General features: G+C 39.0%; 57 protein-coding genes, 1 pseudogene and 1 riboswitch (2 of these 59 only partly in view). Of the genes and pseudogenes, 32 read left to right on the top strand and 26 right to left on the bottom strand.

Going from position 1 to position 57,459, the window contains the following annotated elements; translation table 11 throughout:
- A protein-coding gene (locus C9J48_RS11370) for an efflux RND transporter permease subunit (RefSeq protein WP_006229666.1) crosses the window boundary here: on the top strand, positions 1-1,198 show its 3' end. Its footprint begins 1,958 nt before the window's first position; 1,198 of the gene's 3,156 nt are visible here — the last part of the coding sequence; its start codon lies beyond the left edge, outside the window; it ends in the stop codon at positions 1,196-1,198.
- A 160-nt stretch (positions 1,199-1,358) separates the two neighbouring features.
- Here the strand turns inward: C9J48_RS11370 and C9J48_RS11365 are convergent, their stop codons facing one another.
- A complete protein-coding gene (locus C9J48_RS11365; protein WP_006229667.1) occupies positions 1,359-2,447 on the bottom strand; it encodes a trypsin-like serine protease in 1,089 nt (362 codons plus the stop codon).
- A gap of 285 nt (positions 2,448-2,732) precedes the next feature.
- Between C9J48_RS11365 and C9J48_RS11360 the strand changes: the two genes are divergently transcribed.
- Entirely contained in the window at positions 2,733-3,557 is an 825-nt protein-coding gene (locus C9J48_RS11360; RefSeq protein ID WP_006229668.1) for a DUF5718 family protein, read from the top strand.
- A 105-nt stretch (positions 3,558-3,662) separates the two neighbouring features.
- Entirely contained in the window at positions 3,663-4,235 is a 573-nt protein-coding gene (locus C9J48_RS11355) for a nucleotidyltransferase family protein (RefSeq protein ID WP_036803009.1), read from the top strand.
- A gap of 112 nt (positions 4,236-4,347) precedes the next feature.
- Here C9J48_RS11355 and C9J48_RS11350 read toward each other — a convergent pair whose 3' ends face one another.
- The 3 genes from C9J48_RS11350 to C9J48_RS11340 all read right to left on the bottom strand — a co-directional run bounded on the left by C9J48_RS11350 (position 4,348) and on the right by C9J48_RS11340 (position 6,522).
- Positions 4,348-5,337: a lipid A deacylase LpxR family protein gene (locus C9J48_RS11350; RefSeq protein ID WP_006229670.1), complete on the bottom strand. Its 990-nt coding sequence runs from the start codon at positions 5,335-5,337 to the stop codon at positions 4,348-4,350.
- Positions 5,338-5,752: 415 nt separating this feature from the next.
- Positions 5,753-6,253, bottom strand: coding sequence for a GNAT family N-acetyltransferase (locus C9J48_RS11345; RefSeq protein ID WP_086004167.1), 501 nt, complete (start codon positions 6,251-6,253; stop codon positions 5,753-5,755).
- Entirely contained in the window at positions 6,250-6,522 is a 273-nt protein-coding gene (locus tag C9J48_RS11340) for a type II toxin-antitoxin system TacA family antitoxin (protein ID WP_006229672.1), read from the bottom strand. Before C9J48_RS11340 ends, C9J48_RS11345 begins: the two co-directional genes overlap by 4 nt.
- 392 nt (positions 6,523-6,914) lie before the next feature.
- Here C9J48_RS11340 and C9J48_RS11335 point away from each other — a divergent pair, with 392 nt between their 5' ends.
- Complete coding sequence (locus tag C9J48_RS11335; protein ID WP_006229673.1) at positions 6,915-7,760, top strand: sulfurtransferase; 846 nt, start codon at positions 6,915-6,917, stop codon at positions 7,758-7,760.
- Between the two features lie 99 nt (positions 7,761-7,859).
- Here C9J48_RS11335 and C9J48_RS11330 read toward each other — a convergent pair whose 3' ends face one another.
- A complete protein-coding gene (locus tag C9J48_RS11330; protein WP_006229674.1) occupies positions 7,860-8,687 on the bottom strand; it encodes a phosphate ABC transporter substrate-binding protein in 828 nt (275 codons plus the stop codon).
- A 346-nt stretch (positions 8,688-9,033) separates the two neighbouring features.
- Between C9J48_RS11330 and C9J48_RS27890 the strand changes: the two genes are divergently transcribed.
- Entirely contained in the window at positions 9,034-9,198 is a 165-nt protein-coding gene (locus tag C9J48_RS27890; RefSeq protein ID WP_006229675.1) for a hypothetical protein, read from the top strand.
- An 11-nt stretch (positions 9,199-9,209) separates the two neighbouring features.
- On the opposite strand, the gene C9J48_RS11325 is transcribed toward C9J48_RS27890, so the two are convergent.
- Complete coding sequence (locus C9J48_RS11325; protein WP_006229676.1) at positions 9,210-10,067, bottom strand: GGDEF domain-containing protein; 858 nt, start codon at positions 10,065-10,067, stop codon at positions 9,210-9,212.
- A gap of 574 nt (positions 10,068-10,641) precedes the next feature.
- Between C9J48_RS11325 and C9J48_RS11320 the strand changes: the two genes are divergently transcribed.
- The gene (locus C9J48_RS11320) at positions 10,642-12,294 is read left to right on the top strand and encodes an ATPase RavA domain-containing protein (RefSeq protein WP_006229677.1); all 1,653 of its coding nucleotides are present in this window, start codon (positions 10,642-10,644) and stop codon (positions 12,292-12,294) included.
- A gap of 28 nt (positions 12,295-12,322) precedes the next feature.
- Positions 12,323-13,771, top strand: coding sequence for an ATPase RavA stimulator ViaA (viaA, locus tag C9J48_RS11315; protein ID WP_006229678.1), 1,449 nt, complete (start codon positions 12,323-12,325; stop codon positions 13,769-13,771).
- Positions 13,772-13,823: 52 nt separating this feature from the next.
- Here viaA and C9J48_RS11310 read toward each other — a convergent pair whose 3' ends face one another.
- On the bottom strand, positions 13,824-14,939 hold the full coding sequence (locus tag C9J48_RS11310; RefSeq protein WP_006229679.1) for a transporter substrate-binding domain-containing protein: 1,116 nt from the start codon (positions 14,937-14,939) through the stop codon (positions 13,824-13,826).
- Positions 14,940-15,194: 255 nt separating this feature from the next.
- Here C9J48_RS11310 and C9J48_RS11305 point away from each other — a divergent pair, with 255 nt between their 5' ends.
- The 3 genes from C9J48_RS11305 to rlmF all read left to right on the top strand — a co-directional run bounded on the left by C9J48_RS11305 (position 15,195) and on the right by rlmF (position 18,694).
- Positions 15,195-16,664 carry an NfeD family protein gene (locus C9J48_RS11305; protein WP_006229680.1) on the top strand — a complete coding sequence of 490 codons (1,470 nt, stop codon included), beginning with the start codon at positions 15,195-15,197 and terminating at the stop codon, positions 16,662-16,664.
- Between the two features lie 47 nt (positions 16,665-16,711).
- Entirely contained in the window at positions 16,712-17,476 is a 765-nt protein-coding gene (locus tag C9J48_RS11300) for a slipin family protein (RefSeq protein WP_006229681.1), read from the top strand.
- Between the two features lie 201 nt (positions 17,477-17,677).
- Positions 17,678-18,694, top strand: coding sequence for a 23S rRNA (adenine(1618)-N(6))-methyltransferase RlmF (rlmF, locus tag C9J48_RS11295; protein ID WP_036803011.1), 1,017 nt, complete (start codon positions 17,678-17,680; stop codon positions 18,692-18,694).
- Between the two features lie 73 nt (positions 18,695-18,767).
- Here the strand turns inward: rlmF and C9J48_RS11290 are convergent, their stop codons facing one another.
- Entirely contained in the window at positions 18,768-19,718 is a 951-nt protein-coding gene (locus C9J48_RS11290) for a LysR family transcriptional regulator (RefSeq protein WP_006229683.1), read from the bottom strand.
- Positions 19,719-19,854: 136 nt separating this feature from the next.
- On the opposite strand from C9J48_RS11290, the gene C9J48_RS11285 reads away from it, so the two are divergent.
- Both C9J48_RS11285 and C9J48_RS11280 read left to right on the top strand, forming a co-directional pair.
- Complete coding sequence (locus C9J48_RS11285; protein WP_006229684.1) at positions 19,855-20,667, top strand: enoyl-CoA hydratase/isomerase family protein; 813 nt, start codon at positions 19,855-19,857, stop codon at positions 20,665-20,667.
- 188 nt (positions 20,668-20,855) lie between these two features.
- Entirely contained in the window at positions 20,856-21,428 is a 573-nt protein-coding gene (locus C9J48_RS11280) for a DUF3833 domain-containing protein (RefSeq protein WP_006229685.1), read from the top strand.
- Between the two features lie 77 nt (positions 21,429-21,505).
- Here the strand turns inward: C9J48_RS11280 and C9J48_RS11275 are convergent, their stop codons facing one another.
- Positions 21,506-23,152, bottom strand: coding sequence for an ATP-dependent endonuclease (locus tag C9J48_RS11275; RefSeq protein ID WP_006229686.1), 1,647 nt, complete (start codon positions 23,150-23,152; stop codon positions 21,506-21,508).
- A gap of 177 nt (positions 23,153-23,329) precedes the next feature.
- Here C9J48_RS11275 and C9J48_RS11270 point away from each other — a divergent pair, with 177 nt between their 5' ends.
- A complete protein-coding gene (locus C9J48_RS11270; protein WP_006229687.1) occupies positions 23,330-23,725 on the top strand; it encodes a VOC family protein in 396 nt (131 codons plus the stop codon).
- A gap of 93 nt (positions 23,726-23,818) precedes the next feature.
- Here the strand turns inward: C9J48_RS11270 and C9J48_RS11265 are convergent, their stop codons facing one another.
- Positions 23,819-24,538 (bottom strand): YeeE/YedE thiosulfate transporter family protein, encoded by a 720-nt coding sequence (locus C9J48_RS11265; protein ID WP_006229688.1) that lies wholly within the window; start codon positions 24,536-24,538, stop codon positions 23,819-23,821.
- A 511-nt stretch (positions 24,539-25,049) separates the two neighbouring features.
- Here C9J48_RS11265 and C9J48_RS11260 point away from each other — a divergent pair.
- Together C9J48_RS11260 and C9J48_RS11255 are read left to right on the top strand one after the other, a co-directional pair.
- Positions 25,050-26,810, top strand: a complete 1,761-nt coding sequence (locus tag C9J48_RS11260; RefSeq protein WP_036802671.1) for a bifunctional metallophosphatase/5'-nucleotidase — start codon at positions 25,050-25,052, stop codon at positions 26,808-26,810.
- Positions 26,811-27,033: 223 nt separating this feature from the next.
- Positions 27,034-27,696, top strand: a complete 663-nt coding sequence (locus tag C9J48_RS11255; protein ID WP_006229690.1) for a CatB-related O-acetyltransferase — start codon at positions 27,034-27,036, stop codon at positions 27,694-27,696.
- A 393-nt stretch (positions 27,697-28,089) separates the two neighbouring features.
- Here C9J48_RS11255 and ribB read toward each other — a convergent pair whose 3' ends face one another.
- Both ribB and C9J48_RS11245 read right to left on the bottom strand, forming a co-directional pair.
- Positions 28,090-28,773 carry a 3,4-dihydroxy-2-butanone-4-phosphate synthase gene (ribB, locus tag C9J48_RS11250; protein WP_006229692.1) on the bottom strand — a complete coding sequence of 228 codons (684 nt, stop codon included), beginning with the start codon at positions 28,771-28,773 and terminating at the stop codon, positions 28,090-28,092.
- 145 nt (positions 28,774-28,918) lie between these two features.
- Positions 28,919-29,104, bottom strand: a riboswitch (FMN riboswitch).
- Between the two features lie 98 nt (positions 29,105-29,202).
- Positions 29,203-30,144, bottom strand: coding sequence for a hypothetical protein (locus C9J48_RS11245; protein ID WP_036802673.1), 942 nt, complete (start codon positions 30,142-30,144; stop codon positions 29,203-29,205).
- Positions 30,145-30,429: 285 nt separating this feature from the next.
- Between C9J48_RS11245 and C9J48_RS11240 the strand changes: the two genes are divergently transcribed.
- The 10 genes from C9J48_RS11240 (at position 30,430) to C9J48_RS11195 (ending at position 40,120) form a co-directional block, all read left to right on the top strand.
- A complete protein-coding gene (locus tag C9J48_RS11240; protein ID WP_006229694.1) occupies positions 30,430-30,621 on the top strand; it encodes a hypothetical protein in 192 nt (63 codons plus the stop codon).
- A 276-nt stretch (positions 30,622-30,897) separates the two neighbouring features.
- Positions 30,898-31,179 (top strand): HlyU family transcriptional regulator, encoded by a 282-nt coding sequence (locus C9J48_RS11235; RefSeq protein ID WP_006229695.1) that lies wholly within the window; start codon positions 30,898-30,900, stop codon positions 31,177-31,179.
- Positions 31,180-31,589: 410 nt separating this feature from the next.
- Positions 31,590-33,146 (top strand): Re/Si-specific NAD(P)(+) transhydrogenase subunit alpha, encoded by a 1,557-nt coding sequence (gene pntA / locus C9J48_RS11230; RefSeq protein ID WP_006229696.1) that lies wholly within the window; start codon positions 31,590-31,592, stop codon positions 33,144-33,146.
- Between the two features lie 10 nt (positions 33,147-33,156).
- Positions 33,157-34,533, top strand: a complete 1,377-nt coding sequence (gene pntB / locus C9J48_RS11225) for a Re/Si-specific NAD(P)(+) transhydrogenase subunit beta (RefSeq protein WP_006229697.1) — start codon at positions 33,157-33,159, stop codon at positions 34,531-34,533.
- 217 nt (positions 34,534-34,750) lie between these two features.
- Entirely contained in the window at positions 34,751-36,190 is a 1,440-nt protein-coding gene (vxrA, locus tag C9J48_RS11220; RefSeq protein ID WP_036803014.1) for a sensor histidine kinase VxrA, read from the top strand.
- Positions 36,165-36,824 (top strand): response regulator transcription factor, encoded by a 660-nt coding sequence (locus C9J48_RS11215; RefSeq protein ID WP_006229699.1) that lies wholly within the window; start codon positions 36,165-36,167, stop codon positions 36,822-36,824. The genes vxrA and C9J48_RS11215 overlap by 26 nt, the downstream gene beginning before the upstream one ends.
- A 29-nt stretch (positions 36,825-36,853) precedes the next feature.
- A complete protein-coding gene (locus C9J48_RS11210) occupies positions 36,854-37,723 on the top strand; it encodes a DUF2861 family protein (RefSeq protein WP_107281120.1) in 870 nt (289 codons plus the stop codon).
- Between the two features lie 228 nt (positions 37,724-37,951).
- Entirely contained in the window at positions 37,952-39,157 is a 1,206-nt protein-coding gene (locus tag C9J48_RS11205; protein ID WP_181320807.1) for an NnrS family protein, read from the top strand.
- Between the two features lie 70 nt (positions 39,158-39,227).
- Positions 39,228-39,416: a YoaH family protein gene (locus C9J48_RS11200; protein WP_006229703.1), complete on the top strand. Its 189-nt coding sequence runs from the start codon at positions 39,228-39,230 to the stop codon at positions 39,414-39,416.
- A gap of 194 nt (positions 39,417-39,610) precedes the next feature.
- The gene (locus tag C9J48_RS11195; protein WP_006229704.1) at positions 39,611-40,120 is read left to right on the top strand and encodes a bifunctional (p)ppGpp synthetase/guanosine-3',5'-bis(diphosphate) 3'-pyrophosphohydrolase; all 510 of its coding nucleotides are present in this window, start codon (positions 39,611-39,613) and stop codon (positions 40,118-40,120) included.
- 159 nt (positions 40,121-40,279) lie between these two features.
- Here the strand turns inward: C9J48_RS11195 and nadE are convergent, their stop codons facing one another.
- Positions 40,280-41,116 (bottom strand): NAD(+) synthase, encoded by an 837-nt coding sequence (gene nadE, locus C9J48_RS11190; RefSeq protein WP_006229705.1) that lies wholly within the window; start codon positions 41,114-41,116, stop codon positions 40,280-40,282.
- 212 nt (positions 41,117-41,328) lie between these two features.
- Between nadE and C9J48_RS11185 the strand changes: the two genes are divergently transcribed.
- Positions 41,329-41,853 carry a nicotinate-nicotinamide nucleotide adenylyltransferase gene (locus C9J48_RS11185; RefSeq protein WP_006229706.1) on the top strand — a complete coding sequence of 175 codons (525 nt, stop codon included), beginning with the start codon at positions 41,329-41,331 and terminating at the stop codon, positions 41,851-41,853.
- Between the two features lie 24 nt (positions 41,854-41,877).
- Positions 41,878-42,414 (top strand): hypothetical protein, encoded by a 537-nt coding sequence (locus C9J48_RS11180; RefSeq protein ID WP_006229707.1) that lies wholly within the window; start codon positions 41,878-41,880, stop codon positions 42,412-42,414.
- Between the two features lie 44 nt (positions 42,415-42,458).
- Here C9J48_RS11180 and C9J48_RS11175 read toward each other — a convergent pair whose 3' ends face one another.
- Complete coding sequence (locus C9J48_RS11175) at positions 42,459-43,136, bottom strand: AraC family ligand binding domain-containing protein (protein WP_006229708.1); 678 nt, start codon at positions 43,134-43,136, stop codon at positions 42,459-42,461.
- 272 nt (positions 43,137-43,408) lie between these two features.
- Between C9J48_RS11175 and C9J48_RS11170 the strand changes: the two genes are divergently transcribed.
- Complete coding sequence (locus C9J48_RS11170; RefSeq protein ID WP_006229709.1) at positions 43,409-44,521, top strand: 1-acyl-sn-glycerol-3-phosphate acyltransferase; 1,113 nt, start codon at positions 43,409-43,411, stop codon at positions 44,519-44,521.
- 102 nt (positions 44,522-44,623) lie between these two features.
- On the opposite strand, the gene C9J48_RS28235 is transcribed toward C9J48_RS11170, so the two are convergent.
- Together C9J48_RS28235 and C9J48_RS11160 are read right to left on the bottom strand one after the other, a co-directional pair.
- Positions 44,624-44,959, bottom strand: a complete 336-nt coding sequence (locus C9J48_RS28235; RefSeq protein WP_258191562.1) for an OmpA family protein — start codon at positions 44,957-44,959, stop codon at positions 44,624-44,626.
- Between the two features lie 485 nt (positions 44,960-45,444).
- Positions 45,445-46,371, bottom strand: coding sequence for a LysR family transcriptional regulator (locus C9J48_RS11160; RefSeq protein WP_006229711.1), 927 nt, complete (start codon positions 46,369-46,371; stop codon positions 45,445-45,447).
- Positions 46,372-46,847: 476 nt separating this feature from the next.
- Between C9J48_RS11160 and chrA the strand changes: the two genes are divergently transcribed.
- Together chrA and C9J48_RS11150 are read left to right on the top strand one after the other, a co-directional pair.
- Positions 46,848-48,014 carry a chromate efflux transporter gene (gene chrA / locus C9J48_RS11155; RefSeq protein WP_006229712.1) on the top strand — a complete coding sequence of 389 codons (1,167 nt, stop codon included), beginning with the start codon at positions 46,848-46,850 and terminating at the stop codon, positions 48,012-48,014.
- 214 nt (positions 48,015-48,228) lie between these two features.
- Positions 48,229-48,525 carry a hypothetical protein gene (locus C9J48_RS11150; RefSeq protein WP_006229713.1) on the top strand — a complete coding sequence of 99 codons (297 nt, stop codon included), beginning with the start codon at positions 48,229-48,231 and terminating at the stop codon, positions 48,523-48,525.
- 57 nt (positions 48,526-48,582) lie between these two features.
- Here C9J48_RS11150 and C9J48_RS11145 read toward each other — a convergent pair whose 3' ends face one another.
- Both C9J48_RS11145 and rpoS read right to left on the bottom strand, forming a co-directional pair.
- Complete coding sequence (locus C9J48_RS11145) at positions 48,583-49,119, bottom strand: YceB family lipoprotein (RefSeq protein WP_107281119.1); 537 nt, start codon at positions 49,117-49,119, stop codon at positions 48,583-48,585.
- A 244-nt stretch (positions 49,120-49,363) separates the two neighbouring features.
- Positions 49,364-50,239, bottom strand: a complete 876-nt coding sequence (gene rpoS, locus C9J48_RS11140) for an RNA polymerase sigma factor RpoS (protein ID WP_006229715.1) — start codon at positions 50,237-50,239, stop codon at positions 49,364-49,366.
- A 230-nt stretch (positions 50,240-50,469) separates the two neighbouring features.
- Here rpoS and C9J48_RS11135 point away from each other — a divergent pair, with 230 nt between their 5' ends.
- Positions 50,470-50,766: a hypothetical protein gene (locus tag C9J48_RS11135; RefSeq protein ID WP_242610806.1), complete on the top strand. Its 297-nt coding sequence runs from the start codon at positions 50,470-50,472 to the stop codon at positions 50,764-50,766.
- A gap of 44 nt (positions 50,767-50,810) precedes the next feature.
- Here C9J48_RS11135 and C9J48_RS11130 read toward each other — a convergent pair whose 3' ends face one another.
- The 5 genes and pseudogenes from C9J48_RS11130 to C9J48_RS11105 all read right to left on the bottom strand — a co-directional run.
- Entirely contained in the window at positions 50,811-51,215 is a 405-nt protein-coding gene (locus C9J48_RS11130; RefSeq protein WP_006229717.1) for a cupin domain-containing protein, read from the bottom strand.
- Between the two features lie 174 nt (positions 51,216-51,389).
- Positions 51,390-52,046, bottom strand: a complete 657-nt coding sequence (locus C9J48_RS11125; protein ID WP_006229718.1) for a Qnr family pentapeptide repeat protein — start codon at positions 52,044-52,046, stop codon at positions 51,390-51,392.
- A 442-nt stretch (positions 52,047-52,488) separates the two neighbouring features.
- Positions 52,489-52,752, bottom strand: coding sequence for a Txe/YoeB family addiction module toxin (locus C9J48_RS11115; RefSeq protein WP_006229719.1), 264 nt, complete (start codon positions 52,750-52,752; stop codon positions 52,489-52,491).
- Positions 52,745-53,017 (bottom strand): type II toxin-antitoxin system Phd/YefM family antitoxin, encoded by a 273-nt coding sequence (locus tag C9J48_RS11110; RefSeq protein ID WP_006229720.1) that lies wholly within the window; start codon positions 53,015-53,017, stop codon positions 52,745-52,747. Before C9J48_RS11110 ends, C9J48_RS11115 begins: the two co-directional genes overlap by 8 nt.
- A gap of 578 nt (positions 53,018-53,595) precedes the next feature.
- A pseudogene (locus tag C9J48_RS11105) lies at positions 53,596-53,793 on the bottom strand (ISNCY family transposase); the annotation flags it as partial.
- 523 nt (positions 53,794-54,316) lie between these two features.
- Here C9J48_RS11105 and C9J48_RS11100 point away from each other — a divergent pair.
- On the top strand, positions 54,317-54,775 hold the full coding sequence (locus C9J48_RS11100; protein ID WP_006229723.1) for a hypothetical protein: 459 nt from the start codon (positions 54,317-54,319) through the stop codon (positions 54,773-54,775).
- 75 nt (positions 54,776-54,850) lie between these two features.
- On the opposite strand, the gene C9J48_RS11095 is transcribed toward C9J48_RS11100, so the two are convergent.
- The 3 genes from C9J48_RS11095 to C9J48_RS11085 all read right to left on the bottom strand — a co-directional run.
- Positions 54,851-55,255, bottom strand: a complete 405-nt coding sequence (locus C9J48_RS11095) for a hypothetical protein (protein WP_006229724.1) — start codon at positions 55,253-55,255, stop codon at positions 54,851-54,853.
- A gap of 397 nt (positions 55,256-55,652) precedes the next feature.
- Positions 55,653-56,873 carry a secretin GspD/PilQ domain-containing protein gene (locus C9J48_RS11090; protein ID WP_006229725.1) on the bottom strand — a complete coding sequence of 407 codons (1,221 nt, stop codon included), beginning with the start codon at positions 56,871-56,873 and terminating at the stop codon, positions 55,653-55,655.
- 1 nt (position 56,874) lies between these two features.
- Positions 56,875-57,459, bottom strand: partial view of a zonular occludens toxin domain-containing protein gene (locus tag C9J48_RS11085; protein WP_006229726.1) — the 3' portion only. The gene runs 489 nt beyond the window's last position; the window shows 585 of its 1,074 coding nt (coding positions 490-1,074); the start codon falls outside the window, past its right edge — the gene reads right to left on this strand; it ends in the stop codon at positions 56,875-56,877.

Genomic DNA, 57,459 nt, shown 5'->3' with positions numbered 1-57,459 from the left:
GCGTTCTGCGACTGAGCTACCTGAAGCGATAGTCTTTGCGATGGGAGCACCAGCAGTACCAGGAATGGGTGCTGCTTCAGGTTTTGAATTTGTTCTTGAAGATACTTTAGGCCGAAGCCGTACCGATTTGGCGAATGTGATGGATGAGATGATTCAGAAAGCCAATGCGCAGCCTGAAATTCAATTCACCTTTAGTACATTCCGTGCCAATGTTCCTCACTTTTATGTCGATATAGACCGTGTAAAAGCGAAGCAACTAGGCATACCACTGACAGATATTTTCCAGACGCTACAGGGTAACTTAGGTTCCATGTATGTGAATGACTTTACTTTATACGGCAAAAACTTCCGTGTAACGGTACAGGCTGACAGTGAATACCGAGATAATCTCGATACACTTGAGCGTTTCCACGTGCGTTCAGCTTCTGGCGATATGATTCCATTGAGTACGCTTACTTCTATTGAGCAAGTATTTGAACCGGATGTGGCATGGCGTTATAACATGTATCGCTCTGCCGTCATTCAGGGTAGCCCTGCACCGGGTTATTCTAGTGGTGATGCAATTGCTGCGATGGAACGTGTAGCCGCGGAAGTGTTGCCGCAGGGCTATCAATATGAATGGACAGGTATGGCTTACCAAGAAGTGAAAGCAGGTAACCAAGCGATTTATGCGTTTGCTCTGGCTCTAATCTTTATTTACTTGTTCATGGTTGCTCAGTACGAAAGCTGGAGTATACCTCTTGCTATCATTCTGGTTGTTCCTGTTGCGACACTAGGGTCGTTCTTGGCTCTTGCTATAACGGGTACTGCGTTGAACTTATATGCTCAAATTGGTTTGGTTCTCTTGATAGCCTTGGCGGCAAAAAATGCGATATTGATTGTTGAATTTGCCAAGATTGAACGAGAAGAAAATGAGTTGGATATCGGAAAGGCAGCGGTACGTGGTGGTAAATTACGTTTCCGTGCGGTGAATATGACATCGTGGTCATTTATCTTGGGTATTTTGCCATTAATCTTTGCATCTGGTGCAGGCCATATTAGCCAGAACTCGTTAGGTATTTCCCTAACTGGTGGTCTACTTTGTGTGTTACTTGCAGGTACATTCTTGATTCCGGGCTTCTTTGCTCAGGTTCAGAAACGTCGTGAGAAATTCCATGGTGGTTCAACAAAGCTTATTGCACTAGAAGATGAAAAATAGTCGTTAAGTATCGATAGAGCCGTTTAGTTCTGGCTTTATAAACAAAATACAAAAAGGGTTCCACTTTTACGTTAACTGTAAAAGTTGGAACCCTTTTTTAATGTTTAATGCTCAACGTGTTTATTATTAATAGCCAGCACGTCTATTTTGATGACCTTTTTTATTTTTGATGAATATCTTTACGACGCATTAAACCAATAGCAGCTAAGCCAAACAAGCCAAACAATGGCACTGAACCGCCCGATGAACCAGAATCTGTAGGTTGAGTTTTAGCGCTAGGCCTATCAGCAACAACAATAAATGGGTCTTTCGTAATAGTTGGTGCTGGTACTGCATCAAGTGAAAAACTGTTGTTACCTTCAGCTATATGAATTGTGTCTTCAATCCAATCTCTATAGTGTGAAAGCTGCGTGAATTGACCATTCAGTTGATAATAAGGGTTACTTTGATTGTCACTTTTTACCTTACAATCAGCCCCGTTACTGGTTACACCTACAAGGCGTAATCCCTTGTCTTTATCTGCAATGTTTGAAGGGTCTTGCCAAATCAGAGGTCCACCAGAGTCGCCAGCACAAACGTCTTTTATTAAATCGGCAATATTTGAATCTGCACAAACAAAATAATTGGTATTATCCATTTTGTTATTGCACTTCTCATCAGGAATACCACCCAGTTTGACGACCTGTAAGTCAGAAGGGAAGGTACCTTTGCTAACGGTATCTCCCCAGCCGGAAGCGATGAGGTTGGCTTTTGAATCAGAGTCTTTGATCCATGTATTTTCGAAATCACCATCAGCAGCTTGTTGTTCATTTACGGTGGCTATCTTGATAGGTTGAGCAACGTTGAACATACTGCTATCAACTTGAAATAGAGCAATATCATTACTAAAGGTTATGTTGTTGTAGTCAGGGTGATGAATACGATTGATAACTTTAAATTTATATTTATCATCAAGCTTCGAAAAATCACCTTGAGGAATATAAGATGTACCAGTAATAACCATATTACCTAACCCTGCTACATCACAGTGTGCGGCAGTGACAACCCAATTTGAAGCAATAACAACAGCCCCACATCCAGTTGCATCAGAAGTAGTTTGTTTTATTGCAGCTTGCCATGGCAGTAGTAAGCTATCGTAATCACTGGCATTATTACCATTAATCGCTTTGGCTTGAGGGGTTGCACTAAAAGCCAATTGTGGCACTAGTACAAATGAAATAAGTGCTGTTATAGCGGTGGTTTTATACATCCTGTCACCCACTGAACGTTGTTTTTAATTTTGGCTGATCATATGAGTAGAGTGTTCCTTTGTCTACCGATATTTACCTTGTGAATGAATGTTATCAGCATTGCATCAATATTTCGTAAGCGCTTTGTATAATGCTCTGTGAGTATGTTTAGTTGATATACTATCGAATGTAAAGTGGAATAAAAAATGTTGAGCTGGAACAAGTTCTTTGTGTCATTAGAGTGATTCAAAAGGGTAAGAACGTTACTATCTAGAGGTATATCTTTAAATTGTATTAGGATAGTTATGACGTTCAAAAATGTAATTGGTTTTGGTGTGGCGGGTAACTTTGCAGGTCACCTTGAACAAGCTGGTGAAGCGACAGATTTTCTTGCTGTGGAAGTCAAAGAAGCGATTCAACCTAAAGCCATTTTTCCTTTTTATGTGCCTTCAGACAAAGCGGGGTTTTTATCAACATACCCTCTATCTCACGATATAATTATTCCACCTAATGATGCCGATAACCTTCAGATTGAACCTGAAGTCGCGTTACTTTGCGATATTGAATATCAAGATAATCGCGTAATCTCTTTAATACCACGTAAATTTGCAGCATATAACGATTGCTCTATACGAAAGCCTAATGCGAAAAAAATCAGCGAAAAGAAGAACTGGGGCGAAAACACAAAGGGTGTAGCTAGCACAATGTTTGATATCGATTCACTTGCAGAAGGCGGAGTGTTAGATCGTTACCGGATTGCCAGTTTTCATAAACGCGATGATCTTGTTTCTCGCTATGGTGAAGACAGCCCAGTAGTGGGTTATAGTTACTTTCATGAAAAACTATTAACGTGGATTGTTGATCGTATGAACAATCAACAAGATGTTGGCCCTACGGAAGATATCACAATGCATTTAGCAAATGCTGACTATCCGGATCAAGCGTTAATCAGTATAGGCGCAACCCGTTATACAGAGTTTGGCGAAACAACGTTTTTGCAGTCTGGTGATACGAGTATTGTTGTCGTTTACGATGGTAGCAAATATAGCCAAGACGAAATTACAGCGATGGCAGCAACAAATGAGTTTTCTGCCGAAGGTATGTCTGTATTGGTTCAGCATGTAGCCTAAACGAATTTGTTAATACACTAATATATAGAAATGTAGATTTACCGAATATTAAGCCTGATTTGTCAGGCTTTTTTAATGAATGTAATAGGGTTATTTAAATTTAATATGAGTTATTCTGAGCAAGAATATCAAAACAAAACACAGCAACTTCTACTTTCAGATACGTTAAGAATGGAATGTTTACGTGCAGTTAAAAGTTTGAATTTACCTGATTGTTTTTTAGGTGCAGGTTTTTTGCGTAATGCTATTTGGGATTGTTTGCATAACAAAGCCGAGATGACACCACTAAATGATATTGATGTTGTGTATTTCGATATAGAAGATATTTCATGTAAAACAGAACAAGAATTAACAGCGAAACTTAAAGTGCTCGTTCCATCGATGAACTGGGAGGTGCGAAATCAAGCACGAATGCACGTTAAACATAATGACCAACCGTATAGTAATACAACGGATGCAATTTCTCGTTGGGTAGAAATTCCTACTTGTGTGGGCGTTAAGCTTGATGAGACAGAACAACTCGTTTTTACAGCCCCATTTGGTTTGACGCACAACTGGGGTTTTAATGTGGAAATTAACCCTAAGAGGCCAATGCCTGATATTTTTTATCGGCGTATAGAAGAGAAGAGTTGGCTGCAGATATGGCCGTTGCTCAATGTTATACTGATAGGTAATTAAACCAATCTAAGATAATTATTGAATTGGTATAGCTGTTAGGCCTGTTTTGATAGAAAAAGGCTAAGCAAATTGTCGTTGCTTAGCCTAAATACTGTTTATATTGGTTCTTAAGTTATAAACGCCAGAATATTTCGAACGATCCCATAGAAGTGGATGAACGAATATCTTCTTCAAAATCGGGTGTGCTGGTGGCAAAGCTCAAGCTTGTACCCCAGCTAGGTTGGTAATATACAAAGCCCAAAACAGCCGTTGCTTGCAAGTTTTCAACATTGGTATCAGGTACATGATCAGGGCGATCACCGTCGATCGTTATATCATTGAAACGATAACGACCTTCTATACCTGTAAATACAAAATAACCTGACGCGCTAGATGAAATCACACTGACATCGAACAACTTGCCCGGTGTAAATCCAACGCTACCAAAGTTTGAATCTAAGCTTTTACCCCAGCGAGCCACTGTACCAACGGCTAACTCACTCTGATAATTACCCAGATTGACACGACCAACACTACTTAAATCATAATGCTGCATTAACCATGCATCATTTCGAGTAAGTAGGCGGTGCCCTTGATATCCAAGATTGAACACTACTTGGTTTTCGATTTGATTATCCCAGCCCATAGGCTCGTCAGAACCAACGATGCTGTGTATAAACTTTTGGCCATCTTCTGCGAAAGAATTGGGTCCGACAGTGCCCAACATAAAGCTGAATTTATCAACCGCACTTGCTGAATATTGATAAATACCTGTTTCTAGAAATAACAGCCCAGCATAAGGGCGTTCATTAGGCGGGGGCTCTGTCGCTTCAATATCTTCCGGTGTCCACATTTGTTGCCCAAGACGCAGACTCCAGCCTTGGGCGGCATAACTTAATGGCAAAATAGACGCCATTTGTCGTATAGGGGTCGGTGCACTCATAGCGACGTTGTTTGTTGCTGCTGAGTTGTATTCTAAGAAAATGCCGTTGCTATAATTTTGGTCTGTACCTACGATACCGTCATTATCAATCGCAAACGAGAAGCTACCCGAATTGTACGCCATTGTTATTGATGAAAAGAGTGTTGAGATAGCAACAATACCGAGAGAAAAGTGATTCATTTACAATCCTTTGTAGCAGGGAAAATATAACTAAAAATGCAGCATTTAATTTTCATACAAGAATGAGTATGTTACTTAATACTATCAACATTTTACCGAATACCTGCTAATAGTAGCTAGACTTATTAGTAGAACGGTTAACAAAAATCAGAGGTTGTGCATTATAGGGTGAAAAATGCACAAACAGTGAACATTAACTTGTAAGGAAGTTTGAATATATCACTCATCTATATTCGACATTTTTGCTACAAATGGAGAAAAGTAAAATGCATTTATATCCATATATAAATGCTACTTTTTGTCATATATGAGAAATTTAGCGATTAAGACCGTAAGCTAAGTTTGGCTGGAATAAGATAAACGAAAATTACGCAGGTTATAATGAGTGAGATATGAAGAATAATGAGTTGACGTCTTAATTGCCAATGCTCGCTCTTACATCTGAAATTGTGATAAAGAGTTTGTTTTCAGCATCTTGAAATGCAGTAAACCCATATTTTTTGTAGAAGTATTCTGCACCATCTTTAGCATCAACGATAACAACAGGGAATGCGACAGTATCACTGGCCATCAGTAATTTTTGAAGTGCATCAATCAGTAACCATTCGCCATAGCCATTACTTTTGTATCGTTGGTCAACTGCAAGCCTTGCGATTAAGCCGCCAGAGCTCGTATTATGATGCTTCTTTTGTAGTTTCGTAGGAAGTGATGCTAAATCAATCGGTGTCATTGTAAGCGTATAATAGCCGATAATATGTTCGGTACAGTTTACATCTTCAAGCACAAATGTACGGGTATTATCTTTCTTAGCCTGTTGACTCGCCATGATTTTCAAATAATTGTTTAGCGCATTAATCCCACAATCAAAGCGATGACGGTCGTGTTTAGCTTTGTCTAATTGTACCGTCTTCATTATTGGGATTTATCCTTATAACGAGCGGCAGCCTGTTGCAAACGAGCATTAGGTTTTGCTGGCTCATCCAGCGCATCCATTAGCATCATTGCATCGCGTTGGCTTAGCTTTAGTGCGCGTTCTCGTTCCATGATCTGTTTCGCTTTCTCAACAGCTGCGCTAAGAACAAATGAGTTAATACTAGACATACCAGCGATAGCTGCTGCTTGTGATAGTAGTTCTTGAGTATCAATGTCTACACGGGCAGTGATACGTGGTAATGCTGTGGCCATATAAACCTCCGTAGGTGTCAAAGTGTCACAAGAGAAGTATGGCATGGTTGTTTGGTGCTGGCAATTTCTGTGTCACTTTGACACATGGTTGATTTTAAATGAGCATTCGAATTCAGCGAAACTATTGGAGAGGTTGGGGGGGAGGGCACAATTTAAATACTTTTCTCAGAGGGTAAGTAATAACGAAGCAAGTTCCCTTATTCTAATTTGTTTTTTATTGCTGTGAAACATAACTCAGACCTGCACATACTATCATTGTGGTAGTAAAAGAAAAAAGATAGGGTTAACCCTCGCAGTTTAAAGAGTTTGTGCTAGATATTTAATGCGCAAGATTTTCTCTTAACTTGTCGGTTTGTAAGTTTTTATTCAGCGTTATTTATAAGGAATATTGAATGCCATTAGTACCTTCATCTTTAGTAACAACGGACTGGTTAGCTGAACATTTAGTCGATGATAATCTTGTAATATTAGATGCAAGTTGGTTTTTGCCTGGTTCAACTCGAAATCCACAACAAGAGTGGAATGAAAAGCGCATTCCGGGTGCTCAGTATTTTGATTTTGATAAGAAAATAGCAGCCCCCAATACACAATTTCCACATATGCTTCCATCGCCAGCATTGTTTGAAAAAGCAGTGTCAGAATTAGGCATCAACAACGATGATATTGTTGTTGTATATGATACCCAAGGGTTATTCTCTGCGCCTCGAGTCTGGTGGATGTTTAAAGCTATGGGGCATAAAAATGTTGCTGTGCTTGATGGTGGCTTTCCTGCTTGGTTAGCGGGAAGTAACCCAGTAGAAAAGGGGGAGTTGGCAGCTCCAGAAGTTACGGCCTATAAAGCGATTTTTGAACCTGAATGGGTTATTGATGCTGATACATTGGAAAGCCTACTAGAAGATCATTCAGTCGCCGTTATCGATGCCCGTGGTGCAGCTCGTTTTTTTGGAACAGAACCAGAACCTAGGCAAGGGGTAAGAGGCGGCCACATGCCGAATGCGAAAAGTCTTCCATTTTCGCAATTAATTAAAGATGGCTTCTTTATTAATAAAGAATTGCTCATTAATCGTTTTAACGCTGTTTCTGATGCAGATCAGCGACTAATTTTTAGCTGTGGATCGGGTGTGACAGCGTGTGTGCTGGCTCTGGGGGCTGAACTTGCTGGGCGTAAAATGCTGACAGTCTATGATGGTTCGTGGACTGAGTGGGGGTCTACGTATAAATATCCAGTTATAAAGTAAGCCTCAATATTGAAGTGGAAAAGCTAACCAATGCAGATGATTAATGTAATTTGGTTAGCTTTTTAAATGAGAACAGTGAGCTACTTTAATTGTTATTGATTAACTTTTATTAATAGCAATGTATCCACGTTCATCAATAATATTCTGCCCTTCACTAGAAGTAACGTAGTTTAAAAACGCTTGTGCATTTTTTGATACGTTTTTCTCTTTATACAACATTAAAAAAGGGCGGGAGATTAAGTAGTCTCCTGATTCTAGGTTATCAATGGTTGGTTTAATACCTTCAAAAGACAACGGCTTAATAGAATCATCAACAGAGCCTAAAGACATATAGCCAAGAGCATGTAGATTACGAGATACTAAACTTTTCACCATTCCATTGGTGTTAACGACTAATAGTTGCGGGTTTATATCAGATACTCTGTGACCTTTAATATTCTGGGTTAACCCCATAAAATCTTCAAAAGAAAAGCGTGAACCAGAAGCATTTTCACGGCTAACAACAGCCATTTTTAGATCTGGACCACCGACTTCTTTCCAGTTTTTAATTTCCCCGTGGTAAATCTTTGATACTTGCTCTTTTGTGAGGTTGTCAACAGGGTTGTTTTTATTGACGACCAATGCAATGCCATCGTGTGCGATTGTTACCATTTTCACATCAGGGGTTATCTCATCTTCACTGAGACGGCGAGAGCTCATGCCCATTTCTGCTGCATCTTGTTTGACTGCAGAAATGCCAGCAGAAGAACCAATACCTTGGATAGCAATAAAAGTATCTTTATGAGAGGTTGAATAAGCTTCTGCTAAGATTTCCATCACATGGCTTACCGATGTCGATCCAGTAACTGTGACAGTATCTGTTTTGGCCTGTGCACTAAACGCCACGCTTGCACACAATGCCACAAGGGTAGTTGCCCTAGAAAACATTGACTTTCTCCGTAATAAGTTTGATTTCACACCATCTTATTACGGATGTGTGACAGTTCTGTGAAATCACTGCCTAAATGAAGGAAGGAGGTGAATTTAAAAACAATAAGTATTACCTTTATTGATAATATTAATATCGAAACCATAAATTTAGTGCTTTTACTATTGTAAAATTATAATTATGGAAGTAGCTTCAGGTTTGATCTTCATCATAAATATTCATATAGGGTATTGAAAAGCTCGTGAGAACAGATGAATATGAACAAGAGGAATATGTTTTTCGTAAATTACTTATTAATTACGTCTTTAAAATCAAGGTGACGCTGTAGATTGAAGGAGTTACGAAATGGAAGAATATGACTTTTCAGAATTTATGGATAAGCTATCAAAACTTGATAAGCAACAGCGGCGGCAAGTGTATTTGAAAACAAAAGAAAGCCATGATGTTGAAAGCGTGAATGTGATTAACCAAATATTAACAGATGAAGAATTGGATATGTTACTAATGTAAGAGTTAAGTCTTTATTTTTTTGTTTTTTTATCTTTATACATAGCTTTGTCTGCTTGTGTGAGAATAGAATCAGGATCACTTAGGTTTCCTGGGTAGTAGGGTGCAATGCCGATACTGATGCCAATGTTATATTCACCGCGGGTGCTTTTTGTTATATCGTAAAGTTCACTAATCCATTCATCACACATCTGCTGATCATCGCTAGGCAGTAAAACAATGAATTCATCACCCCCAATTCGATAAATTCGACTGCCAAGAGGCACCGTTTTTAACAAACTGTTCGCAGTAATAATGAGTAATTCATCACCTAGAGTATGGCCAAATCGATCGTTCACCTGTTTGAAATTATCAATATCAATGTAGGCGAGCATCCCCCTCTGCTGGTTAATTGCCATTTCATCAAAACGGCGGAATAACGAACGACGATTTAGTAAACCTGTTAATTCATCTTGCAATGCCTGACGACTGAGTACACCTTCTAAATCACGTGCTTTGGTTATTTGTGTATTTAGGCTATCTATTAATGTACGGCGCTGATGAAGCATTTTAATAAAACAGAAACACATAAGAAAAACACCAATATGCATGAAAACATCATCTGCATTATTGAGTAGTTTATGATTGTTTAGTTCTGGAATCTCATCTAATAGATCAGCAACAACACCAAGACTATAAGTGCCTAAAGCCAAAATAAGCCAAGATTTAGTTTCTTTACCAAAATCTTCGAGTAACAGCATCACAATTAATACTAAGGTTATGATTGAGGTGAGTACTTCAAGGCTTTCACTTGACGGTATTAATGCCGATAGCAAAATGCCAATGCACACGATAATAATCAGTCGCATAGGAAGTTGAGATACGTTGTTCATTATAGCCTTAGGGTTTTTGTTGAAGATAACAGAGCCATCTTGTCAAAGTGCATATACTTGGACAAGATGTTTACCTTTTTTCAATGAGGAAACATTGTCTGTGTCTTTTGTGTGACGGATTTTTAAAACGAAATGAGTTGAATTTGACCCTATAAATTATTTTATATTTTATAAAATAAAACCTGCTGCTAAAAAATGCCCATGAAAGAGTGTTGCTATTTCATACAAAACGATATGGTTTGAAATTTAAAAATTTAAAAATTTTAATTTTTGTTTGTATATTATTGGCATGAAAATAGATTTATCAATAAATGCGATTTAACGCATTGATTTATTGATTATTTGTAAGTAAATGTAACTTTGCATTTCTAATGGTAAGTGTTTTCGGTTGATCATTATTTTTGCAAACAATGTTTGCTTGCTTGTTGTTGACAGATCTCTTTGATATAAAAGTGTTAAAAGGTATTTGTTGTTAACACTTTTGCAACATCTGAGGTATTGTGTCTATGCTAAGTAATGACAGCAATTGTTGTGCTTTGGCACATGGACATAACAATTAGAGAGGTCGGGAATTATGCTAACAATGGCAAAATCTGCACAACCAAATAAAGCGTTAATTTCTGAGAGGATTCAAAAACTTATTAAATCGCTGTCTAGCGGTGTATATGAGCGTGAAGAAACCATCAAACTTTGCTTACTTTCTGCTTTAGCGGGTGAGAGTGTTTTTTTACTTGGCCCTCCTGGTATTGCTAAAAGTTTAATTGCTAAACGCTTAATACAAGCCTTCGATAACAGTAAATTTTTTGATTACTTGATGACCCGTTTTTCAACACCTGAAGAAGTGTTTGGCCCTTTATCAATTCAAGAACTCAAAGACAATGGTAAGTATGTGCGTTTAATCGACGGATATTTGCCAACAGCTCAAGTCGTTTTCCTCGATGAAATATGGAAAGCTGGCCCTGCAATCCTCAATACATTACTAACCGTTGTAAACGAACGTACCTTTAAAAATGGTCAGGATGTATTACCTGTACCCATGCGTTTGCTGATTACAGCGTCTAACGAGCTACCAGACGAAGATAGTGGGCTTGATGCTCTCTATGACCGCATGCTTGTTCGTGTGTTCGTTAATCGCATTCAAGAAAAGAAAAATTTCAAATCGATGCTAATGGATGACGGTCGAACATCTGTCGTAGTGGATCCAAGTTTAACCATTAAAGATGAAGAATATGTTCAATGGCAGGCTTGCATTGAAGACGTTAAATTATCTGAAGAAATTTTCGAAAAAATCTATCAACTAAAATCAATGATAGAAAAGCAATCAGAAACTGCTGATATCGCGGAAGCAGATAGTGAACTGTATATTTCAGATCGACGTTGGAAGAAGTCTGTACGCCTATTAAAAGCGAGTGCTTTCTTTAATGGTCGAGACGAAATCAACCCGCTCGATCTCTTGTTACTTCAAGATTGCTTATGGCACAGCCCAGAATCGCGCAATGTTATTCGAACATTGGTACGTGAATTCGCGACAGAAAAAGCCTTTGATCAAAGTGCATCACAATCTGATGCGAACGAAGCTCAACAGATTATTGATGAGGTAAATGAACAGGTTGCCTCTGATCTTGTTGTAACATTCAGCCGTGAATCTACATTACGTAAAGAGTGGTTTAAATATAACTTCAGTACCTCGAAGCGCTACAATGTGAATAACAACCCGCGCATGATTAAATTGGTTATGCTTCAACAAAATCCGTCTGTTTCTGAAAAAGAGCAAGGCGATAGTCGCTGGGTTTACGTTGATGGTGATGAATTCGATAAAAAAATTCGAACTGGGCATTGTGATGTCTATGGCTTCGTCAATAAAAATACCAACCTGTGCCGCCTTCAGTTTGAAATTGATGCCCAATGTCGCTTGGTGATTAAAGATATCGCGAATCGCTCTGTGTTAGTTGGCATTGCCGGTAATAAAGGCATTACAGCAAAACAAAATGAACAGCTGCAAGAACGCGTGAAGCAGGCGTCAGGTAAAGTGACCGATGCTGAGCATAATATCAAGATCTCTCGTACGAGCTTCCACGGTGCACTTCCACATAATTTTGTTGAGAAAGAAATACCAACATTAATTGAATGCAGTATTTCCGAAGCCTCTGAATCAGTTTCAGAATTAAAGTTAGTGATTGAAAAAAGTGCGTTCAGAATTTCTCAATTATCTGAGTTTTTCTCGTAACTTTTCTCACAACTAAAGGGAGTGGCCTATGCCGGTATCTGAAGGTATTAACCTCGCGCTGATGCTCGCTGAGTCTGGCATTATTGATAATGCTGTGCATGAAGTGATGGCTCGACCACAGCTCTTGATGGCAGCTGAAGCCAGTCCTGGTATTAAAGGAGCGATGAAAAACCAGGTAATGAAATGGCGTGGTCAAGTTAAGAACAAAATTTCAAATGTCAGTATTGAAGAACAATTTAGCCAAGAGCTCGAACTTTATCAGGCTGCAAGTAATTGGAGTCAGGAAGAGTTCATGGATAACATTGATACAGTTATTCGTAAGCTAGAAGGGAAGTCCGCTTTTTATTTTAAAGCTAAACGGTTAAATGCACGAGAACATGAAAAGCATAACCCGATGTTTCAGAGCTACTTCTGCAATACATGGTATGAGTATTTGTCACATGCGCTAAAAGAAGCACAAGCCAACGATCTTGAGCAACATAAAGATAAGCTGATTGCTGATTTATACCAGCGTATTGAAACCATGAAACAAATGGAAGAAGTTACAGAAGCAGGCGACCCCAAGAAAGCGGGGCGATTGTGGGATATGGCGAAAGCGAAGCTAACGCGTACAGATATCGATTCCATGAAATCCATTGCCACTTTCTTAAAGAAGAATAATGGCTTGAAAGAGATCGCAGAAAAGCTTGGAAGAATGGCGAATGAAATTGATGACCCTAATAAAGAGCGAGTGAAATCTGAAGATTTACGAATGGTTGAAGAGAAGAGTGACAGTGTAACCGATGATATTGTCGGCATTCATGAAAGTGATGACTTATCCAAGTTGCTGCCCAATGAAGCTATGTTTCTTGCTTATCCTGAACTCGAAGTTGTGTTTTATAAACACCTTGTCGATAAGCGTTTAATGAATTATCGCGTACAGGGTTCACAACGTAAATTACGAAAAGTAAAAGCATTTAAACGTCAAACCAAGCAAGTCGATCAAGATAAAGGTCCCTTTATTGTTTGTATCGATGCGTCGGGGTCGATGTCTGGCTTTCCAGAGCAATGTGCTAAAGCACTTGCGTATGGTTTGATGCAAATTGCGTTAGCAGAAGATCGTGATTGTTACGTGATCATGTTCTCAACTCAACAGATAACGTATGAACTCACGAAACAAGATGGTTTAACGGAAGTGTTGAACTTTCTGTCTTATTCTTTCCATGGTGGTACAGATTTAGGACCGGTATTGGATCAATCGATTGATCTTATGACGTCCGATAAGTACAAAAATGCTGATTTGGTTGTGTTATCTGATTTTATCGCACCTTCTCAACCAACTGAAATGCTGGCTAGGATCAGTAAACTAAAAGAGCAAAAAAACCGATTTCACGCCATTAATTTATCTCGCTACGGTAACCCTGAATTAATGACAATGTTTGATCACTGTTGGTCATATCACCCATCAAAACTGAGTCGTCTATTAAGGTGGCGATAGACGATTATTGAGATTGAGCTAAGCCCTCGTTAATATAAAAGAGGGCTTTTTATTATTTATCTGTAAAGTACTTATTTAGTGCTTGTCGCCATTCACTACTCTGCCGAATTTTTAACAGCGAGCGATTCAGCTCTTCTGCATAAGGGCTGCTATCTTCAATGGCGAAGCCGTAGTTTTGCTTTTCGAATTGATACGGCAGTACAATCATATCTGTATACACGCCATGTTCTTTCGCCTTTTTTATCTGATATTTCAGGACAGGATCATCGGCGACCACTGCTTCTATTTCACCTTTTTCTAATGCGACTAGCATATCTTCTACCGTATTATACGTTTTATGAACAATGCTGTGATTGGTGAGAAACTGAGATGATGTAGATGACTTTTTGGCGCCTGTTTTAATGTTCGCCAGATCATTGGGGTTTTTAATATCAGAGTTTAATAACCCCAATGTAAATGTACTGGCGAGAACAGCCGTAATACTGGCAATAAATAATGTGGAAAAAATGGCAATAATCACAGTCAAAACGCGGCCTGATAGTGTTTTAAATTCGAAATAATTAAAGGGCCCTTTGGTTATAAAGAGTAAACCTAAAATGAACCCTTCAACGAACCGTGCAGGGCGGGTTTGCATAGAATAGAGCTTGTCGTTTATCTTGTGCTCAAGAAAATAAAAGATGCTACCAATCAATGCGGCGGCACATAAGAGAATGGCTAATACCAGCAAGAGTTTTTTGTTAGTTAGAATATTAATTATTGATGATAAGTAGCCTTGTTTCTTAACTGCAATGGCAAGGTGTGTTTCATAAAACGAGTGTGAAAAGTCTAAGCGTTCTTCTCTTTCCGGGGTAATTGAAATACACGAAATGCCAATGTTGATCTTACCTTCAGCGACGGCATCGAGTAATTCTGCCAGAGGGTATTGCTTGATTTCGTATTGTAGATTTAATCTTTTAGCTATTTGCTCCCATAGTAGTATTGTTAATCCGGTGTAGTCTTCGTCGTTTTCGTGAATAACAAAGGGAGGGCAATGGTAGCTGCCAACTTTAATTAATGAGCCTTGTTTTATATTGTTGGTTGAAGTGCTTTGTGCTGGAGCTGATATAAATATGAATAAGAGGTAGAACAGAATAGAAAGTGGTTTGGTGATTGATTTCGTTTCCGCCATAACGACCCTCCTTTAAAAATCATGAACAACCTCGCGAATGATTGCCTTTGTAAATATAAGTATAAGCCTCATAACTGCTATTCGTGATGATTATTGAGAGGTAGTTAGGTAACTGTATTAGACCATGTTTTTAGTATGTGTATTTAAGGTTGAACTATGCTTATAAAGTCGAACTTATCGTCACTAAGATACTAACCCACCAGCACACTAACGTTTTAGGGTTGTATCGACACTTAATTAGGTAGAGGAGTCTATATGAAATTTCTCTCTCTCTGCGTATTCGTTATTACGCTCTTGCTTCATTCTATTTCTGCGTTAGCGGATGATGTTTGGGTTGTCGAAATAAACGGTGGTATAGGACCTGCAACTAGCGATTTTGTTGCCAGAGAAATCGAACAAGCGCAAATAGATAACGCATCCCTTGTCGTTCTCAAAATGAATACTCCCGGAGGGCTAGATACCTCTATGCGAGACATTATTCGTGCAATTACTACGTCACCAGTACCTATCGCTACTTGGGTTGGCCCTGCTGGCTCTCGTGCAGCCAGTGCGGGTACGTATATATTATTGGCAAGTCATATTGCGTCAATGGCTCCGGGTACCAACCTTGGCGCAGCGACGCCTGTTTCATTGGGGGGCGGGAAAGCACCGGATAAATCAGATAATCCATTTGCGCCGAAAGGTGATTCGCAAAAAGGTGACGAAAACAGCGCCAAGAAAGATGATGCAACTAGCGGCGATAAATCAGCAACAAGCAAGTCAGATGATGAGGCTAAAAGCAGTGAGTCGGATCAACAAGAAGGACGAGTAAAAGCCACGACGGCAATGGAAAAGAAAGTGATCAATGATGCAGCTGCGTACATTGTGAGCTTAGCTAAATTGCATGGTAGAAATGAAGTGTGGGCAGAGAAAGCCGTACGTGAAGCAGCCAGTTTAGATTCAGAGAATGCGTTAAGTGAAAATGTGATTGATTTCCTCGCAGCAAACCTAGATCAAGTCGTCGAAAAAACAAATGGTAAAACAGTTGTTATCAATGGCGTTGAACAAGAAATGTCACTGGCTAATGTTCAGTTTATAGAACGAGAGCAAGATTGGCGTTTTAGTTTGTTATCTGTCATCACCAATCCTAATGTTGCCTATATCCTTATGTTGATTGGCATCTACGGTCTATTACTTGAATTCTATAACCCTGGTGTTGGGTTACCTGGTGTAATGGGCGGTATTTGCCTTTTACTAGCGATGTATTCATTGCAAATGCTACCTGTAAGTTATGCGGGGCTTGGCTTATTGCTGTTAGGTATCGCATTAATGATTGCAGAGGCATTTACACCGAGTTTTGGTATTTTTGGCTTAGGTGGAATAGTGGCATTTGTGTTGGGCTCTATTATGCTGATGGATACGGAAATACCGGGATACAAAATTGCCTTACCACTCATTATTGGATTAACCGTTGTATCAGCTTTATTTACATTTGTAATGCTTTCTTTGTTATTAAAAACCCGAAGAAAACCGGTTACAACGGGGGTCGACGTTATTATTGGTCAGTACGCCAAAGTTGTGAGTGGTTTTCCTGGCTCTGGGCGAGTTTTGGTTGATGGTGAAATTTGGCAGGCAAGATGCGCTGATGGTTTACTGGTAGGTCAACGGGTAATAGTTAAAAAGGTATCGGGTTTATGGCTTGACGTTGAAACCAGCCATGTCGATAAAAATTTGGATAAAGAATAATAGCAACAAGTAAGACCATATTGAAGAATAACGAATAGGGGCTAATTATGTTCATCTATACTATTGCGACCATTGTAGCACTTGTGTTTGTGCTACTTGTTAGTATGTTCAAGATATTACGAGAATATGAACGTGCAGTTGTGTTCTTACTTGGACGGTTTTATGAAGTAAAAGGACCGGGATTAATCATCATTGTGCCTGTTATTCAGCAAATGGTAAGAGTGGATCTGCGGACCATTGTACTTGATGTGCCGACACAAGATTTGATTACCCGAGATAATGTGTCGGTTAAGGTGAACGCTGTTGTGTATTTTCGAGTGGTAGAGCCGAAAATGGCAATCAATAATGTCGAAAATTACCTTGAAGCAACCAGCCAGTTATCTCAAACCACTTTACGCTCTGTACTTGGGCAACATGAGCTTGATGAACTTTTATCAGCCCGGGAAGCGCTAAATAAAGATTTACAGGTAATACTTGATCAACATACCGATAATTGGGGGATTAAAATTGCCAATGTTGAAATTAAACATGTTGATTTGGATGACAGCATGGTGCGTGCTTTAGCTAAACAAGCAGAGGCAGAACGAACTCGTCGAGCGAAAGTCATTCACGCAACGGGTGAGTTAGAAGCGTCAGAGAAGTTACGTCAAGCGGCAGATGTACTCAATAAAGCACCAAATGCTATTCAACTTCGTTATATGCAAACATTGACCGAGGTGGCGAATGATAGAACAACAACCATTGTATTTCCTATGCCTATCGACATGATAGAAAAGTTTACTGGAGTAATGAAACCCTCTAACAAAGAATAATTGTTATTCTAGTTAGCATATGAGGTGGAATAAGATAGTAGTGAGTCGCTTTTCATCAAATAAACGTGTTTGTAATAAAGAATCTCCTTAGATTCATTTGAAACAGGTACAATGACAACATTATTGAAGTGTTCAGCTTCGACGCTAAATTCGGATTCGATTCGGATGTTATGCGAACCTTATGTTCCATTGGTAAATGTAATGACTCAAAAGAAAAACAAACCAACACAGAAGAAAAAAGGGTTACACCCGCGTAACCCTCATAGTCAACGTTATGATTTTGATGCGTTGATATTAAGTTGCCCTGATTTAGCGCTGTTTGTGGCTGAAAATCAATTCGGTGATCTGTCTGTTGATTTTTCCGATCCTGCAGCTGTAAAAATGTTAAACAAAGCATTACTGCATCATTTTTATAACGTCGAAAATTGGGACATTCCCCCTGGTTACTTGTGTCCACCTATTCCTGGTCGTGCTGACTATATTCACCATATTGCGGATTTATTAGCGAAGTCTAACGAAGGCGTTATTCCTCAAGGTAAGCACATTAATGGCTTAGATATTGGCATGGGCGCGAATTGCGTTTATCCGATCATTGGTCATCGAGCTTATGGTTGGCGTTTTGTTGGCTCAGATGTTGATGCGTTATCAATAAAATCTGCAAAATTTATTGTTGAATCTAATCGTTCGTTAGCGGGTGGCATTAAATGCCGATTACAGAAAAAGTCGGATAATATCTATACCGGCATAATCAATGCTAACGATATCTTTGATTTCACTATGTGTAATCCACCGTTTCATGCTTCATTAGAAGAAGCAATGGCGGGATCTGAACGTAAGGTACGTAACCTTAGTGCGAATACGCACAAGAAAGGCAGCAACAAAAAAGCCGAACTTTTTGCCAAGAGTAATACCAACAAACCTATTTTAAATTTTGGTGGTCAAAAAGCGGAACTATGGTGCCCAGGTGGTGAGGCTGCATTTATTCAGCGTATGATAACCGAGAGCTCAGATAAGCCAGAAAATTGCTTCTGGTATTCGACATTAGTATCTAAGAAAGAAAACTTACCAGCGCTTTATAAAGCCTTAAAGCAAGTGAACGCTGTTGATGTTCGTACCATTGATATGGCACAAGGGCAAAAAGTGACCCGAGTAGTGGCATGGACATTCCTATCGAAAGAACAACAAACACAATGGCGTGAAGAACGCTGGAGTGCGTAAGACGTTAAACTGAAAAGCGGGTCTTAACGACTCGTTTTTCAATTGTGAGCCTGTTCACTTTGATTGTTCGACTCTATTTCGTTTGCCCGTACATCTTATCAAAATTAGGAATATGATTTTCCCAGCTTGGTATATCTTCACCTATTATGGATTTTAGCGTATCGATGAACAATTTAGTTTTTATAGGGGCATCTCTGTGAGGATATACGGCGTAAAACGTACCGAAATCATCTAAATGAAGCTGCGTCATTATCGGTATAAGTTTACCTTCCAATATTTCGTTTTCTATCATTTGCGCGGTTACTACGGCTAACATGTTTCCGGCTACCGCTGTTTTCGTGATCATTTCAACATCATTAACTTTATACGCAACATTCAATTGAAGTTTTTTGCTTTCTTTGTTGCTATCGAAGTAAGTGAATTTATCGATTAAAAGCCCCGGAGCGGCATAAACAGCAGCAGGTAATGCTTCTAATTGTTCTATTGTTTTAATTTCTCCGTGTTTTTCAATGAACTCTGGGGAGGCGACAATTAATAACCTGTTACGAGCCACTTTTCTGATAATAAGACTAGAATTTTTCGGCTTGCCAATACGAAAACCAATATCAAACCCTTCACTGACCATATCCATAAATCGATCTTCTAAACGTAATTCAACATCTACCTCAGGGTATTGCTGCTGAAATGCCAATACTGCTTGTTGAACATATTGGCGACCAAACATGGCTGAGCTGGTGATGCGCAATATGCCTTTGGGTTCAGAGTGATAATTCTGTGCCAGGCGGTGAGTATCATTTAACAAGTTTCGTAATAATTTGGCTTGGTTGACTATTTCATTACCAGCAGCGGTTAAGGAAAGTGACCGAGTTGTTCTATTTAATAAACGAACACCAAGTTCACCCTCTAAGCGACTTATATGCTTCGAGATAACAGATCTATCTACATTTCTTTGTTCAGATACGTTAGTAAAAGAACCGAGTTCAATCACTTCAAGTAGTAGTAATAATCGACTAGAAAAATCCATACTTACCCTTTGGTGTTTTATTAGCACCAATATCATGCCAATTCGAGTGTTTTTCTTATCTTATACTAAACCTATACTTTGTACATATTGAGGGCTTGAACTGATAAAGCCTATTTAAGCAAGTGAGGAAAATTACATGAGTAAGTTATCAATTACTAATAACAATGGCATCGCAACGGTTACGATGAATAACCCACCAGTAAACGTGCTAACGATTGATCTTATCAATGAGCTTAATGCATTTGTTTTATCACTAAAGGATAATCGTGATACAAAAGTGGTGGTATTTAAATCACTTCATGCTGAATTCTTTTTAGCTCACTTGGATCTGAATGTGATCAATGGTACTCAAGGTGGGCAAGCTGCATCAATTGAATTTAATCACATGATTGCCAATATTAAGACGATGAAACAGGTATCTGTTGCAGTGGTTGATGGCGTGGCGCGTGGGGGCGGTAATGAGTTTGTGATGGCTTGTGATTTAGCTTATGGCACTGAAAACTCTGCGTTTGCTCAGCCAGAAATTCATGTGAATATCCCAACGGGTGGTCAAGGCGCTGTACAGTTTGCTAGACGACTTGGTAAAAACAAAGCGTTACAAGCACTGCTTCTTGGCAATGATTTCACGGCTCAGCAAGCAGAAGCGTTAAATATTATTACTCAGTATGTACCTAAAGCGGAGATGGATGGATTTTTAGCTCAGACTCTTGGGGTTATTAGCCAGTTAGAAGTACGTGATATCGTGATGTACAAAGCGATCATCGAAGCTTCAATCAAAGATGAGAATGCAGGGGCAGAATTAGAATTACGCTATTTCCTTGAACGTGCGAAAGAAGATAAGACCCAAGCCATCATCGGGGCGTTTCTAAAGCACGGCGGACAAACCGATCGTGAAGCAAAAGATATGCAAGATATCTTTATGGATACAGCTGCGGACCTGTCGGAATAAGTCCAATTTCAGCATTTTAAAGGTAGCTGCACATAAAGATTGTGGTTGTCTTTACTGGATATAACTCGGGCTATGGAAAAATACGGCATTTTATTACCTTTGAATATATTAACTGTAAATTGAGAACGCGATTATTCGAAGATACTTCATAATTAACTAATCAATACCGCCATATTGAAAGGAATTTTATGCCCTCTAATTCTATCCAGCTATTCCATAATAAAATGAAAAGTCGATTCATTGTAGTACTAAGCCTGTGCTTTGTACTATTGGGGTGCTCGACGTCTGTACAGGAATACAAAGAGAATACGCCAGCGTTTAATTTGTTTGAATACTTTGAAGGTGATGTACTGGCATGGGGAATGGTGCAAGATTTCAATGGGAAGCTAACACGTCGTTTTGATGTAAAAATACGAGGGGTAGTGAAGGGCGATCTTTTAACCCTAAAGGAAGACTTTATTTATGATGATGGTGAAAAACAACAAAGGATATGGAAAATAACCCGTAATAAAGACGGTACGTATACAGGAGAAGCTGATGATGTGGTTGGGCAAGCGACAGGGGTGGTTGCGGGTAACGCGTTAAATTGGCAATATTCACTGCGCCTTCCTGTTGATGGTTCGGCTTATAACATTGCTTTTGATGATTGGATGTATCGCCATGATAAAACCCATGTATTCAATATTGCAGAAATGCGAAAGTGGGGCTTTGGTGTCGGTAAAGTGACGTTATTTTTTGAAAAGCAAGATGTTGTAGAATAGCGATACTTAATGATTAAGAGATAAAATAGAGCCCAAATGCCAGATAGCACTTACTAGGCTCTATTCATTAAGGTGATTCACCCCATTCCACGAGACATGGCCACGATACGTTTTAATGTCCAACGTATAAGTAATGGGATTTTTTCTATATCAGACTCATCGGTGTATTTTACGATCGCGAGCGCAACATCAGGTTTTGCGTAACGCTTTAGTGCGCGAGATATGATTTTTTGAGGGGGAATCGGTGTATCAGATTTGACATGAGCTAAGTCTCTAAACATTTGCTCATAGCCATGGTGATAAAGGAAATATTCTATATCGCGATTAGGCAAAATAGTTAAACGGTGTCGTTCAGCATCATTGCCTAGTAAGTTCTTTACCGTCTCGCCGTATTTTCGGCCAGCGGCATCACCATCTGCCACTAAATGCCATTCAATACCCATCAAACGAGCAATTTTGATTAAAGGTTTTAACCCACTTTGGGCAAACTCGATAACTTGTACGCCTTCTGCGGCGAGGTTATAGCCACAGATTCGTGCTAGTTCGTTAAATAGCCATACTTCTGTCTCTCCCTCGACTAATAACCATGCACGAGCAAAGAGTGCACTAGGGCGGTGAAGGCGTACATGAAATGAGATCCGGCGTTCTTCATCGCGTGAAAGAGAACTCTTATTGAGAGCAAAAACCTGTGTTCTATCTGGTTGGCGGATCAACTTCTTAATAGAACCGAGAGGCACGATCGATAAAAGATCGGGGCTGTTCGTTGTTAGGATCTTTTGCATGGGCATACTGTCAACGAATGTCCATGCCTGATGTAATACTGTTGGATGCAAACGACCTTCAGGATCCTCTAAGATCATAATTGGGCGAGAAATACGTTTTAATTCTACAGGCCCTCTTGCACGTATATACGCATTTAATAAGCCCATTAAGACAAGACGACTTTGTTTAGACATTTGAGGCTGAGTCAGTTGTTCTAAAGGGTTTTCGCCATATTGGCTGTAGCTTGGGAAGTGAGCACGGTTAAAGTGGCTCGATCTATTATGAGGGGTAAAAGCAAAGTAATGGTCAACAAGCGTGCGTAGGGCGTTCACACTACTTTTTAGTTCACCTGAATTGACATGACCGGGCTGTGTCATTAAACGCCGACAGGTATTATCTAGACGACGCTCAATACGTAATTTTTGGGCTTGTTCATCAGAATGTTGTATTGCCTGTTCTAGCGTTTCATCACGTAACCGTCGTGCATCTCTAATTCGTACAACAGGGTGAAGAATCATTAAGTGCTTAACAAGTTTATCTGTATCTTCACACGCTATTTTTGTTCCGTTGCGATCTAAAAAGAAACGCTCCGTTGTTACTTTATCGTCTTGGTTTGTGGCACTGAGTTGATAATATAAGTGCTTAATGCCTTCACGAGTAACCCAAGCAGGAGAGAATGCTTTGTATCTTCTTGCTTTATGTTCTCCAGCGAAATCTTCCTTCCAGTGTAAGACTATTTGAAGGTTTGTGTGTTTTTCATGCCCAAGTGCGTAGTCAACATGAAAATCCGAAAATTTAAATGTGTAGAATTCGATATTAACTGCAAGTGCAATACTTAATGCATCAAGGAGTGATGATTTACCCCAAGCATTTTCACCAATTAGTACGCTTAATTGGTTGAAAGACAGTGACAGGCGTTTAATGCCTCGAAAACCAGAAACTTCAATACGTTCTAAATGCATAGCTCACCTTTGACGTTGAATGGCACATTATCATCAAGATATGCTCTATTAGATTACAGCACCTTGTAATGGAATTTGCCTGTTGTGCTCACAGATTGGTATCATCTTGCTAAAATAAGGTGCTTCTTCAATTGCTTATAGTAGAAGCTAATAAAATGAAATGACCGGAGATGTCAGATGGCTAAAATAATTCACTCAATGATTCGTGTTATTGATCTAGATAAATCGTTAACTTTTTACAAAGAGGCGTTAGATCTTGATATTGCTAAACGTTTAGACTTTGATGGGTTTAGCTTAGTCTACCTACGCAATGAAGAAAACGACATGGAGATTGAACTAACCTGGAATGCAGATACAGAAGAGGCGTATACGCACGGTACGGGTTATGGGCATATTGCTGTAGCTGTTGACGATCTTGAACTTGAACATAAAAAACTGACCGATCATGGCTATCAGCCTGCTGAAATTAAAGAATTTATCCGTGATGGCCAATTACTGGCGAAGTTCTTCTTTGTTCAAGACCCCGACGGTTACAAAATTGAGTTCTTACTGCGTCATGGCCACTATCAATAAGCAGTCAGGCTAGATTCGTTAAAAGGCGGCTTAATGTCGCCTTTGTACTCGTTAATGATTATTAGTGCTTATAAGTCTTTGTGTTTATGTGATTTAGCTTACACGAGGCTGAGTTAATCGCTGCTTGGCCTTTCGTAACATCATGCCTGTTATTATGCCAATTACCATGCTGAATATGGTAACAGCGCCTGCTGGCGAGAAAGACGGTAGGGCTATCAACAATTGTGAATCATTGCCACCGAGCGCGAGTGACGCGCCTATCCCCATAATCAACCCTGCGATTAAGTGTTTAGCGAGTTGAATGGGGCGTAATTGAAATTCACTCAATGCTAAACGCTTTTTAGCGCCTAATGCCATACCAAGAACTAAGCTCGCAATGATTAAATAGCGTTGAATGGAAGGCCATCGACTAGACTCACCATGTATTAAAGCGGCTGTTATGTCTTTGAGTAATTGGCTAGGCGCCCATTCAGGTACCAATGAAGTCAGCAAACTCGCGATTATCCCAAATAATACGATCCCCAGTAATATAGGGCGTCTGTTGACAGGGATTCTGAACATGATGATAGCGATCAGTATAAATAAGATAAACATGACGGTTACCGATGGGCTTTGTACTGGAGAGAGCTCACTGTAAGAAAGGGCTATTGATGTTGAAGCTAACAAGCACCAACCTATTATCCACCCCAGAAGGGTTGCAAACATGTGAAATTGCCCCTTAGCAAGCTTTGATATTGTTGATACCGAGCAACCCTTATTGATCGCGGCACCAAGCCCAAATAAAAAACCGCCTAACATAAACGGTAATGTCACCGAGTGTCTTCTCATTGGAGTACTGAACGATATTTCCTCTGCACTTGGGCTAATTAACCAAAACCAAAAACCGCAGCAAATGATAGTTATTAGAAAGCCGGGCCGCTTGGCTAATAATTCCTGTACTCCTCTTACCATACATAACCCAGTTCTTTGAGCAAGAAAGCCAACAAGAAAAACAAGAAGGATGGGAAGTATGTAAGAGAGCATAAAGCAGCCCATTAATTATGTATGTCTATTAAATATAATCGTTCATACGTAAAGTGTGGGAAATGCTCATTTGATAAGAAATAGGAAAATTGGAATGATTCATGAATGGAAATAAGAAAGATTGTGTTATATTTGCTGCCTGTCACGTTTTGTATGTCTTGTTGATCATCTCTTAACTAAGAACTGTGATTTTTATCTGCAGCAGTAAATGCCTTCTTCGTTTGTTTATCAACGCTCATTCTTACTGTTACACCAGAACGTGGCTGTATTTTATTTCCGAAATGGAGAGCATCGATTACTTATGACTAAACACCGTACCGCAAAAATTACTTTTGCCCATATCAATGACACTCACTCACATTTCGAGCCTTCTTCAATATCGCTAACGCTTCCAACTAGCACACTTGATACTGAAACATCTGTTTATGCAAGTTGTGGTGGTTTCTCTCGTATTTCATCTGCGGTAAAAGAAGCTAAAAGTCATGCATACTTAAAAGAACGTGAGTTTATGTTCTTGCATGCTGGTGATTGTTTTCAGGGCACTTTGTATTTCTCATTGTATAAAGGCCTTGCGAATGCTGAATTACTCAATGCTATAGGTGTTGAAGCCATGGCGTTGGGCAATCATGAGCTAGATATGGGTAATGGCATTGTTGCTGATTTTCTAGATTGTACTGACTTCCCTATGCTGGTGGCTAATTGGGATCTATCGCAAGAAGATCAATCTAAGCCTAATACCTTGCGTGATAAGCATAACGTATACGCCTATGATGCCAATAATGATGTTGGTCGTTATATTGTGAAAGATGTCGATGGCGAACCCGTAGCTATTTTTGGTTTAGCTATTGAAAACATGGCTGGCATTGCGAATCCCGATCCAGATACTTCGTTTAAAAATGTTGTAGAGCTGTCGAATAAAACAATTGATGCAATTCACTACAATGGTATTAATAAGATAGTTATCTTAAGTCACCTAGGTTACGAGCGTGACTTGCTGTTGGCGAAAGAAGTTGACGGTGTCGCGGCGATTATTGGCGGGCATACACATACCATGCAAGGTGATTTCACTAATCTTGGTTACGGCGTAACAGATGAATATGCCAAAGTAATAAATGGTACATGTGTTGTTCAAGCAGGGTGCAACGCACTGGCAATGGGTCAGCTTGAGCTTGATTTTAATGCTGATGGTACTTTAGCTTCAGCGACGGGTAAAAACCAGCTATTACTCGGTCGTCAGTTTACCGTTGATGCAACGCGTACAGAGCACCTTGATACAGATACTCATGATAGAGTGAAACAATTTTTAACAGAGCAATCAAATATTCGATTCTGTGCAAAAGACCCTATCATTGAAAATATTCTGAACATGAAATACCGCCCAGCAGTACGTAAGTTGCAAACTCAGCATATTGCAGAAATAACAGAGCCACTTCGACACGTGCGTATTCCCGATCGCAAGGGAGCTAGTCAAATTGCGCCGCTGGTGGTCAGCAGCTTTGTATGGAAAGCTCGAGAGCTAGGTTTCAATGTTGATTTCGGTATTCATAATGCTGGTGGTGTACGTGCGTCATTAAACCCTGGGCCGATCACTTGCGCAGATGTGTCAGGAAAATTACTGCCATTTGCAATAGGCTTAATGGTTTACCAAGTAAAAGGTAAACGTGTACGACAGGCACTTGAAGGTGCGATAAATAACGCTATTGATAATGGTGTTGAAGGTACAGGGACGGGTAGTTTTCCTTATGTCGCCGATCTTAAATATACATACCGTTGTTGTGCCGAAGAAGGCGCTCGTATAGAAAGCTTACAGGTGCAACAGCAAGGGCAATGGGTAGATCTCGATGATAATGCCGTTTATTCTTCTGTTTCATCCGGTTATACCGCAACAGGGAAAGAAGGTTACAGTGCGCTATTAGATTATGTTGTAGAGCCTCAAGCTGTTAACGTAACGATGGCTGAAGCCTTTGAAGACTATGCCCGTGACATAAAGCAATTGTCAGCACCAACAGAGAAGCTTATATCTTACATTCCTTGTGAATGCGCTCAAGTTGCTGCGAGCTAACTTAATAACAAAATAGAGTATGTAATGCATATTAGTAAACAATACATGCCTTTATTGAATCAACCTCAAGTCAATAAAGCGGCGACATTTTTCTGAACGTAAAATTGTCGCCATTGCCGTTACGCCTGATTATTAAACTGAAATAATAGGGGTAGAACGTTCGATGGTAAATACTCAATATGAATGCAACTAGTACACTAGTTGATATTGGATAAACCATATTATGAATACAAATAAGCACGAAAATAAAAAGCATTGGACTAAAACACAACTGCTAAGTGACGTTGTCACAAATAAAAATGTTATCGTTAAAGGCAAGCATAGCTATTACAGTGACTGCTGGGATGATGGCTTTGAACAGTCGGTTGTTCGTTACCTGTTAGGTGATGAATTAACCTGTAATAGCACGCCTCGTTGGACTGTTGATAAGCTTTATATCGGTAACTATGTGTGTATTGCTGCCGAAGTTGTTATCTTGATGGGGGGGAATCACAATCACCGAACTGATTGGTTTTCACTGTACCCTTTTATGGATCACATCGAAGAATCGTATATCGGTAAAGGTGATACTCATCTAGGTGATGCTTGTTGGCTTGGTATGCGGTCTATGATTATGCCAGGCGTCACTGTTGGCGAAGGTGCGGTTATTGCGGCAAACAGCGTAGTAACAAAAGATGTTGAGCCATACAGCGTAGTAGGGGGTAACCCAGCGAAGCATATTAAGTACCGATTTCCTGAAGAAACGATAGCTAAGTTACTTTCGTTTGATATGTATAATTGGCCTGAAGCGAAATTTGAATCGCTAAAGCCAGTAATATGCAGCTCTGATTTGTCTCAATTAGAAACAGCGATAAAGCAGTATGATTTAGCGTCTACTGTAAAGTAATTGAGCTGTTTTAATCGTCAGAAGCGCCAATAAGCTGGCGCTTTTTTTGATTTTGTAGCGTGTAAAATTGACAGGTTCTTGTTCAGTTCACAGTTTGATCTTTTTTTCAGAAAAATGAATTAAATGCCTAAAGAATAAACGAATAATGTCGTTAATAATCTTAGTAAAGGCATGAAATTTTTATGGAGGAAAGATGAGTAGTGATTGGTTAGATGTTGTTATGGTAACGGGATGGATTTCAGCTTGGGCTGTTCTTATTTATTTGATTCCTGCAGCTGGATTTTAATGAGAGTTTGGAAAAGAAACCTGAAATTAGTATCATTAGCGTCAGACTAAAAAAGCCGAGTAATGATCACTCGGCTTTTTAATACGCACTGATTAGGGGAAATGCAATTAAGCGACTGCCACGTCTTCTTTAGCGTTCGTTGCTGTATTACTTTCTTTTGCTAATCGATATGCAGCAAGATCTTCAATGGTTAATACTGGCATATTAAACTTCTTACCAAACACAATAACTTCAGGCAAACGCGCCATAGTGCCGTCGATATTTGTTAACTCACAAAGCACGCCGTATGGCTTTAGACCAGATAAACGCATTAGATCGATAGTCGCTTCAGTATGTCCACGACGACCAAGTACACCATCAGCGTTAGCTTTAAGAGGGAATACATGACCTGGGTGATTAAGATCTGCTGGTACTGCACCGTCGGCAATCGCTGTTTTGATTGTAGTAACACGATCAGCCGCAGAAACGCCAGTTGTTACGCCTTTTGCCGCTTCAATTGTAACTGTGAAGCCTGTTTCATTTGCGCTAGTATTGTTTTCTACCATCATAGGTAGTTCCAATTGCTTAACACGTTCGTCAGTTAAGCAAAGGCAAACAATACCTGAACATTCACGAATCATAAGCGCCATTTGCTCTGACGTTAATGTTTCTGCAGCAAAAATGATATCGCCTTCGTTTTCACGATCTTCATCGTCAACAACAAGCACACCGCGACCTTCACGGATAGCTGTAAGACCAGCTTCAACGCGTTCAAAAGCCGTACCGTAAGGGGTAAGTAGAGACTGATTCATGGTAATAACTCCAAATTTAAAAAAATTTACCAGAATCAGGGCATAGAAAGGCAGCATTCCGATAAGATCGGAAGAACGACAATAGCTATAGACTTTATTTAAGCCTATAGATACAAATTAGCTCGAGGCAACGTATTGTGCCTCCACTGATCCTCTTTCATCCGGACTATGACCGTCGGCTCTGGACTCATACTTACAGGAAGTATTACACCAGATCTGCTGACCTTATCATTATAAAAAAGATAAGCGCTCGCGGGCTTTTCAGTTAACTCACTATTGAGTGCTCTGAATTACCGCCGGTGGGGAATTGCGCCCCGCCCTGAGAATTCGAACATATATTAGGAAAAACATACTAGAGAGGCAAGTAAAAGCCTCTCGTAAGAGGCATAAGTTTGAACTAAAAGGTTTGTTGATGATTTTATAAGCTATTTATTTCGGTATTTTAACGCTTTGCGTTGATGGTGCTGAAAGGTGTTTAGAGATGGCCCTGACTAATAAAGGTAATGTATAAGTGGGTAACTGGATAGCGCCCATTAATACGATATATTCAGGCCCTAAATATGTACCAGCAACAGTATAGGTGAGAAGAACATTTCGATTAGCTGCAGTAATGGCTGAAAGCAATGAATCGTCTAATCCTTTGTGGCGATAGCACAGAAAGCCAATAAGGAAAAAGAGGGCACACAGTGCAATACCAATTAGCAGGTAGGTTAAACCTAACATAATGGACTGATCAAAAATCGCTCTAAACTCACCCACTAAGCCAAATGGGAAGGTGAATACTAAAATAATGGTTACTTGAGAGAGCTTAGCGTGCGTTCTATGTAGAAGGTCTTTAGGTATAAATCGATAACACATAGCCGAAATCAGCATAGGACCCGCAATGAAAATCATAAGACGTTGTATATAGCTCTGCATATCAAGTGAGACGTTATTATCTTGAAATAATAATAGATTTACATACAACACCGCTGGCATGAGTAGAGTTGAAGCGATAGTCATAGCCATTGCTTTTAATGCATCAAGCCCAACCGATCGTGCAATAGCAGGTGTTGCAAATAAGGAGCCTGTAGCGGCCACTGCTGAAATGGCAAGTAACAATGATGACGATGCGCCAAATAACCCTGCAAGTGAACAGGCTAATATTGAAAGTCCAACAGCATGAAAACTAGCGTAAAGCCATATGTCTAATTGACCGAGCATTTTGATCAGTTCGTTCTGCTTCATACCTATTAACGTAAAAAGCATAAGAAAGAAAAGGATGTAGGGTAAAAAAGGAAAAATCATTGCAGAAGCAGACGGTACAACAAAGCCTAAAATAGCAGCCAGCATCAAAAAAATAGGGGAGTGTTTGGATATAAAAGTGAGCATAAAAAAATCTTTATATTTTAATTGTTACCCCATTGTTACTACAAATGTATGCCAAACACAAATTTATGCTGTTTAAGCTAATTTAACGTTTAAAAGTGGGTAGTTAAGCATTAAAGCTGCAAAAATATTTCTGATTACTGTAGTGAATTTAAAAAGCTGTTAACACATTAGATAATCTAATCTTGTAATGGAGATATTGTCATTATTAGAGTAAAAAATAAGCGGTTATTATTAGCCCAGTTAAGCAACAAACAATAAATAACAAACTAAATTAAAGAGGCAATCATGGCACAGGCTATTAATTTCGACACCATTGCAACACCTAGCGCTTTGGATAAGAAAGCCTATGCGGTTAATATCAAAGGATTGATTGCACACGCAGTAGACATCTTATTCGGTGGTTCAGAAACACCAAAGCAATACAATGTATCTGATTTACCTGTACACCTTCAAAAAGATATCGGTATGTACCGTTAATCGATACGAAAAATAAAGAATTCCTTTAAACACCAGCATTCGCTGGTGTTTTTGTATGTGTGTTAAACACTTCTTCATTAATTGTTAAGTTTAAGTTTACTTTTCTGTTTGCAACATTTTCATACTATTTTTTTTCATTTTCTAATATAGCTTTAATTATTTGTTGCAAGAATATGGCATGATAACTTCAACGTGTTATTAAAGTTTAGCTGGCGTACCAACTTGCTATATATTGTAACGAGATTATCAAGTTAGGTATGAATGGAGATGTATTAAGTGGGCTTTTTTTCTAAACTATTTGGTCTTAATAAAGAACAGAAAATAATTGAAGTAGAACCTGTCGAATATGAAGGTTATTTGATTTACCCAGAGCCTATTTCTGAAGGTGGTCAATTTCGTATAGCGGGTAGAATTTGTAAAGAGATCGATGGTGAAGTGAAAACACATACCTTTATTCGTTCTGATTTGTTGGGTTCACGTCAAGATGCTGAAACATTTATGCTCAATAAAGCGAAAATGTTCATAAAGCAAAATGGTGAAGGAATGTTTGGTCATTAAAACCCTTCACTTAATCATAAAAATAAAATTTAAACATTCGTTTGAATGATTACTCTAAAAAAAATTGTTAGGTTAAGTCATTCTTATTTTATGTACTTATCCTTATTATATAATTTGTTTTAAACAAATAGATCGATTGCTACAAGTGTGGTTTTTGGGCGAAAAGGAGGCTTATAGCGTTATTAGTGGGCATTTGTGTGGTTTTATTGCATAGATTGTTGATTGGTAATGTGGTTTGACCTCTGTCCAGGTGTTAAAAACGTTCTTTTCTTTCCGTTAGAAGGTAACATTCGTTGTTAATTACGACGTTTTTGTTGGGTTTTTTTGTATTTTTCCTACAAAGTGCTTGAAAATACTTTGCGAGTTGGATACAAAATCATTACTTCTATGCCAATGTTCAGGGAATAATAATGCAGATTGGTGTGCCTAAAGAGATATTCGCGAATGAAACGCGAGTTGCTGCTACGCCTAAAACGGTAGAGCAGTTGTTAAAAATGGGGTTCAGCGTTGCTATCGAGCAAAATGCTGGCGTTCTTGCTAGTTTCGGCGATGCAGCTTTTGAAGCTGCGGGTGCGACTATCGTTTCAACTGAAGATGTATGGCAGTCAGATCTTATTCTGAAAGTTAACGCTCCTCAGATTAATGATGAAACTGGTGTTGATGAATTTGATTTGATCAAAGAAGGTGCAAGTATTGCCTGCTTTATCTGGCCTGCTCAAAATAAAGAGTTGCTAGATAAGTTATCAACAAAAAATATCAATGTAATGGCTATGGACTCAGTGCCGCGCATTTCACGTGCTCAAGCGTTGGATGCACTAAGTTCAATGGCTAACATCGCAGGTTATCGTGCTGTTGTTGAAGCTGCTCATGAATTTGGTCGTTTCTTTACAGGGCAGATTACTGCTGCTGGTAAAGTACCACCTGCAAAAGTGTTAGTTGCTGGCGCTGGTGTTGCTGGATTGGCTGCAATCGGTGCTGCTGGTAGTCTTGGTGCAATTGTTCGTTCTTTCGATGTACGTCCTGAAGTTAAGGAACAAGTTGAAAGTATGGGTGCAAGCTTCCTTGAAGTTGATTTCAAAGAAGATACAAGCACTGGTGATGGTTACGCTAAAGAAATGTCAGATGACTTTAATAAAGCAGCCGAGCGTTTATACGCAGAGCAAGCTAAAGATGTTGATATTATCATTACGACAGCACTTATTCCTGGCCGTCCTGCACCGAAGTTGATCACCAAAGAAATGGTTGATTCAATGAAGTCGGGCAGTGTGATTGTCGATTTAGCTGCGGCTAACGGTGGTAACTGTGCTTACACTGAAGCCAATAAAGTTATTACTACGCCAAACGGCGTAAAAGTGATTGGTTATACTGATATGGTAGGTCGTCTTCCGACTCAGTCATCTCAACTTTACGGTACTAACCTTGTTAATCTTCTAAAACTTCTTTGTAAAGAAAAAGACGGTAACATCAACATCGATTTTGAAGATGAAGTGTTACGTGGTCTAACTGTTATTAAAGAAGGTGAAATCACTTGGCCTGCGCCACCAATCAAAGTATCTGCCGCACCTCAACAACCAGCAGCTGAAGTAAAACCTAAAGTTGTCGTTGAAAAAGCGCCAATGTCACCGGTTAAAAAATACGGTTTGATGGCTGCTGGTATTGCTGCATTTGGTTGGATTGCAAATTACGCTCCTGCAGAATTCCTTGCTCACCTAACGGTATTCGTACTGGCATGTGTTGTAGGTTACTACGTAGTATGGAACGTATCTCATGCGCTTCATACTCCTCTTATGTCGGTGACTAATGCAATTTCAGGCATCATCATTGTAGGTGCTGTGTTGCAGGTAAGTCAGGGTAGCAGTTTGGTTACTGTCTTGGCATTCATTGCCGTTCTTATTGCAAGTATCAACATATTTGGTGGCTTTACAGTTACCAAGCGGATGCTTGAAATGTTCCGTAAAGATAAATAAGGAGTAACACATGTCTGCAGGAATCGTACAAGCGGCATATCTAGTTGCTGCGGTACTATTTATCATGTCTCTTGCTGGGCTTTCTAAGCAAGAAACAGCGCGAGCAGGTAACTATTACGGCATCGCGGGTATGGGTATTGCGCTTATAGCGACAATCTTTGGTCCTGACGCTCAAGGTACAGGCTGGATCCTTCTAGCGATGGTTATCGGTGGTTCTATTGGTATCCGTCTTGCTAAGAAAGTTGAAATGACAGAAATGCCAGAGCTGGTTGCTATTCTTCATAGCTTCGTAGGTCTAGCGGCAGTTCTTGTTGGTTTCAATACGTATATTGACCACGGTGAGCTAACGGGTGCACTACTGAATATCCACCTTGTGGAAGTATTCTTAGGTGTATTCATTGGTGCTGTAACCTTCACTGGTTCAATTGTTGCTTTCGGTAAATTGCGTGGAATTATTGACTCTAAGTCATTAATGCTTCCTCATCGCCATAAACTAAACTTAGCTGCGATTGTTATTTCATTCCTTCTAATGCTTCACTTCGTAAACGTTGAAGGTTCTACGTTTGCGCTTGTTGTTGTTACCTTGATTGCATTTGCGTTCGGTTATCACCTAGTTGCTTCAATCGGTGGTGCAGATATGCCCGTTGTTGTTTCAATGCTTAACTCTTACTCGGGTTGGGCTGCGGCAGCAGCAGGTTTCATGCTATCGAACGATCTTCTTATCGTAACGGGTGCATTGGTTGGTTCTTCTGGTGCTATTCTTTCTTACATTATGTGTAAGGCGATGAACCGTTCTTTCATTAGTGTAATTGCAGGCGGCTTCGGTACTAACGTTGTTGCTTCTAGTTCTGATGAAGACCAAGGTGAGCACCACGAAACATCAGCAGAAGAAGTGGCTGAAATGTTGAGTGATGCAAAGTCTGTTGTGATAACTCCTGGATACGGTATGGCTGTTGCTCAAGCACAATACCCTGTTCACGAAATCACAAGTAAGCTGCGTGCCAAAGGTATCAATGTCCGTTTTGGTATTCACCCCGTTGCGGGTCGTCTACCTGGCCACATGAACGTATTGCTTGCAGAAGCAAAAGTACCTTATGATATCGTACTAGAAATGGACGAAATCAATGATGACTTGTCTGAAACAGATGTAGTACTTGTTATTGGCGCGAATGATACGGTTAACCCTGCCGCAATGGATGATCCAAATAGTCCTATCGCAGGTATGCCTGTATTAGAAGTGTGGAACGCAAAGCATGTTATTGTGTTTAAGCGTTCAATGAATACAGGTTACGCGGGTGTTCAAAACCCATTGTTCTTTAAAGAGAACACACAGATGCTATTTGGCGACGCAAAAGAAAGTGTAGATAATATTTCTAAATTTCTTTAATACTGTTAATCGTTAGTAATTAAGAAGGGAGCTAAAGCTCCCTTTTTTTATCTGTTGAAAATGATGACTAACTACCATAAGTCTGTTGTTATAAGCGAATACGTAACGTGATGCTAAAATGTAATGATCAGTGAACGATTATTGATTAAAACGTAACCGCTTTAAAGTATTGACAAATTTATGACATTATAACTATTTTGAATGATAAACTTTAATGATGAAAAAGTACGTATTGTTAGTCTCACTCATATTCTCAGGTTTTAGTTTTGCAGATGTGCAAACTTTACCTGATCGTTTGAATGCTGTGCGTTCAGATTTACTGACAAGTGATCCTCTAGCAACGTACGATTTTAGACAGCTGCAAAGCCAGTACCCGACACCGTTAATTTTATTGTCGAATTTACTACCGCAGTCTGCGAAGTACCCTTTATCTTCAATGAAGCGTCTGTATAAGAACGCACAGACGTGTAAAGGACCATGGCCGGTAAGCCCTTTGGTTACTCAGCCCGTCGTTTTTGTACGAGCACTTTGTAATAACACCGTTTTACCTAGAGGGTGGTTCTCGCGTTCAGGGTATATTCACCCAGGTGGTGGTAGTTACGCTTACCGTTATATAGAAAATCACCCTGAAGATAGTACTGTTTTAATCGATTACTTACACATACAAGAGCGTCAATTGGCACCAACAAACTCGGTGTTAGGGCGTTTACAGCGAATGAGTAATGAAGAGATAAAAGTATTCAATGCGGGTGCTGATTCTTTTATCTCAAATGGCGAGTTATGGGTTCGCAGTGGGAATGAATATCATATTTATGATCAACCGACTTGGTCGGTAGTGTTAAACCGTTATGATATACATTTTAAGCGGTTAAGTAATACTGACTTTTGCTTAGCCAAAAGTGGTAACATTTGTTGGCAAGAAGATGATAAGTCCTATTTAACCTTTTATTTGTTAATTGCTCTATTGGTTGCTAACGTAAGCCTATTGATGGGGTGGATTTTATATCGCTGGCGTATCCGTCGAAGAGCGATGCAAGAAAGAATGTTGGTATTACAGATTTTGACGCACGAACTTCGCACTCCGATAGCAAGTTTAGCAATGACAGTTGAAGGCTTTCGTCGAAATTTTGATTCGTTACCTGAATCTCTTTATGATGAATTTAGGCGATTAACGGAAGATTCTAGACGTTTACGTCAGCTTGCCGAGGCAAGTAAAGATTACCTTCAAGCTAATCAGCAACAGTTAAGTGTTCAGCAGGTCGATTCATTTAATGAATGGCTTGAATATATAAGTGAACCTTATGATGTAAAACTGCTCTTATCAGAAGACAAGAGCGTAAAACTGAATATTTATTGGCTGGGTACATGTATTGATAATTTATTGTCAAATGCCCAGAAATATGGCGATGCGCCAATTACATTAACGTCATCATTCAAAAATGGAAGGTTGATTGTAAGAGTTCAAGATAATGGGCTATTGGGTCCTAAAGATTGGGCTAGATTAAGAAAGCCTTTTGTCAGTGAAAAAGGGCTTGGGCTTGGACTTACAATCGTTGAATCGATGATTCGTAGAATGGGTGGAAGCCTCAAACTTGAAGGTCCACCTACAACGTTTATTTTGGAGATACCGTGTGAATCAAACTCTGCTCTTGGTTGAAGATGACCGCAACCTTGCTGATGGTTTACTCGAAAGCTTAAAGCAATCTGGCTACACATGCTTATATGCTGATTGTGCTAATAAAGTTGCCGATTTATGGCCTGACGCCGATCTTGTTGTATTAGACCGACAATTACCCGAAGGTGATTCATTAGACTTTTTAAGCGGCTGGCTATCGATTAAACATGTTCCTGTTATCCTATTAACTGCCATGGTGTCAGTTACAGATAAAGTAATAGGCTTAGATTCAGGTGCGAAAGATTACTTAACAAAACCTTTTGCAGAAGAGGAGCTTCTTGCTCGCATTCGCTTACACCTTAGAAATGGTAAAGATGATCATTTGGCTGCAAACATCATAACGGTTGGTCAAATATCCATTAATATGGAAAGCCGAGAGGTTAACCATGGTGGTGACACTGTCACGCTAACACGTACCGAGTTTGAATTGCTGGTTTTTCTAGCAAAAAATGCAGGGCGTGTTTTTACCCGTGATGAATTATTAGATCAAGTCTGGGGCTACAATCATTACCCGACGACACGTACTGTCGATACACATATTTTGCAGCTACGCCAGAAATTGATAGGTATAGAGATTGAAACGCTTCGTGGTGTTGGTTACCGGATGAAATCGTAATCTGATACATCAGTTATAATAAGATCCTAATGATTATGAAGAAGCTTTCGATAACGTATTCCGTCTTGTTATTACATTCGGTGCTATACACGCCGGGTGTAATGGCAAAGTGGTTTAATGGGCAAGATTTGTATACTACCTCCCATCAAAGAATACTTGAAGGGAACACATCGGCAGGCTTTGATTCGATAATTCAAGCTTGGCAACAAGCACCAAATATTGAACAACAAGCGAATCTTAATGAATTGCTTGAATTTGCGATCACTGAAGATTGCGGACACAGTCTTGAGCAAAAAGCGTTGCCTAGTTGGTTATCAAAACTGTCTATTCAGCGAGAAGTTATTCAAAATCTCAACCAGGTGATGTTGAAATTATCGATTGTTGGTTTAACGCGAACAAAAATTTCAGAAATAACCTTCACTAAATGGCCTGAAGAGAACATTATCGTCAGTACACCTTCTATCCAAGAGGGCGGGTATTTTTCAGTAGAAGCTCGTCGTTTGGATAAACCTTTAAGTTCAGGTGTTTATAAACTCACCGTTAAAGCTAATGGTGAGAAAGATTGGATTAGTTGGGTTGTTTTATCTGAACCAGTAATAAAACAAAGCCTAGGGTGGAGAGACAGTAAAAATTGGCGTATAGAACAAGAAGGCTTACCTAATCCTGCATGCCCGTCGCGTATTTTATCGATTAATTTATACGATTTAAATGATACGACGTGGACGCCACTTTGGACGGAAGAATTTGATGGTAAACTTCCCACAATATTACCTAAAATTGATGTACCTGATGGACGCTATTGGCTAAGCGTGGGGTTGATTAAAAGTCGCTGGCAGGGTGAAATATCAATATTGGATATTCAGCGTATAACACGACCCGTTGATTATCCGAGTTTTTAATTTTTATATTTAAATGCTCAAACTATCTCAAGATGCTCGCCTGACTCTTGAGATAGCAGGTGATCTTCTGCGAACCTCCCTCCATTTTTATAGAACATTATCATTTCTGTATTTCTGACTATGCTTATAGCGAATTATATAAAGTGAATTATAAACAGGTATTTTAATTACACCTTTAAAGGTGTATCATTTATGCATGTTTATAGTTGTACGAAGTAAGGTTTAGAAATGATGCAGATTTTAGATAACGAAAAAGAACAGCGCATCTTACCCATTTTTCGATTGGCTTTTCGTCCATTCTTTTTAGGTGCAAGTATCTTTTCTGCTATAGCTATGATTATTTGGGCAATTTTTTGGTCAGGTAAAGTAGATGTTTCAATGTTAATGTATGGAAATCCAATTTGGTGGCACAGTCATGAAATGCTGGTTGGCTTTACTGGTGCCATTATCATTGGTTTTTTGCTAACGGCTGTACAAAACTGGACAGGGAGTCCAGGTGTTAGAGGCTGGCCATTAGCGAGTATATTTCTTTTATGGGCAATAGCACGTATTGGTTTGCTCTTTGGTACCGCGAATATCATTTGGATGATCATTGATCTTACATGGGTTCCATTAGCAACGTATTTTTTGGCTAAGCCTCTTATTCTACGTAAACAGTGGAATAACTTGTTTTTTGTACCGCTTTTACTGCTGATGACACTACTTAATGCGTACTTTCATTTTATGGTATTAGGTTTTGTTGATTTTGATTTACGCGGTGTTTCACTTTCTGTTGTCACCGTTATATCTGTGATTGTACTTGTTGTGGGTGGCCGTGTTATCCCATTCTTTACATGGCGAGGTACTGATACCGCTCAAATCACGCGGGTTAATGCAATAGAACTATTGGCGATGATACCAAGTTGGTTATTATTGGCGAATGTTTTACTGCCTATTCCTGATGGGATTAATCAAGTTACGTTACCTGCATTATTTTTTGCTACGGGTTTAACGCATTTGATTCGATTTGTACGCTGGAGAACGTTTCAAACGCTTAAAACACCATTACTTTGGTCTTTACATGCTGCGTATTTGTTTATGATTATTGGTATGTTTATGCTAGGTTTTCACTTCTTAACGGGTGATGTTAGTTACAGTGTAGCGCTGCACTTTATTACTGTTGGTGGCATTGGTTGTATGATTCTTGCAATGATATCAAGAGTGTCGCTTGGGCATACTGGTCGTTCTTTACAGGCTGGTCGCTGGATTATTATTGCATTTTTAGCCTTAATTATTGCAACGCTTGTTCGTACCGTAATCGTTTCACTAGTACCGACAATGATATTGAACAGTTACGTTATTTCAGCTGCTTTATGGGCCGTTGCATTTACCATTTTTAGTATTGTTTATTTTCCAATATTAACTCAACCACGTGTTGATGGACGCCCAGGTTAAGTTAATAAAGTGACAAAATGTAGATTTGCACTTAAAATGTCGATCCGATTGAGATAAGCAGAAAGATAGCATGTTGAATAATACACCTACGCTGAACCACGAAGAGCAACAAATAGCCGCTGACCGTATTCATGATCTCATGGCAAAAGGTCTCAGTAGCGGTGAAGCTATCATGCTTGTTGCTCATGAAATTCGAGAAGCAGACGCTAAAAAACGTGGTGTGCAAGAAGTCGTAGAAATTGAAGACGACGAAGAGTAACACCTGACTCAAAACTGAGTCACATTCATGAGATAAATGATTAACGGCGCTTTTGGCGCCGTTTTTTTGTACAAAATGTGAGTAAAATCTCATACCATTCACATGAGTTTAGTAAATTCAAAGTTGCTGGAATATTATACAGATTGAGTAATGGCTAACCTTGTTAGTATGCTGGTTTTAGTTGAGGAGGTAGGATGAATAACCGATATATAAAGGCCCGTACGTTAGCCCGTGTAAAGCATATTGGGCAACAGTATGGCGAGCGACCTTATTATTCTCATCTAGAAACTGTATCTCGTCTCGCAAGCCCGTTTGGCATTAATGCAATGATTGTTGCGCAGTTGCATGATGTTATTGAAGACACAGAAACAAGTGTTGATGAATTAGCCGCAGATTTTGGTTTTCTGGTTGCAGATGCTGTGAAGTATATGACTGATGGAAAATTAAATGATCGCATGAAACGTAAAATTGAAATCAATCAACGATTAGCTTCACTTGATATAGACGAAGAAGCGGGTCGATTAGCCTTAATCGTTAAAGCCTGTGATCGACTTGCCAATGTAAGAGCAAGTAAGAAAGATTCAGAGGTTCATTTCAAAATGTATCAACAAGAACATAATGCCTTTAAGCAAGCCGTTTATCGTAAAGGCTTATGTGAAGCTATTTGGTGGGAGTTGGATACGCTAATTGAACGTCGTGCTTAATCATTTTTAATGAACTGACCGTAGATTGTTTACTGCTTATCTTGAGTTGTATGTTTTGTAACGTTGTTTCATTGTAGATACGTACTAAATAAAAAGGCTTTCATCGAAAGCCTTTTTATATTGAAATTATGCAGGAATTAACACTGAACCTATAAACGATTATTCGTCGTCGTAGATCGTAGGAATAGGTTGGCGTTTATGTTGGGTCATTTTATAGATACTAATGAGGCGTTCAGATACTTCACTATCAACAGCTTTCCCTTCTAAAAAGTCGTCGATCTGATCATAACTAACGAGTAATGCATCTTCGTCTGCTTTTTGAGGTGCTAATTCTTCTAAGTCAGCGGTAGGTACCTTTTTCACAAGTACATCAGGAGCACCTAGCTTAGACGCGATAAGACGTACTTGACGCTTGTTTAAACCAAACAGAGGGGCTAGGTCACATGCGCCATCACCAAACTTAGTATAGAAGCCTGTGATGTTTTCTGCTGAGTGGTCTGTACCTAATACTAAACCGCCAACAAGACCTGCAATTTCGTATTGAGCAATCATACGAGATCGAGCTTTAACATTACCTTTAACAAAATCAATTTTAGCGTCACTTTTGGGTGTTAAGCCTGTGTCTTTAAGCGCGAAGAGTGTGCTTGCATGTATACCATCAACACCATCCTTAATATTCACACTTACGCTATGTGAAGGCTTGATGAAAGATAACGCCATCTGTGCTTCATGTTCATCATGTTGTTCACCATAAGGCAAGCGAACAGCGATAAATTGGTACGTTGATGAATTGCTTTCATCATTTAAACCATTAACAGCTAATTGTGCTAGTCGACCACACGTTGTTGAATCCACGCCGCCACTTATACCAAGTACAATTGATTTACATCCTGATATCTTCATCTTCTTTTGAATAAATGCGATACGGCGTTGAATTTCAAAATCGACATCAATTTCTGGCAATACGTGCATTTCTGCACGAATAAGCTGTTTCATGTTAATGAATCCTCAGGGCGTTGCCCAAAATATAATCAACTAAAGCGATTTAATGAAAAAAACACATCAATACATTAAACCTTTATTAAAATCATGCGATAACTCTACAGCAGGATCAATGCCGAATTATGAATAAAATCAAAATTGAGGATATTTCTTTGCATCTGCACTCATTATGTTCTGAAATAGTATAAAAAGAGGCCATTTTACTAATGACAAAAACTATTGCCATCTTTGGTAGTGCATTTAACCCACCGAGTTTGGGGCATAAATCTGTTTTAGAACGTTTAAAGCATTTTGATCAAGTGCTGCTTTTGCCTAGTTTTGCACATGCTTGGGGCAAAGTAATGCTTGATTACAGTGCACGTTGCGAACTTGTAGAGGCTTTTATAAGTGATATTGGACAAAAAAACCTGACATTGTCTCGGTTAGAAGAAGAAATGGCGGTAGGCGATGAATCAATAACAACCTATGCGGTCTTAGTTGAATTACAAAAAAGGAACCCAAAGGCCTCGCTAACCTTTGTTGTTGGCCCTGATAACTTTCTTAAATTCAGTCAGTTTTATCAAGCTGAACAAATACTGTCTAAATGGCAAGTATTGGCATGTCCAGAGACGGTAAATATTAGGAGTACAGTAATTCGTGATAAAATTGTCAAAAATAGCGACGTTTCACACTTAACAACACCAAAAGTCGCTACACTTTTATCGGAAGAAAAACGTTTTATGTTTAGATAATGGATATGATGCCCAAGGACCACTTTGAATAGTTGCAAGATTAAATTATTAACGCTGTTATCAGTTACTATTGTTCTCATTTCTTGGGAAGTATTTGCTTTCCCATGTAACTCATATAGCGAAGCTCAACTCGCATCATTTTCTGATGATGAAAAACAAGTGTATCTTCGGTCTTGTTCCAATTTTTCAGTCTTCAATGACGATGCTTTATTATTGGAAACGCAAGCTGACCCCAATATAAATTGGCAAGTAGATAAGACACCGTCAAGCGGAGAGTTCTGGGATGACTGGTCTGAAGATATGGCCGTTGATTCTCCATTCTTAGTCCAACAGAATGAATCAACGTTTTATGGCTTAGGTGTTTGGCTTCCAAGTAAATATGATGACATGGATCTTGATAATTTAGCTGATGCGCAAGACTGGATAAAAAATCATGGTTTACAGATGAGTTTTGGTATTGGTGGAGAAGGTGGCAAGTCGCCACGGTTCAGATTTGATTATCGATGGCACGACGAAGATCTTAGTGACGTGTTTCTTCAGCTAGAAATCCCATTTCAATAATAAAGCGATATTTTCATCGCTTTATTATTAATTAAAATACACAATTAAAATTGTTCACCAAGAACTGAAATGGCTAATGCGTTTAATGTTGCTTCGTTAGTATTGAGTGTTTCTGCGATTTGCGATGCCTTACGGCCTGAGCGAGATAGCTTTAAGGCCTCACGTAGCAGAATGCAGGTTTGAAATTCATGAATAGTAATATCAATGAGTTTCGTTATTTTATTCAAAGCGGCAGTATCGACAACTTTTTCACCCGTCAGTAGCACTGCTAATGCGTCATTATAATGTTTTGTTAAATGAGGCGAAGCGTGTTTATTGCTGACTTTTAATTCTGACACTTGATCGGCTATCACACGAAGTAATCGACCAAAAGCACTATCCCAATCTTGTGTTTTTTCAGATAGTTTTGTTAGCTCGACCAGCAAGGCGCTCATTAACTCAGTGACTTTAAAAAATCCTGCTTCTCGACAAAGTGGGGTGGTAAGGCGCACCGAAAATTCGACTTTAAAGTAGTGACTACCTGGTAGTACTGTTAACGCGTGAAGGCAATCGAAAGGTACCCAGAAACCAGTTCCTTGTGTTACCAAACATTCTTGTTTGCCTAAGCGGATTAAAGCCGAACCTTTAGTTATAACGATAAAGTACGACGAGTGGCTCTTACGGCGAGGGCCAACATGAAGGTAAGTTTGTTCGTTTTTGGTAAATTCAATTGCCTGTTTCATACGGATTCTCTCACAAAATTGCCTGCACATATTGTTCTGTTTTGGCTTTATCGTCAATAAGCTAAATACAAAGGGTGGGAAAATGGTGACTTTTGTTTCTAAATACGGGTAAACATACTAATGTGTGGTGCGAAAAAGCGATAAAGTGGCTAAAATTCACCCTTACTCTCCTGGTAAGAGCTCTTACCTTCACAGTTATTGCATCAACCCATTGGGTTAATGTTAATTTATGCGTAAAATAACGCGGTTTCCTCCTCATATGAAGCATAATTGTGCATACAGATAACGATATTTATAAAGAAATTCGACCATACAATGATGACGAAGTGAGCGATGCTATTCAGCGACTCGTTAATGATAAAGAATTTACAACGGCGATCTTGAATTACCGTTTTCCTCAATTCTCCGGTGTACTCGGATGGTTATTGATTCCGTTAATTAAACGTTTTTTAATTAACAAATGGTCAAATGTTAAGACAGTTGAAGATGTGCAGCAGCAAGTTGCAAAATACATGCACGCAACAATCAAGCACTCATGTGATGGTGTAACATTTTCAGGCCTCGATAAACTAGACCCTAATCAAGCGTATTTATTTGTATCGAATCATCGTGATATAGCAATGGATCCTGCGATGGTGAATTGGTGCATGTTTCACGAAAAATTCAATACTGTACGAATTGCAATTGGTGACAATTTACTGAAGAAACCGTGCGCTACAGAACTTATGCGGTTAAATAAAAGTTTTATTGTTAAACGTTCTGCAAAAGCACCTCGCGAAGTACTCAAATCGTTGGGTTTATTGTCTAGTTATATTTCAAACTCTTTAGAAACAGGTAACCCTGTTTGGATTGCTCAGAAAGAAGGGCGCGCTAAAGATGGTAACGACAAGACGGATCCTACCATTTTAAAAATGTTTTTTATGGAAGGACGTAAACGTAAGCAGTCTTTTACTGAATTCATGCCGAGCTTGAATATCGTACCCATTGCTATTTCTTATGAGAATGATCCATGTGATGTAGCCAAAGCCAACGAGCTTTATCAAAAGCAGACATCAGGAAGCTATGAAAAAGGTGAACTCGAAGATATAGATAGCATTATCCAAGGTATCGTTGGTCAGAAGCGACGTATACATGTGAGTTTTGGTGATGTAATCAAAGATCCTATTGAAACACCAGAAGAGCTAGCGGTAGAGATTGATCGCCAGATAACGACGAATTACAGATTGTTTCCTGCTAACTATATTGCTGCTGGCATCGAACATGACAGCGTTACACCTGAAGAAAAAGCGAAATTTGATGAAAAGTTATCTCCGTTACCTTTAGGTGTTGCCACTATTTTGAAAGATATGTACGCGTATCCAGCTCGTAAGCAGTTAGAGAGCTAATTCAGGTTAATAATTACCAGTCATCGTTTTTAATTTTTAAAAGCGGCTAACCTATCAGGTTAGCCGCTTTTTTTATGGTGAAACGTTAGTTTATGATTAGCTTTAAGGTGTCGTATTAAGCGTTCTAACAATCGCCTTTGGTGATATCACTTCAACTCGTCTATTTAACTGTCGTTCTTGTTCTGAGTTACCATTGCTAATAAGTTCATCATCACCCAGCGCGACAATTTGAATTCTTTCTTCTTCGATTCCAAATACAGATGATATATAAATAGCGACACTGAAGGCGCGCTCAAATGATAAGACAAGGTTTTCTTCTTTTGAACCAGCGTCGTCACTATGACCAATCACGATTAAGTAACTATCAAGATGAAGCTTTAAGCGTAAAGCAATAGGGTCGAGTAATTGCTGATTTTTCACCGATAATTCATAATTCATATTATCGAAGTAGATTACATCTTTTTGTTCGGGTAATTGAGCTAGAAGAATACTTGCATCAGGTGTTGCTGTATATGTTATAGAGTCAGTGACAACCGCTGAATTTCGAGAGTTGTTAAGTTCATTACTTGAGGTATAAATATTCAGTGAAGATGTTGTGTTTTCAGTGTTACCCTGTGACTTTTTAGTGACGATGTCACTTTTTTGCTCGCTAGTAGCTGTGCAAGCGAATAAAAATACGCAACTTATTAGGATTATAAAGTTCGTAAATAAATAATTGAGAGCACGCATATCAACCTAAACTAAGATGATTATCTTTTAGGTTTAGATCATATTAAGGAAAGCACAACTGAATAATTGAGAATCATGTACGTTCTGTATACCCAAATTACCTCAAAATTCTCGCTGAGATCACTCTGAACCCTGCATATTGAGGTAGCTTGGGTATAAAAGGTGACAAGAAAGCACCTTTCTAATTGATGGGGTTATGAAGTGATTGGATTGAGTTCTTTAAAAGGCGGTTTGGCCATTCGTTCAGCCATAAAATCAATAAAACTTCGAACTTTCGGCGCTAGATATTTACGTCTTGGATAGACGGCATAAATCGGTAATTCAACGTCTGCTTTCCACTCTGGCAAAAGCTGTACTAATTTATTATTAACCAATTCATCGGTGATTAGATATGTCGATAAGTACGCTATACCTAAGCCACTTGTCGCCGCATCAAGTACTGCTGGGGCATTATCAATACGGTAATTGCCACGCGCACGAATCGATTGGTGCACACCATCACGTGTAAATTCCCAATTTACATACTTACGCTCACGGCTTTGGTAAGTAATACAGTTATGACGTCGTAAATCACCGGGTAGTTGAGGTACACCATGCTCGGCAAGATATTCAGGAGAGGCAACAACAACAAAATTACAGTTGGCTAATCGGCGCGCGACCATACCTTCAGGTGGGTGTTCATGAATTGCCACCCAGCAATCGAAGCCTTCCTCAAGTAGGTTAGGGCGGTGATCAAATAAGCTGACCTCTAGTTCAAGATCGGGATGTGCTTTTTGAAATTCGGCTAAGGCTGACGTGATGTTTGAATTTCCAAAAGATTGAGCAACGCCAACACGCAATACGCCTTTCACTTCATCTCTATAACCTGCCACCATTGCTTCTGCTTCATTTACTGTATCGACAAGTTGTTGCCCATACTCTGAATACTGCAAACCAATATCTGTTAAAGCAACGGTTCTTGTACTTCGCTGAACAAGCTGACAACCAAGCCTTTCCTCAAGAAAACGAATTTGTTTACTTACCTGTGATTTGGAAATACCAAGACGCTCGGCAGCACGAGTGAAGTTTTGTTCATTACCGACGGTGGCAAGAATCACCATTTGTTGAAGATTTTCTAGCATAGGGAAGAACCTTGATTATCAATATTTCGATTATAACACTGATGTATGTAAGACATTAATAATACAGCGAATAAATGTCACACCGTAACAAACCAAAGAAACGCATTATCGAGAAGGTAGAAGGCGCCTAATTCTGAATTTATAGAATCTTATCGGTTAGGCCAAATTTTAAATACTCTGATTGCTTCTTTTTGTTAGTGACTACTTTTCGTGCACTAGTATTCAGGTGGTCGGCTAATTTATAAATATCCAAAGTGGTATTTATTCCTTTAAAAACAGTGGTGTACTATCATTGTTTCTGTGGGTATACGGTTGGCTGGTACATTTCGTAACTTAATAACAACACGCACTCTGTTTATTCACATTATGGATATTTATCTGTTTTTAACTATTAAAATCAAACATGGAAACTATCATTTCAAACGATTTAATTAATTGTTTATTGTGGCGTAAAATATCTTTTTCTAGGAGGTAATATGCTCAACGTTTTGTGGAATTTTTTCGTGCTTGGCTTGTATAGTTTTGGTGGGCCAGCTGCACATATTGGTTATTTTCAACGAGAGTTTGTTGAAAATAAAAAATGGTTAAAACAAGATGACTTCACTCATGCTGTCGCTTTGTGCCAGTTCTTACCTGGCCCTGCTAGTAGTCAGTTGGGCATGTACATAGGATTTAAAAGAGCAGGTTACTTGGGATCAGTGGCTGCATTTATCGGATTCACGCTACCTTCTTTCGTTTTACTAACATTTTTGGCAATTGCCAATAACCAAGTAACTGGAATGGCGATTATTGATACAGTCATTCATGCAGCTAAATTATTGGCTGTGGTTGTGGTTGCTGATGCGCTTTGGGGGATGGCAAAAAAGAATATCACGACTTTGCTTACATTATTTGTTGCAAGCCTAACGGCCATTTGGGTTTTCTTTAGTTCTGGTCTACTTGGGCAAGTAGCCCCGATTATGATTGCAGCCTTAGTCGGTTATTTAATGTCTTTTAGGAACACAAATAGTGCTGTAAAAACTACGGCCATAAAGAACGATCCTATTCGTCCTAATATTTTTATACTCTCGGTATTTGTTGGATTACTTATTGGGTTACCTCTGGTTGCAAATCAGGCTGAAACTTTAAACCTGATCAATGTTTTCTATCAGGCGGGTAGTTTTGTATTTGGGGGAGGACATGTTGTTTTACCTTTACTTGAGCCAATGATGGAAGGAATGGTTGATCCTGATACTTTTTTAACATCCTATGCTGCTGCACAGTTAGTTCCAGGCCCTATGTTTACAATGGCGAGTTATTTAGGTGCATCTGCATTACCTACTATGCCTATTCTCGGTAGTTTTCTTGCAACTGTTGCTGTATTTTTACCTGGTTGTTTACTGCTGTTTGCTTTTTTACCTGCTTGGAAAGCGCTGTTTAGTCACTCAAGATTAAAAGTTTCTATTGTTTTGGTTAACGCGAGTGTCATTGGTTTACTTGGTAGTGCTTTTGTTGCACCAGTTATCACGACATCGATTAGCTCTATTTTTGATATTGCTTCAGTTATCACTGGCTATGCTTTATTGAAATACAAACGATGCCCAGTATGGTTACTTGCCGTGGTCTTTGTTGTTTATAAGGTAGCGATGGATGCTTTGATTTAAAGTGATATCGAGACCAACAGTATGAAAATTTATGAGTTACGATTTACGTAACTCATAACCCTTCACCCTAGCGCACTATAACTTTACGCCATTAAGAAAATAACAATTATAATTCAATGCTTTATTACTATATGTTTAGTAAGTATATGATTAAGCTATCGTTAAGTTGTTGTTGATATAATTTGTCCTAATAATAATAAAAAGGCTTGGTATTATGTCGCTTAATAGAAAGGTTCGCCCAAATTTGACCAATTATGATGTACTTGAAATGGTGCGAAGTGAATTGCGAGAATCAGAAAAACGGGTGATGAAAAAAATGGTAGTAACAGCTGTTTGTACCGTTTTTAGTATTTTTATGATATTAATTTTAGTGGTTACAACGCAGGGTAAAACTGTTAGGAATTATGCAGCAGAAGCAATGAAAAAAGCATTCGAAGCAGAGCGAGCTGTTTATATTATTGATGAAGCTGCAGGTACTAATTTTCTAGAGCAGTCTAAACAAACGAAATAGGTATTCATTAATAGGCTCCTAAATGAGCGAGCCTATTAATACTTATTTTAATCGAGGTTAAAGCCCTACAACAAGTTCATGATTTTTAATTTTCAATTCTGGTCCTGCTGTCTTCAACAATGATTCTTTGAAATCATCATCATTTAAACGATAGACAGGGCGTGTTGATAATATTTGCCCAACAATACTAACAATGGGTGAGATGAGCTGTTTGTTAGCAAAAATCCCAAGATTATCTGGTGTTACATTCAATGACTCTACGTTTAAATCCTTAAGAAAAATAGCACCTTCATCTTTGTCATAAAATGGGATAGCACTAAAATCAATATTAACCTCTACAGATTGTTTTGGTTGCCCTGTTATCATAATTTCTGCTTGCGCTTTTGATGAAAGATTTACGCGATCATTTGCAACGCGACCAATTCCCACTTTTACATCATTAAACTGAACATTGGCGTGAGCTATACCTTTAATTCCAACTGTTCTTTCAAAAGTTGTGCGGCTATCTAGATAATCTTGAATCTCACCCTCTGTGACACTGTAACTTGCACATCCAGATACACACAGTACCAACAAAATAATAATGTATTTCAAAATAAGACCCACTCAATACTAATGATTTTAAGTAACTACATAATTATCAGCATTGATCATTTATATTTCTATCACAAATTTAATAATTTGCTTAAACAAGTGCTACCTGGTTGTTTTTCAAACTTTTATTTGTATAAAACGGAGGGAAGTAACTATTCGGGAAAGGGAACGATACGGTGTAACTTTTAAGGGGTAAAAAAAACACCTAATAAATTAGATGCTTTTCTATATTTACGTTTATACGTTACGCAGACTGAGCAAACAATAACTCTAGGTCGTAATTATCTCTTTCTAGCGTATTTTTAAGCTTTTTCAACGAACTGACTTGCAGCTGACGAATACGTTCGCGTGTTAACCCTACTTCATTCGCAACTTGCTGAAGCGTCTGAACTTCATAGCCGAGTAAACCAAAACGACGACACAAAATTTCACGATCTCGCTGGTTTAAGTTTTCTAGCATTGCTAAAGCAAGGCCTTTTATATCATCTTTATCGACTTGGCTTTCTGGCTTATCAGAAGAGTCGTCAGCAATAAAGACTGAAATTGACTGCGAATTAGCATCGTCGTTAATTGTTTGATCAAAAGAAACAATAGGGGCATCGTAAGCTAACACCGAAGAAATATCATCAACGCTACGTTCCAACTTTTCAGCGACTTCTTCACGTGTTGGCTCTTGGTTATTTTTCTTCATTAGCTGCTTATGCGTTCTAATGATTGTATTAATTTCTTTAGAGACATGAACAGGAAGACGAATTGTACGTGCTTGATTATGAATACAACGCTCGATGGTTTGTTTAATCCACCATGTTGCATAGGTAGAGAAACGAAATCCACGTTCTGGGTCAAATTTTTCAACGGAAGTAATTAAACCGATGTTTCCTTCATCAATTAGATCACTGAGTTGCATGCCACTTCCACGATACTTTTTGGCTATACTCACAACAAGACGCAAGTTACTCTCGATCATAACTTTTTTGGCTTCTTTGTCACCAGTAAGGCTTTTTCGGCTATACAAAATTTCTTCATGTTTAGTTAAAAGAGGCTTTAATGCGATTTCTCGCAAGTAGAGCTGGATTACATCTGCATCAAAAGTTTGAGTCTCAGCTTTTTTGATTTCCATATCATTCCCCTAACTCTAAATTACACGCTGTTACTTCTTATATACTTACTTGTAACACCAAGAAACATTAACACACAGTTATTACATATACTACGCGTTGAGTATAATAACTTGATAAATAGGTATAATACTTTGGTATAAAGACATTAATCTGATAAGTAACTCTGCAAGTTTGTTATTATAAAAGGTATATAGGTCTAATTATGCGGATATTTAAGGGGATAATTCTAATGTCGATGTTGTTTTCAGTCTCTAGCGTTGTAGCTCAGGAACTTCCCATCATCTGCACCATATCAAACTTAAATGAAAAAAGAACATATACAGCAGATGATTTGATTTTTGCAACAAGAAATAACCTTATATTTCAACATGATAATGGAATTCTAGTGAGCCATATCGACGTGAAAGCTGAAACATTTATTCAAATTAGTCAGTTAAAAGATCAAGACTACCCAAATAGACCTTTAGTGCTTTTTGGGCATTGTTCTGATGTAAGGGCTTCGCTTTCTACCTGGTTACTTGATTAACGAATGTTAAATAGCGGTGTTTTCCAAGGTATTTGTAGGCAACACTAATGCTGTGTTTTATCAATAACAGTTACTTTTTGATTTTTTTCTGACAGGTAAAATACAATAATTTTAGCCGGCACTTTACCCGTATTCTCACCATAATGAGAGGTGTTAACTAATTCAACAAGGCTATCACCTGCTTCCATCTTCAAAAGCTGCTTATCTGTATGAACCGTTAACTCACCACTGATCAGCACACCTGCATTTATAACAGGGTGTTGGTGCCAGGGCAGTTTTTCTCCTGGTTCTATTATGATTTCTTTTATCGTCACTTCAGGTTGCACAAGTGAATAGGGTGGAAGTTTATGGCCATCCCATGTTGTCGTGCTTTTTACTAAATCTTTAGACGTTGCGGCATTGGCACTAATCGACACTGCTAAAAGAGTAAATGTAAGAAATCTAATCATATATAACTACCTGTATAAAGTGGAGAACAGCATTCTAGTACGTGTAAACGTCGTGCTAGCCAAAAAACTACTATCTAAGGTAGTTCAAAAATCCAAGTGCGTTAATATTTTTTTGATTGGCCACAATCTTGTTAACGGTGCGCAAAGATGTATCCACCAAGCGCACCGCATACATTAATTAGGCAATACGATTAACCCAAGCTGTTCAAGTAATTGCTCTTGTTGCCATACACAGATTTTTACACCACTTAAGTCAACTTTCCGTGGGTTTAAGCCGCTTAATTCTGAGTTACTGAGATCACAATCTTGTATATAAAACTGGCCCCAACAATCTTCAGAAAATGAACCCCGGCTTAAATCGGAGCCTTTTAGAGAAGCGCCTTGTAGATTAGCACCAATCCACCTATTTTCGAACAAGTCACATTTCTCTATACATTGTCGTTCAAAGTTTGCGTAAGAAAGATTACAGCCTGTGATATAAGCCGAGCAGAAATACATACTATTGCTAATTTGGTTCGAGAAGCTTGCCTGTATGAAATTAGCGCCTTTTAAATCACAACTTCTAAATTCAATGCCAAAACACTTAGCACCTTTGAAATTAGACAATGAAAGTTTACAGTTCTTAAACGATGAGTCGCGCAAATCACTATAATCGAAATGGCAGCCATCGATAGCACCTTGCTCTATAAAGACGCAGTCATCAAACTTAGCATCTCTTAGGTTTGCACGGCTAAAGTCACACCTAAAAAATTTGCATCCCTTAAAATATGAATCACTCAGATCTTGATTAGAAAAATCGACTTGATTAAATTCCTCGTAATTTTTTGCCATCAGTATTCCTCGCTAATATTGAAACCGAAGGTTATCACCTAACATCAATTGCACCAATAAAAATAACTCGATAAAAAACAGCGAGTTAAGAGTGCTTAAATCGCCAATATAAGGCATCAAGTGAGGCTACAGTTAAGCGAACGGTGCACTGAGCGTAACCGCAGCCGAAGAAAAAAGTTCACCGCCTTACGGAGCCAAATAGATTTCAAGGGCAAGGCGGGTTCAAGTCGTAAAATGTTCTAGTTACACCGTCACGCTGTGTTGTATTTTAAAGTGTGAGTCAGAAATACGACCGGAATGTAAACGGTTAATGAGAATGTGCATAGGAAGAGAATTAGGGATAAGCGAAAGCTGGATAGGGTGAAGAATAGCCAAAGAAAATATAGCCAATCACAATACGGTTTATTGATTGAAGCCATTCTGTTTTTTGTATGTGTAGTGATTAGCTGTAATGCTCTTTGCATGAGACTATGTTTATGTGGGTTTCGGTTACTTGGTAAACCAACCTGTGCTCTTGCGTTATTCGACGCGACCAATAACCAGACAGATTGTGTTTGAGTGGTTCTGGCTTTCCTTCACCTTGGTATGGGTCGCGAAGGATAGATACAATTAGCTTACCAATGCGTTTGAACACCTTTTTGTCCATTAATGCCCATTCGTTATAGTCAGCAAGCGATTTGACACTGAATGCTATAAGCCTAGTCATTAGATAATCGCTCAAGTTCTTCAAGCGAGAAGACACTTACATCACCAGATTTGAATTGCTCGATAGACTCTTCAATGTGCTTGCGTTGAGCAGGGTTTGAGTAAATTCTCATTGTCTCAATCCAGCCGTTGTATTCTGACTCGCTCATTAGAACCATATTCTCACCGTCACGACGATGAATGATTGCTTCTTCACAGTTTGATTCAACTTTATCCATTACAGACTTCAGGTTTTGTCGAGCTTCTGAGTAAGTGTAGATTTCCATTTAATTCACCTTTGGTGTGTTTATTTAGGAATAGTATATTATTGTACAATAATAAGTACAACTAATTCTGTGTGTGAAATATGCTTGGTGATTAGCTTCAAGGCTTCTAACGAGATATGAACCTCGGTTAATATTAACAGCCTTAAACTAACGACGATAATAATTAAAAAAGTGGCACGTGGGCAGGAGCAATATGCGTATGAGATGATGCAAAAGACAATATGTTTATTGTCAATTATTGCCTTCTTATGAGAGGATATCAATATATGGTATGGCGAACTGTATGGTTGTGTGATAGTTACATCGATAGCAGTAGCGTGTTTATTAACCTTTTCTAGTATTGCTATGTTCGTGCTACTTATACTCTTAGGCGCTAATTAAGGATTCGGTATGTATGGTATTAAAATTGAGTTTAAACCTTGTCCAGAGTGTGGGCAAGACGAAGACTTTTTAGTCGATGAGGAACGGGAGATCGTTACATGTGTTTGTGGTGTGGTTGTCATTGAGCCAGTTCTTCATTAAATTCTGTGTGTTAGGCCTAATTCTTTTAGCCCGTAAAGCTATAGGTCGCGGGTTTTTTTATGCATCTGCTCAATGTATTCGCGAGTAGTTACCATGTAGTTAAAGGCAGATTTCGTCTCACTGAAGCGCAAGTTCATTAAACGCCCAGTGGTGTCATCAATGTAAACAAGTCGGCAGCATTTATCGCTACGATCTTCAAACCAGTCATGGTGTGAGCCATCTATTTGGATCAATTCACCCAGGCAATCACGACGGTGGTAAATTTCGTGGCTTGCGTTTGGTTTACGGGTACCCAAAGGCCATCATTCATCGTTATCAACATAGTTTGTTAATCTCACACAGATCAGATAGATACTGATCACCATTGAAAAAACAGGACACTTTAGCTTTGCGGCTACACCTCCGGTACGCATTATAGCTATTACGTTAAATAGCCGACTTAGCAGGGCAAAACACCACACTTAGCCTCTTAACGCTCACTGACTGCCATTCTAGCTCGTTATGTATGGGAAATAATACAGAATGTGTCTGAAAGTTAATTACCAAAATCAATGCATATGATATTGATCATATTATCAATTCAGATTCGTTATAATTTAAGTGCCAAACATCTAAAATCATGCCTTTAGTTGTGTGGAAAGTGAAAATTTTGGCTTGAAAGGCATAGAAGAGAACAAGCATATTTTCACATGCGTTTTTTTACATATATGCGCAAATGGAAAAAGCATTTCAAGTGTGGTTAAATAGCTGAAAATCATCTAAAAAGGCATTTGAATCATGTTAAAACGACTAATTTTACTATCACTTCTATCAACAACATTACTAGGCTGCGATAGTAATGACGATGTGAAAGAATTAGATTCAGTGCTTATCAAGAAGAATGAATACTTTTCAACGCAGTTCAATGTAGACGGCAACCAGCAAGTTAACGTCAAAGTTAGTTTACTGAATAACGTCCCATCAGAAGCATTCATCATTACAGAAGCAGAATACAAAAACTGGGAAGATGAAACACAGACAAATGACTTTGCGAGTGCAACGTTAATATCAATTGTTAAATTTTCACCAGTTCCAGATAATCTAACAGAGTCAGGTTGGATTAAACTAGAATCTGGTGACTACCGTATACTTATCGAAAACACCGATTTTGGTTCTGTAAGGCCACAATCTGTAGATGGAGGATCTATCAGCGTTACAAATTCAACAAATGTCATGTACTCCATACTCTACAAATAAATTATCTAGCTAAAAGCAAAAGCGGCTTAGCTTTGAAGGTTAACCACTCAAGTGGCATCACCCTTGAAGCTTCAGCTAGGCTAACGTGCATAATACAGCGGTAATCAAAAAAACAACTAAACTCATAATTAAAGAATAAAGCACAATAGATGCTAATGGCATCTTAGCGTGTTCAAATGTCCCCTTAGCATATTCCCAATTGTTTAACTTCTGATACAGCCTGTTTGATATTCTATAAACACGATAACTGCCATATGAAAACAAGATCAAATTTATCCAAATAAAAGCGATTGCAGCTAATCTCAAGTATTCATGGCATGCAATAAATTCACGAGCTGAAGAAGAAGTAAAAAGCCAACCTAGTCCTATTAACCAAAAACCCATTGTAGAATAAGCACTTGTATTATAATTAGCTTGATAGCGTTCAAGTGCTGCCACTAATATTTTTAGCTTCTCTGAATCTGGAAATTTTTCTCTCATACAAAACCTTTTTAATAGATTTGTAGTAAACAGTGAATTCAACGATCTAAAATTATGCATCTCATAACAACACTAAGCTTCTTATTAATCACAGTCTTTCATTCTAGTTCCTTATGTTTACTAATACATACATAAACACTTTGAACGGTAATGCATATGATTTAGCTTAGAAGACACCAGAAGGGGTGATATAAAAAATCAAAGGTTTAGTGGTCTAGCTAAAAGCAAAAGCAAAAGCAAAAGCAAAAGCAGCTTAGCAGTGTGAAGGGCGGTTATGTGGATTTTTGAGTCAGTAGCGGTTTCGACCAGCTAACTATGCCGAAAAATTGGATTATAGAGAGTGGTCTTATATGGCTGCGCCATGGGGCAGTCAACCACTCAACATTGTGCGGTGGTTTTATATCACCGTCACCTTGATTAACACGGACATTTGAGAGCTTACCGACTTATCAGAAGTTGTTCTAAATAAGCCCCCAATCCACGGTATATCTTTCAATAGCGGTACACCAGATTCTGATTTTCTCGATTCATCCGATACCAAACCACCCAAGATAATAGACTGACCATCGAGCACTTGCACAACCGTATTAATTTCTCGATTGTTGGTAATAATATCAGAGGCGATATCACTGTCTGACACGCTCGATGATGTTTGATTTATGGCTAGCACCACCGAATCATTCACTATATGCGGCACAACACTCAAACCCAGCCCGACATTTTGCCGTTCTATTTTCTGCACTAACGAACCATTGTTAGAGGTTTCAGTAGAGACTAAAAAGGGCACGTTCTGACCGACGTTGATAGCGCCTTTTTCTCTGTCCATCACCAACAGATACGGTTTAGATAAGAGCTTAGTATTCTGGTTTTGCGTAATGGCCGTCACCAAAGCACTCACATCACCTTTATCATAAATAATATTGCCACCTTTAAACGATTCCTTAATCGATGCCACAGGATTAGAGATTAAACGAAATCCAGCGCCTTCTAACAGCACATCCAAACTCACGCCAATAGATTCACTGTCACCAAGACGGGTATCCATCACAACCGCATCAATCAACACTTGTTTACGCCTGACATCAACACGCTTAATCAGATTATCAATTTGCGTCAGTTGAGAAGGTGACCCCGTAACAATCATCGAGTTGATATTGGGTAAGGTAATCACCGAGTAGGCCGTTTGCATCTCACCTGTATTCTTTGAATAAGCGGTCAACACCGATTGAATTAAGTCACTTATCTTAACGTTTTCAACATAGTTCAAATCATAGAATTTCGTCACTGGCGGTACGATAACCAGCTTTTCATCTTTATTAGAATCACTGATACCGACCAGTGACAAACGGTAAAAACCGTCATCCGGTGTCATCTTAAAACCATTTGAAACCAGTACCGCATCAACAAAAGGCTGAAAGTCAGTCGTATCTAATTCGGGTGCAGAGAAGGACACCGCGCCCTTAACACCATCATCAACAATCACATTCAATTTCAGCGCATCAGAGTACCAATCGACAAATTCAGTGATTGGCATATTGTGTGCCTCAAATCCGTCAATTAACTTGGCATTAACGGGCAGGGCAAGAACTAGAGCAACAAGGAAAAAGAAACGTTTCATATTAGCGCCCACATGTTAGAGAGAGTGATTCTTGCTTTTGGTTGGTAACCTTCAACTGACAGCGAGACACATTGGTCAGGGTTAATCCCAATTTCGTGAGAGTGTCTGAGGTAATGGTTTTATCGTCGAGCTTAAGCGTATAGAAAGGTGTGGCATTGGGCATTTTAGAATAAGACACGATCTTATAATTTTTGTACGTTGAGACATCGACTGATTCAACACTGGCAACCGCTTGCGAGATAATCCCGTCATCACCTGAATCAAAAATGAAGTAGGAGACAGTGATACCCGCCAAGAACGCCAACGGGCGAGAAACTTTTTTTAAATAAATACGAGTAATACGCATGATATTCCTTAGATTCATTGGCACGCGATAGCGGTAATGGGTGTAATAAGGTGGCAAGTACGAGAACACACCATGCTCATAATTATGAGAGAAAACTTGTCGTGTATCGTAAGCCGAATACAACCCCGCGCCCCAACAACTCCAACGGTCAACCGTGAGCGCATTTTGTTCATCACCGTATTTCACAATACCCATATGTACCTTGGGCAATCGAACCGCATTACCTGTAAATGCTTTGAT

Source organism: Photobacterium profundum (assembly GCF_003026285.1).
Lineage (GTDB): Bacteria > Pseudomonadota > Gammaproteobacteria > Enterobacterales > Vibrionaceae > Photobacterium > Photobacterium profundum.
This window is presented reverse-complemented; position numbering and strand designations above follow the sequence as displayed.

Excerpts from the sequence above, each read along its gene's own strand:
- vxrA (WP_036803014.1), top strand. The coding sequence starts at position 34,751 with ATGAAAAAGTACGTATTGTTAGTCTCACTCATATTCTCAGGTTTTAGT.
- C9J48_RS11275 (WP_006229686.1), bottom strand. The coding sequence starts at position 23,152 with ATGCATTTAGAACGTATTGAAGTTTCTGGTTTTCGAGGCATTAAACGC.
- C9J48_RS11245 (WP_036802673.1), bottom strand. The coding sequence starts at position 30,144 with ATGCTCACTTTTATATCCAAACACTCCCCTATTTTTTTGATGCTGGCT.
- C9J48_RS11175 (WP_006229708.1), bottom strand. The coding sequence starts at position 43,136 with ATGAAACAGGCAATTGAATTTACCAAAAACGAACAAACTTACCTTCAT.
- C9J48_RS11270 (WP_006229687.1), top strand. The coding sequence starts at position 23,330 with ATGGCTAAAATAATTCACTCAATGATTCGTGTTATTGATCTAGATAAA.
- C9J48_RS11285 (WP_006229684.1), top strand. The coding sequence starts at position 19,855 with ATGAGTAAGTTATCAATTACTAATAACAATGGCATCGCAACGGTTACG.
- C9J48_RS11095 (WP_006229724.1), bottom strand. The coding sequence starts at position 55,255 with ATGAGAGAAAAATTTCCAGATTCAGAGAAGCTAAAAATATTAGTGGCA.
- viaA (WP_006229678.1), top strand. The coding sequence starts at position 12,323 with ATGCCGGTATCTGAAGGTATTAACCTCGCGCTGATGCTCGCTGAGTCT.
- C9J48_RS11320 (WP_006229677.1), top strand. The coding sequence starts at position 10,642 with ATGCTAACAATGGCAAAATCTGCACAACCAAATAAAGCGTTAATTTCT.
- nadE (WP_006229705.1), bottom strand. The coding sequence starts at position 41,116 with ATGAAACAGCTTATTCGTGCAGAAATGCACGTATTGCCAGAAATTGAT.
- ribB (WP_006229692.1), bottom strand. The coding sequence starts at position 28,773 with ATGAATCAGTCTCTACTTACCCCTTACGGTACGGCTTTTGAACGCGTT.
- pntA (WP_006229696.1), top strand. The coding sequence starts at position 31,590 with ATGCAGATTGGTGTGCCTAAAGAGATATTCGCGAATGAAACGCGAGTT.
- C9J48_RS28235 (WP_258191562.1), bottom strand. The coding sequence starts at position 44,959 with ATGAATTATGAATTATCGGTGAAAAATCAGCAATTACTCGACCCTATT.
- C9J48_RS11300 (WP_006229681.1), top strand. The coding sequence starts at position 16,712 with ATGTTCATCTATACTATTGCGACCATTGTAGCACTTGTGTTTGTGCTA.
- C9J48_RS11290 (WP_006229683.1), bottom strand. The coding sequence starts at position 19,718 with ATGGATTTTTCTAGTCGATTATTACTACTACTTGAAGTGATTGAACTC.
- C9J48_RS11130 (WP_006229717.1), bottom strand. The coding sequence starts at position 51,215 with ATGATTAGATTTCTTACATTTACTCTTTTAGCAGTGTCGATTAGTGCC.
- C9J48_RS11115 (WP_006229719.1), bottom strand. The coding sequence starts at position 52,752 with ATGACTAGGCTTATAGCATTCAGTGTCAAATCGCTTGCTGACTATAAC.
- C9J48_RS11100 (WP_006229723.1), top strand. The coding sequence starts at position 54,317 with ATGTTAAAACGACTAATTTTACTATCACTTCTATCAACAACATTACTA.
- C9J48_RS11090 (WP_006229725.1), bottom strand. The coding sequence starts at position 56,873 with ATGAAACGTTTCTTTTTCCTTGTTGCTCTAGTTCTTGCCCTGCCCGTT.
- C9J48_RS11355 (WP_036803009.1), top strand. The coding sequence starts at position 3,663 with ATGAGTTATTCTGAGCAAGAATATCAAAACAAAACACAGCAACTTCTA.
- C9J48_RS27890 (WP_006229675.1), top strand. The coding sequence starts at position 9,034 with ATGGAAGAATATGACTTTTCAGAATTTATGGATAAGCTATCAAAACTT.
- C9J48_RS11360 (WP_006229668.1), top strand. The coding sequence starts at position 2,733 with ATGACGTTCAAAAATGTAATTGGTTTTGGTGTGGCGGGTAACTTTGCA.
- C9J48_RS11305 (WP_006229680.1), top strand. The coding sequence starts at position 15,195 with ATGAAATTTCTCTCTCTCTGCGTATTCGTTATTACGCTCTTGCTTCAT.
- C9J48_RS11240 (WP_006229694.1), top strand. The coding sequence starts at position 30,430 with ATGGCACAGGCTATTAATTTCGACACCATTGCAACACCTAGCGCTTTG.
- C9J48_RS11110 (WP_006229720.1), bottom strand. The coding sequence starts at position 53,017 with ATGGAAATCTACACTTACTCAGAAGCTCGACAAAACCTGAAGTCTGTA.
- C9J48_RS11135 (WP_242610806.1), top strand. The coding sequence starts at position 50,470 with ATGTCGATGTTGTTTTCAGTCTCTAGCGTTGTAGCTCAGGAACTTCCC.
- chrA (WP_006229712.1), top strand. The coding sequence starts at position 46,848 with ATGCTCAACGTTTTGTGGAATTTTTTCGTGCTTGGCTTGTATAGTTTT.
- pntB (WP_006229697.1), top strand. The coding sequence starts at position 33,157 with ATGTCTGCAGGAATCGTACAAGCGGCATATCTAGTTGCTGCGGTACTA.
- C9J48_RS11125 (WP_006229718.1), bottom strand. The coding sequence starts at position 52,046 with ATGGCAAAAAATTACGAGGAATTTAATCAAGTCGATTTTTCTAATCAA.
- C9J48_RS11260 (WP_036802671.1), top strand. The coding sequence starts at position 25,050 with ATGACTAAACACCGTACCGCAAAAATTACTTTTGCCCATATCAATGAC.
- C9J48_RS11200 (WP_006229703.1), top strand. The coding sequence starts at position 39,228 with ATGTTGAATAATACACCTACGCTGAACCACGAAGAGCAACAAATAGCC.
- C9J48_RS11325 (WP_006229676.1), bottom strand. The coding sequence starts at position 10,067 with ATGAACAACGTATCTCAACTTCCTATGCGACTGATTATTATCGTGTGC.
- C9J48_RS11330 (WP_006229674.1), bottom strand. The coding sequence starts at position 8,687 with ATGTTTTCTAGGGCAACTACCCTTGTGGCATTGTGTGCAAGCGTGGCG.
- C9J48_RS11185 (WP_006229706.1), top strand. The coding sequence starts at position 41,329 with ATGACAAAAACTATTGCCATCTTTGGTAGTGCATTTAACCCACCGAGT.
- C9J48_RS11365 (WP_006229667.1), bottom strand. The coding sequence starts at position 2,447 with ATGTATAAAACCACCGCTATAACAGCACTTATTTCATTTGTACTAGTG.
- C9J48_RS11150 (WP_006229713.1), top strand. The coding sequence starts at position 48,229 with ATGTCGCTTAATAGAAAGGTTCGCCCAAATTTGACCAATTATGATGTA.
- C9J48_RS11340 (WP_006229672.1), bottom strand. The coding sequence starts at position 6,522 with ATGGCCACAGCATTACCACGTATCACTGCCCGTGTAGACATTGATACT.
- C9J48_RS11255 (WP_006229690.1), top strand. The coding sequence starts at position 27,034 with ATGAATACAAATAAGCACGAAAATAAAAAGCATTGGACTAAAACACAA.
- C9J48_RS11310 (WP_006229679.1), bottom strand. The coding sequence starts at position 14,939 with ATGGCGGAAACGAAATCAATCACCAAACCACTTTCTATTCTGTTCTAC.
- rlmF (WP_036803011.1), top strand. The coding sequence starts at position 17,678 with ATGACTCAAAAGAAAAACAAACCAACACAGAAGAAAAAAGGGTTACAC.
- C9J48_RS11210 (WP_107281120.1), top strand. The coding sequence starts at position 36,854 with ATGATTATGAAGAAGCTTTCGATAACGTATTCCGTCTTGTTATTACAT.
- C9J48_RS11160 (WP_006229711.1), bottom strand. The coding sequence starts at position 46,371 with ATGCTAGAAAATCTTCAACAAATGGTGATTCTTGCCACCGTCGGTAAT.
- C9J48_RS11195 (WP_006229704.1), top strand. The coding sequence starts at position 39,611 with ATGAATAACCGATATATAAAGGCCCGTACGTTAGCCCGTGTAAAGCAT.
- C9J48_RS11205 (WP_181320807.1), top strand. The coding sequence starts at position 37,952 with ATGATGCAGATTTTAGATAACGAAAAAGAACAGCGCATCTTACCCATT.
- C9J48_RS11335 (WP_006229673.1), top strand. The coding sequence starts at position 6,915 with ATGCCATTAGTACCTTCATCTTTAGTAACAACGGACTGGTTAGCTGAA.
- rpoS (WP_006229715.1), bottom strand. The coding sequence starts at position 50,239 with ATGGAAATCAAAAAAGCTGAGACTCAAACTTTTGATGCAGATGTAATC.
- C9J48_RS11350 (WP_006229670.1), bottom strand. The coding sequence starts at position 5,337 with ATGAATCACTTTTCTCTCGGTATTGTTGCTATCTCAACACTCTTTTCA.
- C9J48_RS11280 (WP_006229685.1), top strand. The coding sequence starts at position 20,856 with ATGCCCTCTAATTCTATCCAGCTATTCCATAATAAAATGAAAAGTCGA.